We start from the raw sequence: 57,671 nt of genomic DNA, 5'->3' as shown, positions 1-57,671 counted from the left end.
TCTCCACCCAGACCGCCTGTTCCCCGCCGATCCGGGCACCCACGCCATCGCGCGCGCGCTCTACGAAGGCGTGAAGGACCTGCCGATCGTCAGCCCGCATGGCCATACCGACCCGTCCTGGTTCGCCTATGACGCGCCGTTCACCGACCCTGCCTCGCTGCTGATCGTGCCGGACCACTACGTGTTCCGCATGCTCTATTCGCAGGGCGTGGCGCTGGAATCGCTGGGCGTGCCCAGCGTGGACGGCAGCTCGGTGGAGCAGGACCCGCGCAAGATCTGGGCGATCTTCGCGCAGCACTACCACTTGTTCCGCGGCACCCCTTCGCGCATGTGGCTGGACTGGGTCTTCGCGGAAGTGTTCGGCCTGGACGTGCTGCTGGATGAGACGACCGCCGACCATTACTACGAGGTAATCGACGCCGCGCTGAAGACCGAGGCGTTCCGCCCCCGTGCGCTGTTCGAGGCCTTCAACATCGAACTGATCGCCACCACCGAAGGCCCGCTCGACCCACTGGCGCATCACCGCGCGATCCGGGAAAGCGGCTGGAACGGCCGCGTCGTCACCGCCTATCGCCCCGACCCGGTGGTCGATCCCGAGACGCCGGGCTTTGCCGCCAAGGTCGCGAAGTTCGGCGAGATGGCGGGCGAGGACGTCTCGACTTACGCGGGCTATCTCGCCGCGCACCGCTTCCACCGCGCCCGCTTCCGCGAAGCCGGAGCCACCTCGACCGATCACGGCCATCCCAGCGCCCGCACCGCCGATCTCTCGCCAGAGGATTGCGAGGCGCTCTACCAGCGTGTCCTGTCGGCACCGGGCAAGGATGACGCCGAACTGTTCCGCGCCCAGCTCCTGACCGAAATGGCCGGGATGAGCGTGGAAGACGGCATGGTCATGCAGCTTCACCCTGCCGTCTATCGCAGCCACAACCAGGCCGTGCTCGACCGCTTCGGCCGCGACAAGGGCGGCGATATCCCGCTGCCCGGCGAATTCGTGCAGGCGCTGAAGCCCCTGCTCGACCGCCATGGCAACGACCCGCGCCTGACGCTGATCCTGTTCACGCTGGACGAGGACGTCTATTCGCGCGAACTGGCGCCGCTCGCCGGGCACTATCCCTCGCTGCGCCTTGGGCCGCCCTGGTGGTTCCACGATTCCCCCGAAGGCATGCGCCGCTTCCGCGAGCGCACGACCGAGACCTCGGGCTTCTACAACACCGTCGGCTTCAACGACGATACCCGTGCCTTCCTCTCGATCCCCGCCCGGCACGACGTGGCCCGCCGCATGGACTGCGCCTGGCTGGCGCAGCTCGTGGCCGAGCACCGCCTGCCCGAGGATGAGGCGCATGAAGTCGCCCGCGCGCTTGCTTACGATCTCGTCAAGGCGGCGTACAAGCTGTGAGGCTTTCCGCAGAGACCCTCGGCCAGGTTCCGGCCGCCGTCGCCCGTCCCGCCTATGACCGCGCGGCGGTCAGGGCGGGGGTCGTCCACCTTGGCATCGGTGCCTTCCACCGCGCGCACCAGGCCGCCGTGTTCGAGGCGGCGCTGGCTTCGGGCGACTTGCGCTGGGGCGTGATCGGCGTCTCTCTGCGCTCGGCCTCTGTGCGGGACCAGATGAACCCGCAGGACGGCCTCTACACCCTGCTGGTGCGCGAAGGCGCGGTGCAGACCCCGCAGATCATCGGCGCCGTGCAGCATGTGCTGGTCGCCCCGGAAGAGCCGGAGGCGGTGGTGGCCGCGCTGGCCTCGCCGGACACGCACCTCGTCACGTTGACCGTGACCGAGAAAGGCTATTGCCTCGATCGCAAGACCGGCAAGCTGATGGCCGAGGACGCCGACGTCGCCGCCGACCTGGCCGGGCTGGAGCGTCCGCGCACCGCGGCGGGCTTCCTTGTCGCGGCGCTTGCGCGTCGGCGGGCAGAGGGCCTCGCTCCGCTCTCGATCCTCTCCTGCGACAACCTGCCCCACAACGGCGCGCTGCTGAAAGGCGCGGTGCTCGCCATGGCCGAGGCGCACGATCCTGCGCTCGCCGCCTGGATCGCGCAGGGCTGCACGTTCCCGGCCACCATGGTCGACCGCATCGTGCCCGCCACCACGGACGAGGACATCGCCGGTCTCGCCGCGCTGACCGGCGTGGAAGATCGGGCCATGGTCAAGGCCGAGCCCTTCCTGCAATGGGTGATCGAGGACAGCTTCGCAGGCGAGCGCCCGGATTTCGCCGCGCTCGGCGTCCAGCTGACCGATGCGGTCGCCCCGTGGGAGGAAGCCAAGCTGCGCCTGCTCAACGGCGCCCATTCGGCCATCGCCTATCTCGGCGGGCTGGCAGGCGATGCGTTCGTCCACGAGTTCGTCGGCACCGCGCAGGGCCGTGCTTTCGTCGAGCGGCTGTGGGACGAAGTGGTGCCCACGCTGAACCCGCCCGCCGGGCTCGACGTGCCGGCCTACCGGCAGGAACTGATGGCCCGCTTCGCCAACAGCGCGCTCCAGCACCGCACCCGCCAGATCGCCATGGACGGATCGCAGAAGCTGCCGCAGCGCCTGCTTGCGCCGCTGGCCGCTGTGGCGGAGCAGGGCGGTTCCTTCGCGGCCATCACGCTGGCCGTTGCCGCCTGGGTACGCTGGCAGGCGGGCACGAGCGACGCGGGCGAGAGCTTCGCCATCGACGATCCCGCCGCTGCCGCCCTTGCCGATGCACTGCGCCTTGCGGCCACGCCGCGCGCCCGGGTCACCGAGGCCCTCGGCGTGCTGGGCCATGTGCCCGATGCCGCCGTGCTCGACGCCGTGGCCGCCCATCTCGGCCATCTCGAAACTTCCGGCGCCCGCGCCGTCATCACTGCATTCCTGGGAGAGAACGCATGACCCTCCGCACTGCCCTGCTGGCGGTCTCGGCCATTGCGGCCAGCCTGAGCCTCGCCGCTCCCGCCCTGGCCGATGCGCCGCGTCTGGAGACCAAGGGCGATACGAAGCAGCTGATCGTGAACGGCAAGCCGATGCTGATGATCGCGGGCGAGCTGAGCAATTCGGCTTCCTCCAGCGCCGCCTACATGGCGCCGCACTGGAAGCGGTTGAAGGAGATGAACCTCGATACCGTGCTGACGCCGGTGTCGTGGGAACTGATCGAACCCACCGAGGGCACGTTCGACTGGTCCTCGGTCGATTCCCAGATCAAGGCGGCGCGCGCCAACAACCTCAAGCTGGTGGTGCTGTGGTTCGGGGCGTGGAAGAACTCCATGTCCACGTACATCCCGGCCTGGGTCAAGCGCGACCAGCAGCGCTTCCCGCGCGCGCAGCTTCCCAATGGTCAGGGCGTGGAGATCCTCTCGACGTTCGGCGCCGAGACGCTGAAGGCCGACGAGCGCGCCTATGCCGCGCTCATGGCGCACCTCAAGGCGGTGGATTCCACGCAGAATACCGTCGTCATGGTGCAAGTGGAGAACGAGATCGGCATGTTGCCGGTCGCGCGCGACTACAGCGCCGCCGCCAATGCCGCCTACCGCGAGCCGGTTCCGGCCGAACTGGTCAACTACCTCGTCGCTCACAAGGACTCGCTGGTTCCGGGCATGCGCCGGATGTGGCTCGAACGCGGCGCGCGTACCAGCGGTTCGTGGGACGAGCTGTTCGGCGGCGGCGATGCCGCGGCGGAGGTCTTCGCGGCCTGGCACTATGCCCGCTTCGCCGACCAGCTCGCCGCGGCGGGCAAGGCGGCCTATCCGATCCCGATGTACGTCAACGTGGCGCTCAACCGGCCGGGCCGCATCCCCGGCGAATACCCGAGCGGCGGCCCGCTGCCGCACTTGCTCGACGTCTGGAAGGCCGGAGGGCCGCACCTCGATTTCCTGGCGCCGGACATCTACTTTTCCAGCTTCGTGGATATCGTGAACGGCTACAAGCGCCCGGACAACGTGCTGTTCATTCCCGAGGCGCACAATTCTACCAATCCGGTGGCGCCCGCCAATGCGTTCTACGCCATCGGCCAGCTCGACGCGATCGGCTTCGGCCCCTTCTCCATCGACTCGGTGGACGAGGATCCCGGCGCGCTTAAGGATGCCTACGGCGTGCTCCAGCAGCTCAAGCCCTACATTCTCGATGCGCAGGGCACCGATCGCATGGTCGGCTTCAAGCCGCGCCAGCTCTATGACGAAACGCTGGTCTACGAGCCGGAAACCCGCGATGTCGGCCCCTATCGCTTCACCATCGCCTATGCCGATATCCAGCGGCCGGTGGCCAATCCCGGCGCCGACGCTTCGGTACCGGGCACCACTGCGGCGATCGCGGCGGCAGGCGGCATGATCATCCAGATCGGACCGGAAGAGTATCTGATCGCCGGGCAGGGCATTACCGTGACGTTCAAGCCCAGGACCGGCAAGGCTGCGCTGGCCGGGATCGATTCGGCGTTCGAGGGCGAATTCGATTCGACCGGCAAATGGGTGCCCGGCCGCCTGCTCAACGGCGACCAGACGCACCAGGGCCGCCACATCCGCCTGGAGTCCGGAAAGTGGCAGATTCAGCGGGTAAAACTCTATGATTACGATTGAAAGATACCGCTAACATAACTGTTGACGCGCGCCGGCACTGGGCATATTAAGGCTTCAATGATAGCGCTACCAGTGTTGGCGCAACCCACGATCCGCTCGGAAGCGGACGTGATTTAAATGGGAGGGGATATCCAATGCGATCCAACCGTATTTCCGTTCGTGCCGTTCTTCTGAGCGCCGCCGCGCTTTCGGGCCTTTCCGCGCCTGCCGCCTTCGCGCAGGACGCTGCGGGCACCACGGCCGCCGACACCGCCGATACGACCGCCGCCCCTCAGGACGATACGCCTTCCGCGGGCGACATCATCGTCACCGGCATCCGCGCCTCGCTGCAGAGCGCGACCAATGCCAAGCGCGACGCCGTGACCTTCGGCGATTCGATCTTCGCCGAAGACATCGGCAAGCTGCCCGCCACCAACCTGGCCGAAACGCTGAACCGCATGCCCGGCGTGCGCCTCAACCGCGACATCAACGGCGAAGGCACCCAGGTCGCCATCCGCGGCCTTGGCCCCAGCTTCACCCGCGTGCTGCTGAACGGCTCGCAGCTCCAGGTCGCGTCCGACGGCGGCACCAACGGCGGCAGCGCCAACCGCGAAGTCGATCTCGACTTCTTCCCGTCCGAACTCTTCACCCGTCTCGACCTTGCCAAGAGCCCTTCGCCCTCGACGCTCGAAGGCGGTATCGCCGGCACCGTCAACCTGCACAACGCGCGCCCCTTCGACAAGGAAGGCACGCACTTCACCGTCGTCGGCCAGGGCCAGTATACCGATAGCAACGGCAAGATCAGCCCGCGCGGCGCGGTCGTCGCCAGCCACACCACGGATACCTTCGGCATTCTCGTCGGCGTGGCCGGCGTGAAGACCAAGACCCGCGTCGATGGCTTCGAATCCGTGGGCTGGACCGACGGCAACCTTGGCGCCGGCGATCCGGGCGGCAACAACTTCTCCTGGGCCTCGGTGGTTCCGACCAATACCGGCCACGGCCTCGTCGCCGGCCAGCCGGTGGACGTGGTCGCCACTTCGGGTCTCACCCGCGACCAGCTCAGCACCGCGCTGATCCCGCGCCTTGGCCGCAACAGCCTGACCAACGGCGACCGTTCGCGCATCTCTGCGCTGGCATCGCTCGAATGGCGTCCCAGCGACGAGCTGCACTTCGCGATCGACGGTATCTGGGCCAAGTCCAAGCGCGACTACTACAAGGTCAACATGAACTGGCAGGTCCGTAACTCGGGCCCGGGCACCAGCGCGCAGTCGACCGGCGGCATGATCCCGATCGACCTTGCGGTCGACGACAACGGCGTGGTCACCAGCGGCACCTTCGCCAACTCCTCGTTCTTCCTCGAAGCGAGCCAGTTCAAGCAGACCACCAAGTTCTGGAACATCGCGCCGAGCGTCACCTGGCAGCCTTCCGACCGCGTGAAGGTGGAAGCCAATGCCAACTGGTCGAAGAGCAAGTTCTTCCGCGAACAGCCGACTTGGGCCTTCCAGACCACCCCGGGTTCGGGCGTGGACGTCTATTACGACAACAGCGGCGGCAACCAGCCGATCATCACCACCAATGTCGATCTCAACGATCCGAACATGGGCTGGGAATGGTACCGCCAGAACGTGTCGCTGGTTCGCCGCGATACCGAGACGCGCGGTGCCCACCTCGACACCACCATCGGCGACAGCGACTTCAGCGTGAAGTTCGGCGGCGCCTATGATCGCGCCCAGCGTTCGATCCGCGCCTACGACAACAGCCCGGCCTACCAGCTTTCCGTCTGCGGCACCGGCTGCACCGGCGATACCGGCTCGATCACCACCGGCCAGATCCCGCAGTACCTGACCCAGTTCCCGGTCAGCAACTTCGGCCATCTCGCCAGCGGCAGCGTGGGCTACAATGCCTTCGTCATCCCCGACTTCGATGCCATCAAGCAGGCCACCAACTACGCCAGCTACCGTGACAGCGCGCCGGAAACGCGCGGCGCGGTGACCGGCGGCGCCACGGGCGACATCGACGAGACGGTGCTGGGCGCCTACTTCGAACTGAACGGCACCACCGAACTGTTCGGCCGCGAACTGCACATGAACGGCGGCATGCGCTATGCCCATACCAAGCAGATCGTCGTCGGCCCGAGCCAGGTCGGCACCGCCATCATCGACATCACCTCGCGCTCGAACTACGACAACTTCCTGCCCTCGGTGAACTTCACCTACGATCTGCTGGACAACCTGAAGCTGCGCTTCTCGGCCTCGCGCACGATGACGCGTCCGAATGCCGACCAGATCCTGCCGGGCATCACGTTCTCGGATCCCTCGGCCCTCACGGCCAGCGCGGGCAATCCTGATCTGAAGCCCTACACTTCGGACAACTTCGATATCGGCGGTGAATTCTACACCGGCGGCATCGGTTATGTCGGTGTGTCGGCCTTCCAGAAGAACATCGCCGGCTTCACCGTCACCACGTCCTCGGAAGTGCCTTTCGGTTCGCTCAACATTCCGTACGACAGCCTGATCTCGACCCAGCAGAACGCCCTCAGCGACCGCTCGCTCCAGACCGGCGTGCCGATCGCGAACCTGCCGATCACGGTGACCCGCCCGATCAACCTCAGCGATCTGAAGATCAAGGGCATCGAGGCCACCTGGGTGCAGCCGCTCGACTTCCTGGTGCAGGGCCTGGGCTTCTCGGCCAACGGCACCTACCTGAAGCAGTCCTCGTCCTCGGGCCTCGTTGCCACCGGTGTTTCGCCCTACTCGTACAACCTCCAGGGCTTCTACGAGAACAACGGCCTGTCGGTCAGCGTGAACTACGTCTGGAACGACGCGTCGATCGCCGTGAACGGTCCGCAGAACGGCATCCAGAACGCCGCCCTGCGCTCGGACGCCCGTGGCCAGCTCGACATGTCGGCCGGCTACCAGCTGCCCTTCCTGAACAACGCGGTGCGCCTGACGCTCGATGTGCTGAACATCACCAACGAGCCGATCCGCACCACCTTCGAATACGACAACGCCGCTTACTCGGTCTACTATCCGGGCCGTCAGGTCCTGCTGGGTCTGCGCGCCAACTTCTGATTGTTCTTGCAGGGAACTCCTCCTCCCTGAAAACTCCGAGCCGGCGTCCATTCCCTGGATGCCGGCTCATTTCTTTTATGGGGTCCGCGATGCTGCCGAAGTTCCGTCACCTTGCCCTCACCGCCCGGATGGTCACGGGCCGCCCGTTCAGGCGTGCGCTGATCCCGGCTGCTCTTTTGACGGCCGGGCTGGGCGTCTCGGCGCCTGCGCTGGCGGCGGTCTGCCCCTGGGTTTCGGCCTGGGGATCCTCGCAAATGCTTCCCGATGCCGACAATGCCCTTCCGGCCGAGGCCACGCGCGATGTGACGCTGCGGCAGATCGTGCGGCCCTCGATCGGCGGCACCGGACTGCGCGTGCGCCTGTCCAATGCTTTCGGCGACACGCCGCTGGTGATCGAGGCCGCCACGCTGGCCCGCGCCCGGGCGGCGGACAAGGCCGGGATCGACGCGCGTTCGCTCACGCCGCTGCGCTTCTCCGGCAACGCCCGCGTGGTGATCCCGCCGGGCGCGGACTGGCTTTCCGACCCCCTGGACCTGCCCGTCCGCGCGTTCGAGGACCTGGCCGTCTCGCTCCACGTCCAGGCCATGCCCCAGCGCCAGACCGCGCATCCCGGCTCGCGCGCGACTTCGTACTGGATCGCGGGCGACCATGTTGCCGATGCCGAACTGGCTGCGGCCAAGCCGATCGACCACTGGTATCTCCTTTCGGGAATCGAGGCGCGGGCCTGCTGGGCGGGCGCTGTGGTGGCACTGGGCGATTCGATAACCGACGGGCGCGGCTCCACCACCAATGGCAACGACCGCTGGACCGACGTGCTCGCCCGGCGGCTGGCGGGCAGTTCGGCGGGCAGTTCGGCGGGGGTTGCGGCAGGCAGGCGCGCGGTGATCAACCAGGGCATCGGCGGCAACCGCGTTCTGCTTGACGGGCTCGGGCCCAATGCCATGGCCCGGCTAGACCGCGACGTGCTGGCGCTGCCCGGCGTCACTCACCTCATCGTGCTGGAAGGCATCAACGACCTGGGCGTCCTCACGCGCGACCACCCGGTGAGCGCTGCGGAACACGCCGCCATGGTGGAGCAGATCACCGGCGCCTACGGCCAGATCGTTGCCCGCGCCCATGCGAAGGGGATCAAGGTCTACGGCGCGACATTGCTGCCGTTCATGGGCATGGACTACTACCACCCCGGGGCCGTCAACGAGGCCGACCGCCAGGCGATCAACGCCTGGATCCGGGCACCGGGCAACTTCGATGCGGTGATCGATTTCGACAAGGTCATGCGCGATCCCGCGCGGCCGGACCGGCTCAATCCCGCCTATGACGTGGGCGACGCGATCCATCCCAACCCGGCCGGCTACAAGGCCATGGGCGAGGCGATCCCGCTGGACTTGCTGCGCTAGGAAAGAGCGAGGAGAGGTGCGTCTCCCGGATCAGGTCCGGGATGACGATCTCAGGCCGGGCAGACGTCGTCTCCGGGGCGCGGCAGCGGTGTCGTGCGCAGCAGGGCAGGCGTCGGGCCGGGTCTGGCCGGATCGGTGGCGGCATAGAACGGGTCGCGCTGGGCCTGTTCCAGAGTGACGAACCGAAAGCCCATGTCCCGGTAGAGCGCCAGGAGCCGCGGCATCATCCGCGCATCGAAGGCGCCGACGTGGAGCAGCAGCACATAAGGCACATCGCGGCGGAACCGGGCCTGCGAAGCGGCCCGCGCGGCCTCGGCATCGGCGCGGGCGGCGGAAAGGAAGCGCGCTTCGAGATCGGCGATCGCGGCGGTGTTCCCCTGGGCAGCGCAGCGGGCATAAGGCGCATTCCAGGCCCAGTCGTCGAAGGAGAGGCTGACCCCCGCGATACGATAGTGCCGCTGCGCCAGCGCCGCCCGCACGGCGTCGCGCACGGCCGGGTCCCTGCCCTCGGCGAGGAAGGGGTAGCGTAGCCAGCGCTTCATGCCGCGCGGTGCGAGTGCGGCCTGGTTGCGGTCCAGCTCGGCCACGAATTCCGCCGCACCCACTTTGTCCAAATTGAGATGCCGGAAGCCGTGATTGCCGAAAGGCAGCCCGGCGGCGCGCCAATGGTCCAGCACGGTGTCGAGATCGCCAGCCTCGCCCTTGCCGGCATTGACGAAGCCGAAAGCCGGGGCGCGGGCCTGTTTCAGGGCGGCCAGGATGGCGTCCGTCACCGAGAGCGGGGTATCGCCGCCGGGGTAAGGCGTGTGCAGGGGCAGGTCGTCGAACGTGAGCGCGATCTGCGGCGCGGGGGCGGCAAGCGCGGGATGCGGGGCGAGCGCCAGGATCAGGGGCAGCGCGGCGCTCAGCAGGCGCGTGGATCTTGCGGCTGGCGCCCTGGTTGCCGTTGCGACTTGCGTCGTTACTTCCGCCTGCACGCCCTCTTCCCCCACCTTTTCCTGAACCGTCCCTCCGCACTGCCCATCCCTTATTTCGTCATTGCGAGCGTAGCGAAGCAATCCAGAGTCGCGCAGAGCCGCCCTGGATTGCTTCGCTACGCTCGCAATGACGAGGTGTGTCGGGTGTCGGATGTCTGTGTTTCCGTCTGTCGGCTGTGCGTGTGGTTCAAGAGACTGCGCGCCCCTTGGGCGATCTCGCATACCCGCACCCCCGCAGGAGCGCCCAAAGGGATGGCGAACCGTGTCTGGTTCGCCATCCCTTCGCCGGATCAGTGAACGAAGGGATCGATCGTCTTGATCGTGCCGTCTTCGTTGTAGTGCAGTTCGGTGACCTTGACGTTGCGCAGGCGCGTCTGGCCGGAGAGCTGGCTGTCGGCATAGAACAGCCACCACTTGCCGTCCTTCTCGACGATCGAGTGGTGCGAGGTCCAGCCTTCGACCGGGTTCAGGATGCGGCCCTTGTACGTGAAGGGACCGTAGGGGTTATCGCCGATACCGTAAGCGATGTAGTGCGTGTCGCCGGTCGAGTAGCTGAAGTAGTACTTGCCCTTGTACTTGTGCATCCACGAGGCTTCGAAGAACCGGCGGTCATGGTCGCCGCCGAGCAGGAGCTTGCCCTTCTCGTCCACGATCTTCACTTCACGCGGTGCCTCGGCGAATTCCAGCATGTCGCCGGTCATGCGCGCCACGCGCGGGAGCAGGGCGGGCTTGTCGTCGGCCTGGAGGTCGGTCTTCGAACCGTTCGGATCGTACTTGCCGTTCACGTTGCGCTGGAGCTGGCCGCCCCAGATGCCGCCGAAGTACATGTAGCTCTGGCCGTCGTCGTCAGTGAAGACGGCGGGGTCCATCGAGTAGCTGCCCTTGATCGGCTGCGGTTCCGCCTTGAACGGGCCCATCGGGTCCTTCGAGGTGGCGACGCCGATGCGGAAGGCGCCCTGCTTGTCCTTGGCCGGGAAGTAGAGGTAGTACGTGCCGTTCTTGAAGGCGGCGTCGGGCGCCCACATCTGCTTCGAGGCCCAGGGCACCTGCTTCACGTCCAGCGCGAGGGGACCGATGGTGACCTTGTCGCCCACCTTGTCCATCGACAGGACGTGGTAGTCGCGCATTTCGAAGTGGCCGCCGAGATCGTCTTCCGGCGTGGGACCGTCCACGTCGTGGCTGTTGTAGATGTAGAACTTGCCGTTCCAGACATGGGCGGAAGGATCGGCGGTGTACATCTCGCTGACCAGCGGCTGCGAAAGGTACTTTTTGCCCGAAGCGGCGCCGGCTTCGGTGGCATCGGCCGATGCGGCGGCGTCAGGCGCGCCCCCGGTACCATTGCAGGCGGCCATCAGGCCGCAGAAAGCGGTTGCCGCAAGGGCTGCGTAAATTCGCCTCGACACATCTATCTCCCGGTCGGTTTAAACCTTCTATCCGAAAGATAGCGCTAACATCCGTCAGGGGCAACCGGGATATTCTCGCCCCCCGGTCAGGCGAATTCCGGCCGCCGAACAGCGCGAACCTTGCCGATGCCCGCCACGAAAACGAGCGCGGCAACCACGGCGAACGCGCCGGCCAGGGCGAAGGCGGGCGTGTAGGAGCCGGTCAGCTCGCGGATCACGCCGGCGCCGAAAGCGGCCAGCGCGGCGCCCATCTGGTGCGCCACCATCACCCAGCCGAACACGATCGGCGCGTCGCGCTCTCCAAAGGACAGGTTGGCGAGCTTGAGCGTCGGCGGCACCGTGGCGATCCAGTCCAGCCCGTAGAACACCGCGAAGATGGTCAGGCTGACCGTGCCGAAATCGATGAAGGGCAGGGCCAGCAGCGACAGTCCGCGCAGGCCGTAATAGACGGCCAGGAGGCGGCGCGGGTCGTGGCGATCGGACAGCCAGCCCGACGCGGTCGTGCCGATCAGGTCGAAGAAGCCCATCAGCGAAAGCAGCCCGGCGGCCGCGACCGGGGCGATGCCGTGGTCTCCGCAGAAGGCGATCATATGCGTGCCGACCAGGCCGTTGGTGGTGAGGCCGCAGACGAAGAAGCTTCCCGCCAGCAGCCAGAACACCGGCTGGCGGGCGGCGCGGACGAGCGCCTCGATGGCGAGCCAGGGCGTCGCCGCCTGCTTCATCGGCGGCGCGGGGGCAGTGCCTTCCTCTTCGCCGAAACGCCGCACGCCGCGCGTCTCGGGACGTTCGGGGACGAACAGGGCCACCACGGGGATAAGCGCGGCGCAGCCCAGGCTGACGGCCAGCGCCACCGGCCGCCAGGCGCCGCCTTCCGACAGCCAGGCCAGGAAGGGCAGGAACACGAGCGCGCCGGTGGCCGTGCTGGCGCTCAGCATGCCCATGACCAGCCCCTGCCGCGAGGCGAACCAGCGGTTGACCACGGCCGCGCCCAGCACCGAGGCGACGGCACCCGAACCGATGCCCGACAGCACGCCCCAGCTCAGCACGAAATGCCAGGGCGCGGTCATCCAGCGGCTGGCGAAAGTGGACAGCGCCATGAGCACGAGGCCCGCCAGCATGGTGCGCTTGATGCCCACGCTCATCATCAGCGCCGCGGCGAAGGGGCCGACGAGACCGTAGAGCAGGATGCCGATGGCCGCGGAGAACGAGATCGTCGCCCGGTCCCAGCCGAAGTGCAGTTCCAGGGGCAGCATCATCACGCCCGGTGCCGATCGCAGACCGGCCGAGAACAGCAGGGCGAAGAAGGTCACGGCCACGACGATCCAGGCGGGGTGCGGGCGGCGGAGGGCAAGGGGCATGGGCAGGTTTCCCGAAAAGGTCGAAGCGGAGAGATAGCGGGAGTCCCGCCGCGATCCGAACGAGAAAGATTGGCGCGGGTTGTGAATTCCAGTAACAACCCGGGCATGTACCGCCCGCCCTCGCTCAACACGCTGCGTGCGCTGGTCGCCGCTGCCCGGCACCGCAGTTTCACGCGGGCGGCCGAGGAACTGGGCGTTACGCACGGCGCGATCAGCCACCGGGTCCGCGAAGTGGAGGAGCGGCTGGGAGAACCGATGTTCGAGCGGCAGGGCAATTCCATGCAGCCGACCCTGGCCGCGCTGCGCATCCTGCCCACCGTGCGCCAGTCGCTGGAACTGATCGCCAGCGTATTTCCGGAACCGCCCGCGGCGGGGCATGTCGTGCTGAAAGTGGCGGTGCTCCCGTCATTCGCCTCGCACTGGCTGGTGCCGCGGCTGGCGGAGTTCCACGAATCCCATCCCGGCATCGCCATCGCGCTCGATCCGCGCATGGACCTCAGCCCGGTCGGCCCGCAGGGGCTGGACGCCGCCATCCGCTATGGCAGCGGCGAGTGGCCGGGGCTGGTGGTCGAACGGCTGATGCAGGATACCGTGTTCCCCGCCTGCTCGCCCGCCTATCGCGAGCGGATGGGGATCGAGAGCGAGCAGGACCTCGGCCGCTGCCGGTTCCTGCGCAATTCCTGGCAGCCTTGGACGCCGTGGTTCCAGCGCGCCGGGCTGGCGCTGCCGGAGCCTGCCGATTCGCAGCCTTACGACGATGCCGGGCTGCTGCTGGAAGCGACCGCGGCCGGGCATGGCGTCGCGCTCGTGCGCAAGGTGATCGCGCAGGACGCCATCGCCGCCGGGCGGCTGGTCCGTCTCTCCGCGGTGGAGCATCCCTTTGAAGGCGCCTATCATTTCGTTCGCCATCCCGGCAGTCCTCCGGCCAGGACCGCGGCGGTGCTGGCCTTCGCGGGGTGGCTGAAGCATCGCCTTGATGGTGAGTTTACCGGAGCGAAACTCCAACACCCGTAATTGCCATTGCCGGGACCGCGCCAAGCTGGCACGGGCAGGTCGAGGGCAATGCGAATGACCATCCTGCAAGATATCGAGAAACTCGTCGTCCGGCTCGCACCAGAGCCGGTCTGCGACGATTGCATCACGCAAAGGCTGGGCCTGAGCGTGCTTCACCATGCGGATGTCCAGACCCGCGAACTCGTTGGAACCAACGGTTTCGTGCGGAGCAAGGACGAATGCAGCCTTTGCGGCGAGACCAAGCTGGTGATTCGCCGGCACTGACGGCGCGGCTTGCGCCGCGTCAGGCCCTCAGCAGCACCGTCCGCCGTTCTTGCCGCCGTACCGCGCCTCCTGACGGTCCCGGAAGAACGCCTTGCGGTCCATCACCGGGCGGTCCGGGTGATGCGCGGCCATGTGCCGGACGTAATCGTCGTAGTCCGGCAGGCCCACCATGAGCCGGGCCGTGCGGCGCAGGGTCTGGATCAGGCCGCTCATGCCGGCACCGGCCGCGGGGAGGCCTCATGGGCGGGGATCTCGTTCACGGTCGGCACCGGGCTGCGGCGCGAGGCCATGCAGGTGCGCCAGGTGAAGACCATCAGGGAGAGTACCACGGCCAGGAACACCGCCACCAGCGCGGCGTCGACCCGGTCGTTGAAGACGATGCGCTCCATCTGTTCCAGGGACTTGGCGGGGTTCAGCAGTTCGCCCCGCTCCAGCGCGGCGGAGAACCTGGCGCCGTGCGCCAGGAAGCCGACGGCGGGATCGGCGGAGAACAGCTTCAGCCAGCCCGCCGAAAGCGTGCAGATCAGCAGCCACGCGGTCGGCAGCACGGTGACCCAGGCGTAGCGGTCGCGCTTCATGCGGAACAGCACGGCGGTCGCCAGCATGAGGGCGATGGCGGCGAGCATCTGGTTCGAAATGCCGAACACCGGCCAGAGCGTGTTCACCCCGCCCAGCGGATCGGTGACGCCCTGATAGAGGAAGAACCCCCAGGCCGCCACGCAGAGCGCCGTGGCGACGAGGCCGGGGACCTGGCTCCTGCTCTCGCCGAGGCGGGGCACGGCCAGCGCCATCAGGTCCTGCAGCATGAAGCGTCCGGCGCGGGTGCCCGCGTCCACCGCGGTGAGGATGAACAGGGCCTCGAACAGGATCGCGAAATGGTACCAGAAGGCCTTCATCGCCGGCCCGCCGACGACGTGGGAGAAGATCTCCGCCATGGCCACGGCCAGGGTCGGCGCGCCGCCCGCGCGGGAAATGATGGTGTGCTCGCCCACGTCCCGGGCGGTCTGGGCGATGGTCTCGGGGGAGATCGCGAAGCCCATGGCGGTCACCGCATGGGCGGCGCTGGCGGCGTCGGTGCCGATCAGCGCGGCGGGGCTGTTCATGGTGAAGTAGATGCCCGGATCGAGGATCGAGGCGCCCACCAGCGCCATGATCGCCACGAAGGCCTCCATCAGCATGGCGCCGTAGCCGATCAGCGGGGCATCGCTCTCGCTGGCGATCAGCTTGGGCGTGGTGCCGCTGGCGATCAGGGCGTGGAAGCCGGAGACCGCGCCGCAAGCGATGGTGATGAACAGGAAGGGGAACAGGCCGCCTGAGAAGACCGGCCCGCCGCCAGAGGCAAAGGCAGTGAGCGCGGGCATCCGCAGCGGCGGCGCCATGATGACGATGCCGATGGCGAGCGCGGCGATGGCGCCGATCTTGAGGAAAGTGGAAAGGTAGTCGCGCGGGGCCAGCAGCAGCCAGACCGGCAGGACCGAGGCGACCGCGCCGTAACCGATCAGGATCCAGCAGAGCTGCACCGGCGTGAACGTGAACAGCGGTCCCCACACCGGCGACTGGGCGATGGCCTGGCCATAGACGATGGCGGCCAGCAGCCCGACGAGGCCGAGGATGGAGACTTCCCCGATCCGGCCGGGCCGGATCCAGCGGGTATAAGCGCCCATCAGCATGGCCAGCGGCACGGTGGCGGCCACGGTGAACATGCCCCAGGGGCTCTCCGCCAGGGCCTTCACGACGATCAGCGCCAGCACGGCCAGGATGATGACCATGATCATGAAGGCGCCGAACAGCGCGATGGTCCCGGCCACCTGCCCCATTTCCATGCGGATCAGCTCGCCCAGCGAGCGCCCGTCGCGCCGCATCGAGATGAACAGGACCATGAAGTCCTGCACCGCCCCTGCCAGCACGACGCCGCCGATGATCCAGAGCGTGCCCGGCAGGTAGCCCATCTGCGCCGCCAGCACCGGCCCGACCAGAGGTCCGGCCCCGGCGATCGCGGCGAAATGGTGTCCGAACAGCACGGTGCGGTCGGTCGCGACATAGTCCAGCCCGTCGGCGCGGCGCAGGGCGGGCGTCGGCCGCGACGGGTCCAGCTTCATGACGTGTCGGGCGATGAACAGCGCATAGTAGCGATAGGCGACGAGGAAGCAGCAGACGGCGGCCACCACGATCCACAGCGCGTTCACCGCCTCTCCGCGCGAAACCGCGACGACGGCGAGCGAAATGGCGCCGACAAGGCCGGTGAGGAGCCAGGGCAAGTGGCGGATCATGGTGCTCTCCTTCTGGCGCCGTCTCCCCGCGCCGATCTCCCCGTGCATAAAGCCTTGGGCCGACGAGGGAACCGGGAAATCGCAATTCGTCGGCCGGGATGTCATCGGAGACCCGTTCGCCGACAGCGACCGGAGCTTGGGCGTCGGCTGGCGTTCCGTGGCAATGTGTGACAGGCAACCAAAGAAGATTGGCGGGCGTTGAATTGCGTGGCACCACGGCGCCGCCGACGCGTTTCGGCCTAATCTGCTTTGTTTCTAATGCATTGGCACGCCGTACTGGGCACGGCGGATCGGTCCGCCGCCGTCTATCCTTGGGGGAAATGAAGCCTTGCGTGGCTGGATACTGTTTCATCGCGAGCTTGATCCCGCGAACTCGGAAGTGCCCGAGGTGCTGCGCTTCCAGGAAGCGGCCAGCGCCATGGGCATCGAGCTGCAAGTGCTCCATCCCCACAAGTTCGACCTGGTGGTCGGCTCCGAGGAAGGCTGGAGCACGACTTACCAGGGGCGGCTGGTGGAGCGCCCGGATTTCGTGATCTGCCGCACCGGCGCGGAGACGGACTATTTCACCCTGGCCCTGCTGCGCCATCTGGAGCGGCGCGGCGTGCGGCTGGTCAACGGCCCGGCGACGATCGAGCAGGTGGCGGACAAGCTGCACACCCTGCAGACGCTCAACCGCGCCGGCCTGCCGATCCCGCGCACGATCCTGGGCACTTTCCCCATCGACGTCGACCTCGTGGAGCGCGAACTGGGCTTTCCCGTGATCGTCAAGACGCTGAAGGGCACGCGCGGGGCCGGTGTGCTCAAGTGCGAGGATCGCAACCAGTTCGAGGATCTGGCCGGGCTGCTGGAAAGCGCCGATGCCCAGGCCGACTTCATCCTCCAGCATTACGTCCGCGCCAGCCATGGCCGCGATGTGCGCGTGCTGGTGGTGGGCGGCCGCGTGGTGGCGGCGATGGAGCGGCGCTCGCTGACCGGGGGCTTCAAGTCCAACGTCTCGCTCGGCGGCGTGGGGATCGCTTATAATCCGCCGCCGGAAATGGCCGAACTGGCGGTCCAGGCGGCCGACGTGCTGGGGCTGGACGTGACCGGGATCGACATCCTCTTCGACGAGGAAGGCTACCGGATCTGCGAGGCGAACTCGGCGCCGGGCTTCCAGGGGCTGGAGCGCGCCACCAGCTACGACGTGCCCTCGGCGATCCTCGAATGGGTGATCTCCACCCAGGACGCGGCGGAGCCTGTCACGGCCCCGGCGGCGGAAAGCAATGCCCTGGCCGAACTCGCTTTCGGGGGGCGCGCGGGCCTGCGCGTCCTCAGCGACCGCAACCCCGAATATCGCCGCTTCGCCAGCGCCGTCGGCCTGCGCATGGTCGGCGCCGGGCTGGGCTGCCTGGCCCATGCCAGCCTCCCGCCGATGCTGGTCGACCGCAAGAGCCGGGTTGGCACCGGCCTGCGCACCCTGTTCGACGGCCGGGTCAACGCCGATCTCTCGGCGCTCAACGACACCGAACAGGAAAGGACGCTGATGATCGTGCTGGTGGCGGCGATCTGGGCGGCGGTCCTGCCCTGGCTGGCGGGCGCGGACGTGGTTCCCGGCGCCGTGCTTTCGGTGATCGCCTTGTGCTTCCCCGTGCTGTTCATGACCACCGCGCCAACGGGACGGTTCGGCAGGTCCGCTTCCTCGTTGCGCCGAAGGACCGGCGGATGATCGATCCGGCGACCATTCCCTGGGCCGCGCTCGCCCCGTTCATCATTGCCGGCTTCCTTGCCCAATTGGTCGACGGCGGGCTGGGCATGGGCTTCGGCGTCCTGTCCAACTCGCTGCTGATGCTGCTCGGGGTGCCGCCGGGGGCGGCCTCGGCCGTGACGCACAGGGTGGAGAGCTTCACCAGCGGCGCATCGGGCATCGCCCATGCCTTGCAGCGCAATGTGGACTGGCCGCTGTTCGCGCGGCTGGTCGTGCCGGGCATCGCCGGGGGGCTGCTGGGCGTCTGGGTGCTCACCAGCGTCAGCATGGCGATCCTGCGCCCTGCCGTGCTGGTCTATCTGGCAGCCGTGGGGCTCTACCTGATCTGGCGGGGACCGCGGCGGCCGCAGTCGTACCGGCGGATGAAGCTGGTCGGTCCGCTCGGCCTTATCGCGGGTTTCCTCGATGCCTCGGGCGGGGGCTGGGGACCGATGGTGACGGGCAACCTCATGGCCCAGGGCATGACCCCGCGCATGGCGATCGGCACGGCCAATGCCGCCGAGTTCTTCGTCACCGTCACCGTGCTCACCGCCTTCATCGGCAGGCTGGGCGTGGAATCGCTGACGATCGCCGCCAGCGGCCTGCTGATCGGCGGCGTGGTGGCCGCACCGTTCGGCGCCCTGCTCACCCGGCGCATTTCCCCGCGCCGCTTGATGGAACTGACCGGCGCGACGCTCGTGGCGCTGAGCCTGGGCGGATTGATCTCCATGATGTTCTCTCCGATCCCGCTGTTTTCGCGGCTTTAATCGGCGAGCGGTGGGCGTGGCGGGATCGCCAAGGCCCCCGAAACTGGCCAATCGGCGCATCGTCGGCTATGGAGGCCGGATCGCCGACTGGAATTTGCGCGCCGGCGACTGAGAGACCAACGAGCTCCCGCATAAAGGAGCCGCTCATGGAACTCTGTAAAATCCTGAGGATTCATGTCTCGCGCGCCGCGCACGCGGGAAGCGGCTGGCTGTGCCCTGTCCTGATCGACATGGCTTCGACCTCCAGCAACTTCGCCCCCCGATAATCGAGAAGATCCGCATGAACGCCAAGACCACCGCCCATCCCGCCCCGCCGACCCGCATCCAGGAAAACCTGCTGGCACGGCGCGAGCGGCAGCTCCTGCAATGGCTCTGCGCCCGCATGCCCCGCTGGGTGACGCCGGACCTGCTGACCGCCGGGGGCCTGCTGGGCGCGTTCATGACTTTCGCGGGCTATACGGCCAGCAATCTTTCCCCGGGCTGGCTCTGGCTGGCCATGGCCGGATACGTGGTGCAGTGGTTCGGCGATTCCATGGACGGCAGCCTCGCCCGCTTCCGCAAGATCGAGCGTCCCTCTTACGGCTATTTCATCGACCATAGCTGCGACGGCCTGACTACCGCGCTGATCGTCTGGGGCATCGGCACCAGCCCTTACGTCACGATGGACGTGGCGATGGTGGCGCTCGTGGGTTACCTGCTGCTGTCGATCCACGCCTATCTCGCCGCGCGGGTCCTTGGCGAATTCAAGCTCTCGTATCTCCAGGCCGGTCCCACCGAACTGCGCTTCATGCTGATCGGCCTGACCGCGATGATGATGCTGCTGGGCACGGGACGCGGCCTGTTCGGCATGGTTTCGGGCTTCGACCTGTTCGTGGGCTCGGTCGGCGCGATCCTGATGGTGCTCTTCGTGGTGCAGACGCTGGTCACCGGCAAGCGCCTCGCCGCGGCGAGCTGATCCGCGCAATATTGTTGCGCGCATTTCGGCTGTAAACCGGCGAGGCTTGCTCTAAGGCGGGCCGCTTGAAACGAAGCGGCTCCGAGGGCGGAGCCTTGCAGGGGCGCCAAAGTGTCGGTTGAAGAGTCGGGTGTGATCGGATGGTGCGGCACGAGCGCGGAGCTGCGGCGATGAACGTCTATCGCAGCAATTCCCGCGTCCTGGCCGCCAGCCTGGTCGGTACCGCCGTCGAATTCTACGACTTCTACATCTACGCCACCGCTGCGGCGCTGGTGTTCGGCCCGCTGTTCTTCCCGGGGGAATCGCCCTCGGTGCAGCGGCTGGCCGCCTATGCCAGCTTCGCGATCGCTTTCATCGCCCGGCCGGTGGGCGCCACGCTGTTCGGCCACTTCGGCGACAGGGTAGGGCGCAAGTCCACGCTGGTCGCCTCGCTGCTGCTGATGGGCGGCGCCACGGTGATCATCGGCCTGCTGCCCACTTACGAGAGCATCGGCTGGTTCGCGCCGCTGCTGCTGTGCCTCATGCGCTTCTCGCAGGGACTGGGCCTCGGCGGCGAGTGGGGCGGTGCCGCCCTGCTGGCGGTGGAGAACGCCCCGCCCGGCTACCGCGCGCGCTTCGGCATGTTTCCCCAGCTCGGCGCGCCGGTGGGCTTCATCGCCGCCAACGGGCTGTTCCTGGTCTTCAGCATGACCCTGAGCGACGCGGACTTCCTCGCCTGGGGCTGGCGCATTCCCTTCCTGCTGAGTTCGGTGCTGGTCGGCCTGGGCCTGTGGATCCGCCTGAAGCTGACGGAAACCCCGGCCTTTGAAGCCGTGCTGGAGGAAACCCCGCCCAAGTCGATCCCGATCGTCGAGCTGTTCCGCACGCACTTGCGCCAGACCCTGGCCGGCACTTTCGCGGTGATCGCCTGCTTCGCGCTCTACTACCTCACCACGACCTTCGCGCTGGGCTACGGCACCGAGACGCTGGGCTACGATCGCCGCAGCTTCCTGGGTGTGCAATTGTTCGCGATCCTGTTCATGGCGCTGGGCATCGTCCTGGCCGGCTATGCGGCGGACCGCTGGAGTTCGCGCGGCGTGCTGATCGCCGGTTGCCTGGGCGCCATCGGGGTGGGCCTGCTGATGGGGCCGATGTTCGCGGCCGGATCGCTCTCGGCCATCGCCGCCTTCCTGTGCCTGGGCCTGTTCACGATGGGCTTCGTCTACGGTCCGGTCGCCTCGCTCCTGCCGCAGCTCTTCGACGCGCGGGTCCGCTACACGGGATCGTCCATCGCCTTCAACGTCGGCGGCATCTTCGGCGGCGGCTTCGCGCCCGCTATCGCCCAGACGCTGGCCGACAAGGGCGGCGTGCTATATGTGGGCACGTATATCTCGGCGGCGGCGATCCTCAGCCTGATCGGCCTGCTGTCGATCCGGCGCAACACCGAGCGGAGCTTCACCGCCTAGAACGTCTTCCCATCGGGTGGAATCGCCTGATGACGCGGAAAACGCGGCAAGCCAGAAACCCGAAAGCGGTCGAGCCCCCGCAGCAGGATCGGATGCGCTCCAGACCCGCCCGTCCTGCGGGCGCCTCCGTCTCCGTCTCCGTCTTCTCCCATTGACCGCCGCGCCCGAGGGTATAGAGCAGGTGGAACAAATGGATTCGCGTCCCGCAAAGTGGACCGATCCGGAGAAAGACACGAACGATGACGGCACTTCGCGACGACAAGCCCGAAGTCGAGGTCAAGGGCACGCAAACGTTGATGCGTGCGCTCGACATCATGGACGAAGTGATTGGCGGCCCGATCCGCGCAGCCGATCTCGCCCGCAAGCTGGGCATGAGCAAGACCACCGCGCACCGCCTGGTGCAGGCGCTGAAGTCTCGCGGCTATCTCTCGGTGACGAGCGACGGCTTCGGTCTCGGCCCCAAGCTGCTGGAACTGGGCGTCATGGCCACCGAGCAGATCGACTATGTGCGGGTGGCCCGGCCGTTCATGGAAAAGCTCTCGGAAAAGACGGGTTTCTGCGTTTTCGTGGGCAAGCGCGAGGGGGACTGGTCCCGCCACCTCGACCGCGTGACCGGGCGCCAGCGTCTTCGCGTGGCGACCGCGCCGGGAGACCGCCGCCCCATCGCCGAAACCGGCCTGGGCAAGGCGCTGCTGCTGGACGAGGACGAGAAGGTCTGGGAAGACCTCTACCGTGAAGCCAATGGCGGCAAGGTCTCGGCCAAGGCGGTGAAGGAATACGTGGCGCTGATGCGGGAGCACAAGGCGCATGGCTACGTGCTGCACGACAGCGAGCTGGGCGACGGCGTGCGCTCGATCGCAGTGCCGATCCGCGATGCGCGCCGCGAGATCTGCATCGCCATCTCGATCGCCAGTGCGGCCCATTACCTGACGGACGACATCGTCGACGATCTGGTGGCGGCCATCGTCGCCACCGCGGGGCAGGTCGGCGAGGCCGTGGGCTACCGCGCGCCGCGGGGCTAGTCCGCGAACCGCCGGGTCATGGCCGGGGCGGCCGCACCCTTAGGCGGTGCTCCGGCACCACGCGCAGCGAATCCAGTGTCGCGACCTGCCCGGCAGCGGGCAGCGCGGCCCGCGCCTTGTCGTCCAGGTAGATCGGCGCATCGACGCGCAGCGGCATGATCGAGAGGCGCCAGGGCCGTCCGAGCCGCCCGGCAAAGCGCTTGAGGCCGATGCGCCATAGCTGGCCGTCCCAGAAAGTGTCGTCCAGCAAGTCCATGCCATCGTGCAGGCGCAGGATGTCGCCCTTGCAGGCGATCTCCAGGAAGGCGTCTCCGCCTTCGGGCAGCAGCGCGGGTGAGAGCGTGAATTCCCATGTCGCGGCGGCTTTCCAGGTTTCCGGCAGCGGTTGGAGCACCGTCTTCGCCGGGCCGCCGATCACGGGCGCCGGCGCTTCGCCCGCCGGGCGGATCTGCCGGGCCTCGACGGATGCCGCGAGGGGGCCGGAAACGCGCGCGCCGTTGTGGCCGCCGTGCCGGGTCAGGGCGGCGTCCGCTGTCATCCCGGGCTCCGGGGGGATCATGGCGAAAGCGAAGTCCCGGTTGCCGCGCTGACGCAGTTCCAGCTCGCCGCCCGTGAACATCACGTCGGCGTCCGTAAGGATCAGCCGTCGTTTTCCGCCGAATGTGCCAACCCATGTCTGCCCGGCCGAAGCGCGATCGAGCACCAGCAGCCGCACTGCCGCGCCTTGCGCGGTGACGAAGCGCAGCAGGCGTTCCGGTCCGGCCCGGACCTGCCCGATCCAGCGCCCCGCACCGTCGCGGCGGAAGCCCGCCGGCCCGCCCTGGAGGCTCGCGCCGTCGATGGCGAGTTCCACATCGTCGGCAATCGTCGCGGCCAGGACATGGATCGGGCCTTCACCGTCCTCCAGCCGCGTCACCGGCTGCGCGGTGGCCCAGGCGAGGCGCAGGCCGTCGAGGTCGAGGCCGATGGGCCAGGCGAAGCTGGCGCCGCTCGGGATCGTGACCGGCGCGGAGGGCAGCGTCACCGGGCCGCCGGGGAGGCGCACGGTGAACTGGGTGCCGGGATGGCCCGGCGTCGGATATTGGCGGACGTGGTTGTTGACGAAGAGGAAGCCGCTGCCGCCCGCGCTGCGCACTGACCAGCGCAAGGTGGCGAGGTCTGCCTTGTCGCGCGGCTGCACGGCCGGGGCATGGACCTGCATGGGCGAAAGTGCGGCGCCGTGGCTGTCGATCAGGTAGTGGAGCGGGCGCAGGGCGGCATGGGCGGGGCCGGGCAGGCCGTATTGCCCGATCGGCGCCTGGAAGTCGTAACCGATCACCGGCACGTCGTTGTAGCCGCCAGAACGCTGCGTTTCCTCCAGCGCGCGGCCATGGGCGAGCGGGTTGGAGCCGCCGTGGAACATGTAGTAGCCGAGCAGGTTCACGCCCGAGCCCAATTGCGTCAGCACTGCCGCCGCGATGTCGGCCGGGGCGATCAGCGGGCGGCGGCGGTACATGACCGGCACCCCGCCGCCGTATTCGGCGCCGAGGAAAGGCGTGTCTTCCATGTCGTCGTCGGCATCGCCGCGGCCCTTGGCCCGGGTCTGCGCGCCCAGGTCTCCGCTCACGCGGCTGTCGAAGCGGAAGAGGTAGTTTTCCTTGGGCGGCAGGCGATCCGTGCTGGCGGACCAGGGCTCATCCGGATAGCCGCCATGAACGGGCACCACCTCGCCCCTGGGATAGACCGTGCGGTCCCAACCGGTGACGGTGTAGAGCGGCACGTCGATCCCGATTTCGCGCGCCAGTCCTTTCAGCGCCGCGATATGGGCACGGCCCTGGCCGGGGCCGGAGAGGTTGTATTCGTTCTCCACCTGCATGCCGATCACCGGCCCGCCCTGCTTCCACAGCAGGCCGTCGATCTGCCCGGCCATCGCGCGCCAGAAGCGGGAGACTTCGGCCATGTAGGCGGGATCGTTGGAGCGCGGGTGCGTGGCGGAGACGACCCAGTCGGGTATACCGCCGAAGCGCACTTCGGCATGGCACCAGGGACCGGGCCGCAGGAAGAACAGCAGCCCGTGGCGCGCACAGAGCGTGACGAAGCGCCGCAAGTCGCGGGTGCCGGTCCAGTCGAGGCGGCTCGGCTCCAGTTCGATATGGTTCCAGATCACGTAGCTGGCGATCACGCCGACCCCGGCGGCCTTCATCTTCGCCAGTTCCTCGTCCCAGTATTCGGCCGGGAAGCGGGTGAAGTGGAACTCGCCCATGATCGGCAGCCACGGCTTGCCGTCGCGGGTGAGGGAGAGGTTGTCGATGCCCAGTGTGCCGCCCGGCCCCTCGCCCGTGCCCATGCGCAAATGGCCGGATTTCAGCGGGCGGCCGGGGCGGGAAGCGTCGAGTTCCAAAGGCGCGGCCTGCGCGGCGGCGGCAAGGCTTCGGACGGGCAGGGCCGCGGCAAAGGCGGCTGCGCTGCCCGCCCGAAGCAGGCCGCGGCGGTCAATGCCCGGCATTGACGGGCTTACCCAGATCGCCGTTCGCACTGTCCTGCTCGACCAGCGGGTTGCGGCCCCAGAGCTGATCGTAGCGCCAGCCGGAGAGGTCCTCCACCACCGCCTGCGCCTCGGGGCTGGTCGGGGTGCGGGCACCGCTGCGCAGATGCTCGATCTCGCGCATCAGCACGGCATGAGTCGCGGGGGAAAGGCGGAAGCGCAGCGAGACGATCACGCCGAACACCAGCATGGCCACGGTGCCCAGCCCCAGCAGCAGCGCGATCGTGAGGATGGCGCCGTGCGATTGCTGCGCCGCGCCGGAAACGAAGCCGCCCGCCTGCATCACGAAGCCCACGCCGGCTACGGCCGCGGCCTGCGTGGCCTTGCGCACGAAAGTCATGACGCCCGCGAAGGCGCCCTCGCGGCGGCGGCCGGTGACGATCTCGTCCACGTCGGCCATGTAGTTGTAGGTCGCCCAGGGAATGTAGTTGAGCGCGCCGCGGCCCAGGCCTGCCAGCGCGATGGGCAGCCAGATCATGGCGCTGGTGGCCGTGATGCCCATGGACCAGAGCCCGATCAGCGTCAGCGCGCCCGCCGCGAAGCTGGCGGCGGCGATCTGGTAGGCACGGCTGGGCGAGGCGCGCAGGGCCATGTTGATGGCGATGATAACGGCCACGAACTGCACGATGTACATCGTGCCCAGCAGCCCGGAGGCGACCGCCGTGGTCCCCGCGAGCGCGAAGATCACGAAGAACGTGAAGGCCGCGTTGAACACGTCCTGGCTGATATAGCCGCCCAAATACATGCCCAAGTGCAGGCGGAAGGCGCGGATCCGCATGGTCGAGAACAAGTTGCGGTAAAGCGCCTTCAGCGCCTCCAGCGGGCCGGCGGAATGGCGCTGTTCGGGCGGCAGCGGCACGCCTCCGGGCCCGTGACGCTCCCAGCTGAACAAGTAGAGCATGGCCGCCGTCACCATGAACAGCGCGGCGAAGATCAGGCCCATGTAGAAGAAGGTGTCCGCGCTGTCGCGGCCCAGCGCCTCGATCAGCCAGAGCGGCAGGAAGCCCGCCAGGATCGCTGCGGCCTGGCCGAACAGGATGCGGAAGCCCGCGAACTTGGCCTTGGTGCGATAGTCGCTCGACATCTCGGCCGCCAGCGTTTCGAACGGGATGATCTCCATCGCGTAGACCAGCTCGAACAGCACGTAGCTGACGAGGTAGTACCAGAAGCTCTGCCCCGGCAGCCACATCAGCGCGAAACTGGGCAGCAGGGGAATGGCGGCCAGGATGAAGAAGCGCCGCCGCCCGAACCGGCGGCCCAGCGCGGTGGTGCCGAAGTGGTCGGAAATATAGCCGATCATCGGCGAGGCGAAGGCGTCCAGCACCCGCGCCACCGCGAAGATCGTCGCCGCCTGACCGGCCGAAAGCCCGCAGAACTGGGTGTAGAAGATCAGCACCCAGCCCGAGATCACCGCCATCGACCCGGCCCCGAGCACGTCGTTGGAGCCATAGGCAAGGTAGTTTCTCAGGCGCACCGGACGCGCGGCCACGGACTGGCTTTGGGGCACTACAGGATCCTTCACCGTATTGTTCTTGTCTGGCCCGCCTTCGTGGGCGGACCGATTGGGTCTGTTATTATGTCGGAGTAATGGACTTGTCAGCAGGCATGAAGCGAACGGCTTCGATCATCACGGCGGGATCGCCGGATTCAATCGTTACCTTGTGCTGGCCGGCTTCCAGAAGAGCGGAGAACGGCACGGAAATGCGGTTGTCGAGCACGGCATCGGCCCAGTCGCGGTCACCGGCGCGGCGCGGGATTTCGAGGACCTGCGGCTTGCCGTCGATGCGGATGGTCAGGCGCAGCGCCTCGCCATTGTCGGAGGGATAGGCAGGCAGCAGATCGACCACGGCCTGCCAGCGACCCGCCGGCAGGGTGATCGCGGCCTGCGCGGAGGCGGACGCCCCACCGGCGCCCAGCAGCGCACCGTACCGGCCGAGGCCTTCCACCAGCCGCCAGGCTGAGCCTTGCGGGGAGTTGCCGTGCGGGGAGGGGCCGTTCGGGGAGGGGCGGCGCGTGAACTGTTCGGGGCGGAGCAGGGGAAGCGCGGATCGCGGCTCCGGCTCCGGCGCCGGGGCTGCGATGTCCGGCAAGGCAGCGAGCGCGGGCACCACCGGCGGGGTCTGCCGAAAACTGCGCCACTGCCCATCCGCGGGCTCGACATTCATGATCCCGCGCCATTTGCCGCCCGCGGTGTCGCGGTTGTAGCGGCGCGTCAGGGCTGTCAGCGCCGCGTCGGCCTCGGCGGCGATGCGGGCGCGGCGCCAGCTTTCGGCGGGGGCGGTATCACGCAGCGCGTCGTGGGCCTCGGCGGCGAAGAAGCGGCGGTTGGCGGCGGCGGATGCCGATACCGGGTAGTCCAAGAGTTCGAAGAAGGCATCGGCGCGCCCGGCCGGGACCTGCTGGCGCAGGGCGGCAAGGCGCTGCTCCATCGCCGCGAAACCGGCGAGCCGCGCGTCGGCCTCGGCCGTGGTCAGCGGGCTGGCATGGGGTTTCTGCCCCGGCAGATACCATTGCAGATGCTCGGGCCGGCGCGCGAAGTTGAGGCGGTAGTAGTCGCTCATGACGGCGGCGGCCTGCGGGTCCGTGCCCGCTGCCGCGCCGCGTCCCTGTCCGGTCCCGAGGATGTCTGCGAGCCAATGTCCCATCCATGTCTCGACAGGCTGGGTTCTTGTCCTCTCGATGTCCCATGCAAGGCTGAGGAAGTAGTCGATGCCCAGTTCGGCTGGCTTGATGTCCCCGACATTGACGATCCACATCTTGCGCGCGCCCTTGTCCCACGCGCGTCCCATTTCCTCGCGGATCAGCGCAGGCGGCGTCGTCGAGAGCCAGAGATAGGAGAGCGGCGCGCCGAGGTAGGAGAGGTGGTAGTAGACGCCGTTGCCACCGCTGCGCGCCCGCTCGGCGGCATCGGGGAGATGGCGGATGTAGCCGAAGTTGTCGTCCGTCCACATCAGGGTGACATCGTCCGGCACTTTCAGCCCGGCCCGGTAGATGTCGAGCACTTCCTTGTAGGGCGTGAAGACTTGCGGGGCGCCGGAAATCCCCGCCTCGCGCAGGAGTTCGCGCTGGTCGGCGAAAACCTGTTCCAGCACCGCGCGGCGCTCCGGGTCGGTCGTGGGGCCGATCATGCCGCTGTCATGGATGCCGCGCAGGCCAAGGGTCCAGATCGTCTCGTCGGCGGCGTTGCTCTTCACCCGCGTGCGCCAGTAGTCGCGCATGGCATCGCGGTTCGTCAGGTAGTTGAAGTCTTCCGCCTTGCCGGTCCATTCGCCCACGTTGTTGCGCAGCATCGGTTCGGCGTGACTGGTGCCCATGACCACGCCGTAGCGCTCGGCCAGGGCGGCATTGGCGGGATCGGCGTTGAAGGCGCGGCTGGCCTTGTGCATGGCGGGCCAGAGCGTGTTGGCCCGTAGCCGCAGCAGCAGGTCGAAGACTTTGGCATAGGTCTTCGGGCCGGGAGCGGGTTCATCGGGTTCGGCGCCCTGGGCCCAGGGAACGAGGCCCCAGTCTTCGTCATTGATGAAGATGCCGCGATACTGCACCGAAGGCGGGCCGAAGCGCCGGGCCTTGGCGGAGACGTAGAGGCTGCCGTGATGCTGGGGTGGCACATCCGCCCACCAGTGCCAGGGCGAGACGCCGATCGCGCGGGAGATCTCGTAGGCGCCGTAGGCGGTGCCGCGCCGGTCGCTGCCCACGATCACCAATGCCTGCTTCACGCCGGGTGCGGGGTTGGAAACCGGCACGATCAGGAAGCTTTCCCAGGCCCCGCGCAGCTTCGCGGCATCGACCCGGCCCGCCGCCACAAGCCGGTCGATCGCGGGATTGCGCCCCAGCGTGCCGATCCAGACCTGCACGTCCGAAGCGGCGTTCGCGCCGGTCACGGTGGCCAGGTCGGTCCGCAAATCCTCGGCAGCGATGCGGACCAGTTCGTGGTCCCCGGCCGAGGTCACGACTTGGGCGACATGTCCGTCCTGCGCCAGCGCGAAGTCGCCGCGCGCGGGCGTGAAATGCACGAACTCCGGAGCGGCCGCCTGCGCCGGATGGGCGAGGACAAGCCCCGCCGCCACCGCAAGAAAGGCCGCCCCGCGCATCGTCAGATATAGGTCCGCAGGAACTCGGCCAGTGCGCAGATGGCAAGGCTCTGGCCATAGGGCATCGAGGTGAGCGCGATGTCCTTGTAGAACTGCAGCGTGTCGCCCATCGCGGTGCCGAAGCTGACTTGCTGAAGCTCTCCGGCATCGTCGATATTGGCGAGCACGCCGCGCACCGCCTTGATGCCCACGGCCTCGTATTCGCGCGGGAGGTAGCCCTTGCGCACCGCCTTCAGGATGCCATAGGCGAAGCCTGCCGTGGCCGAGGCTTCAAGGTAGCTGGAGGGATCGTCGATCAGCGTGTGCCACAGGCCGGTTTCCGCGTCCTGCGTGGCGGCAAGCGTGCGGACCTGTGCGGCCAGCGTGTCGATCAGGAACATGCGGAAGGCATCGCCCGGCTGGAGATCGAGCAGTTCGATGATCTCCGGGATCGCGATCGTCACCCAGCAGTTGCCCCGCGCCCAGAGCGCTTCGGCGAAGTTGTGGCGGCCGGTGAAGTCCCAGCCGTGGAACCACAGGCCGGTCTTCTTGTCGGCCAGATACTTGATATGGACCAGGAACTGGCGCTTGGCTTCCTCGATATACTGCGGACGGTCCAGCAGCAGGCCGATCTTGGCCAGCGGCAGCACGCTCATCATCAGCGTGTCGTCCCAGAGTTCGCCGGGGTTCTCGTCGTTGTAGACGATGTGCTGGAAGCCGCCTTCCTCGGTCTTGGGCAGGCCGTCGGGCGCCATCAGCCATTCGGCCCAGGTGTCGAGATAGGGGATGTAGCTGGGATCGCCGTCCAGTTCGTAAAGGTAGGCCAGCGTGATGAAGGGGGCGACCGTGTTGATGTTCTTGGTGGGCGTGCCTTCCGCGAAACGGTCCTCGAACCACGCGCGGATGATCTCCAGCGCCTTCTCGTCGCCGGTCTGCTCGAAATAGCGCCACATGCCGAACAGGCCGACGCCGTGGGTCCATTCCCAGCCGGCCCAGCCCTTGGTGTCGATCACCCGGCCGTCTTCGAGGCGGAGCAGGAATTCGCCGGTCTCATCCTTGATGTTGACGAGGTTGTGCATGAGCAGGTCGATCGCCGCGGTGACCTGCTGGCGGGGGATGTCATGGGTAAGGGCGGCCACTCAAGTTCTCCTGTGGGCGATGCTGCGGCGGGGGGCGTGATGGGTCATTTCAGGACTCCGTAATCGCGCGCCATCCGGCGATAGAGTTGCAGGAAGGCGGGATCGGCGTCGTACCGGCCGCCATGGCTTTCGGGTTGTTTCGGCATGTCGGATGCCAATGCGGGCGTGGCGCCGGGGGCTTCCGCCGCGTTGAGGCCTTGCGAGAGCAAGTCGGGGCGCGGGCCTTCGCCGGCGTTCTTGCCGTCCTTCTGGAAGATCGCTTCCTGATGGCGGGTCGGCTCCCAGATGAAGCTGCCCCAGCCGTTCGGATGGGCATGGACCAGGTCGTTCAGGTAGCGCTTGCGCGACGAATACTCGATCGCGAAGAAGCCCTTGTCCGGGTAGCGGCGGCCGAATTCGGTGAAAGTCCGCTCCCAGTCGCCTTGCGCCGCCTGCTGGTAGCAGGAGAAGCCCAGCGCATCGAAATCGACGCCGCGCGCGATCAGGCTGTCGGTCCAGTGCTGGACGATCGGCCAATGGCGGCCGAGATGGTTGTGCAGCGCGATCGGCGTTCCGGGAAGCTGCGCGCGGGTGGCGGCGATCCCGGCCTTGAGCAGCAGCGCGAACTTGTCGTAGCCGCCCGCGCCGGGCACGTTCATGTGCACTTGGTCGGTCACCGGGTTGCCGGTGGGAATGGTCAGCGGCACGCGGCCGTCGGGCCAGAGCATGCCGAACGTGGTCTCGTTGCCCAGGATCGCCAGATCGGGCGCGACGCCTGCGGCTTTCATCGCCGCGAAAGTCTCGTCGGTGTGGCGGTGGACGACATCGACCAGCTTGGGGAAGGGCAAGTCGGCCCAGGCTGCGGGCTTGTCCTGATGCTGCGGATCGGCCCAGGTGTCGGAATAGTGGAGGGTCAGCGAGAGGTGAAGACCCGCCGCCTTGATCCGCTGCGCGAACGCGATGGTGCGCGGCAGGTCGCACCACGGGCCGCCGGGCTTGTCCTTCGAATAGCCCTTCGCGGGATCGACGAAGAGGCGCAGCTTGATCGCGTTGAACCCGGCATCGCGGAAGATTGCGAGCACGTCCTTTTGCTGGCCGTCCTCGTAATAGGTGGCGCCTGCGGCTTCGTCCTCGGGAATCCAGGAGACATCCGCGCCGATCAGGTAGGGCCACGGGCGGGCGCCTTTTCTGGGGGCAGCACGCACCGCGCCCGGCAGGGCGGCGAGGCAAAGCGCGCCTGCGCCTGCAACGCCCAACTGGCGGCGGGTGAGCGGGGCGCCGGTCACTTCAACTGATCCGGGCGCGTCGGCGCGGCGACCATCTGCACCGGCACGCCGCCGCGAACGTTGCGGAGGGTGACGAGCTTGACCGCCTCCAGCGCATCGCCCGGCGCACCGTCGCTGGTCACGGCAAGGGCGACGTGGTTGGTGCCGTGGTGGTTGAGAATGCCCTCGGGGATCGGGAACACGCGCTGCGGGCCGACATGGGCGATGAACTGGCCCATGTTCCAGCCGTTGACGAAGATCAGCACGCGGTATTTCGCGGCCGAGCGCGGGCTTTCGGTGTCCCCGAAGGCAAGTCCGATCGTGGCGTCCTGTCCCTTGGGCACGGCAAGGTCGAAGGCGGTGCGCAGCCAGGTGGTGCCGGGCGCGGCGCTACTCGCGGGGACCTGGGCGGTGGTCCACTGGCGGTCGTCGAAGGCGGGCAGGTGCCAGCCCATGCGCTCGCCATAGAGGCCGCCGTTATTGGCAGGGCCGCGCACGGGGTCGGCCAGATCCTCGCCGCCGCGCTTGCCCTGGATCTTCCACGCGATCGGCACGGCGAAACTGCGCCCGCCGGGCTGCGAGATCGAGGCGGAAATCAGCCCGCGCGCTTCCTTGTGGAAGTCGTCGGCGTCGAGGTCCCAGTTATGGCCGTTGTTGCGCACCATGACCGAGAGGACGTGGCCGCCGCCCGCCTGCGCTTCGGGCGGCAGGTCCAGCGTGACGGTGCCGGTGGTGATCGGGCGGGGCAGGCCGCTCGGGGTCTCGGCCTGGCCGATGAACTTGCCGTCGAGCCATGCCTGCACGAGGCCCGATCCGCCCACGCCGTAGAATAGCGAGACGGTTTTCGCGCCGGGATTGCCCTCGAAGCGGCCGCGATACCAGACGTCGCCTTCGTGGAAGCCATAGGCGTCCATGTTCAGGTTGGGCTGGCCATCGGGGCGCTGGGTGATGCTGGCGTTGGGGCGGTTGCCGCCTGCGGCCTGCCATGCGCTGTCGTCGAACTGCGGATCGGCCTCGGGCGAGCCCTTGGCCATGCGCCAGTCGGTGAGTGCGGGAAGCACGACCGGCGCGGGGCCGGGCAGGGGGGCGGTGGAGGCGAGGCTGCCGATGGCAGTGGGCTTGGCGGCGATACGCGCGCCGTTCCACGAGAGCGAGCGCGCCGCGCCGGGCGCCCAGATTTCGATGGCGCCCGCCGCGGCGGTGTCGCCGTTCAGCGTGAGTGCGCCGGACTTCAGCGAAGCGTGACGGACCAACTGCGGACCGCGCACCAGAACGGGGCCGTTTGCGGTGTCGGCGCGGGTATAGCGACTGCCTTCGGCCTCGTCGGCAAGGATCAGCACAAGGTCGCCGCGTCCGCCGCCGGTCACCCGCAGGACAGTGCGGCCCGTATGCGTGTAAGTGACTTTAAGGTCGCCCTTGGCGGCGTCGAAGGCGCTGGTGGCCGCGCCTTCCACAACCTCGACTTTCGGGGCCGAGGCATAGCGCAGCACGGTCTCGCCCGCCTCGCCCGCGCGGCCGTAGAGCAGCAGGAGGTCGGCGTTTCCGGCCTTGGACGCGGATTGCAGTTCGGAGGTCGAATAGACCAGCCGCTGCCCGCCGAGATCGACCCCCGCGACCAGCCACTTGGCGTCGAAGCCGTTGAGCCGCATCGGGAAAGTATAGCGACCATCCGGCAGCGCGGCGGTCACGGTGAAGCTGTCGTCGGTCTGGCCGTTCGACGGCTTGTGCGTCACCATCAGGAAGCGCGCGTCGGTTTCGGGGCTCTTGTTGTGATAGACCTGGATATTGGGTGAGGAGATCTCGGGCGTGCCCGCCGGGATCATGCCCGCAAGGTCAGGCACGGAGGCGATCAGACCGCCCAGCTGCTTCATCTCCAGCGCCTTTTCGCGAAGCTCTCGCGCTTCGGAAATGGCCGCGCCGTAGTCGTAGCTGGTGAACACCACCGGGGCGGGCAGCCAGCCCCAGCTGGTGCCGCCATAGACCATGTAGAAGCTCTGGATGCCGATGCCGTTGGCCAGGTTGGTGCCGTAGAACACCCGCTGGAACCGCTTGCCGCGCTGGACCGCGTTGCACTCGTAGCTGCCGTTGGAGCCCCAGTAATCGAACCAGCCGCCGCCGAATTCCGCCAGGAAGCCGGGCGTCTTCGGCGAAGCGGAAGCGCCGCCTTTGGCGCCGCCGGTTCCGTAGAAGCCCCAGTCCGGCGCGGCCACGCTGCGGGTGGGTTTGCCCTCCACGGTGCAAGTGCCGCCGGGATAGCCGTCGAAGGCGTACATGTCGTTGGGGCCGTGGACGACTTTGTCGACGGAAGAACCTTCCGGCACCCAGTAGCCGTTGCGGCCCTGGTCGTTGTGGAAGATCGGCACGGTGATGCCGTCGGCGCGGGCCTTGGCGTAGATATGATCCATGTAGCGGCGCTGGGCCGGGGTGGTCAGCGCCAGTTCGTTCTCGATCTGGTGGAGGATGACGGAGCCCTTGTGGCCCTTGCCGTCGCCGTTGATCTGGTGGCGCGCGATGATGGCGTTGATCTGCGTCAGCCACTCATCGGCGGCGGCCATGTATTCGGGATCGTCGGTGCGGGCGCGGCCCTTCTGGTTGACCAGCCAGCCCGGGAAGCCGCCGCGCGACACTTCCGCATTCACGTAAGGCCCGGCGCGGGTCATGACCAGCAGGCCTTCCTCCTCCGCCATGGTCAGCAGGCGGTCGAGATCGCGGATGCCGCTGAAGTCGTAGACGCCTTGTTTCGGCGAGTGGTAGCCCCAGTCGAAATAGAGCGCGACGGTGTTGAAGCCGCTCGCCTTCATCTTCTGCAGCACGTCGCGCCAGAGGTCCGGGCTGGGCAGGCGGAAGGGGTGGAATTCGCCCGACCAGATCACCTGCCGCTTGCCGTCGATCATCAGCGAGCGCGCATCGAAGGAGACGCGGCCGAACGTCTGGACCGGCGCGGAAAGATCGGCCGTGGGCTTCGCGTCCTGCGCGAATGCCGTAAGCGGCAGGGCCGTAAGCAGCAGAGCGGTGAGGAACGCGCGCTTCATGCCGCTCAATCCATGTGGAACAGCAGGGGGAGCGGCCATTCGACCGGACGGTTGCCCGGTTCCACTTCCATCAGCGGCGCCATGTAGTCCCACCAGCGGCGCATCACCGGATGGTCGGGCAGGGTTTCGCGGCTGTTGTCCGGCGTCACGCGCAGGACGGCAAACAGCGACAGGCTATCCTCGTCGAGGAAGATCGAATAGTCGCGGATGCCGGCCTCGGTCAGCAGGGCGGAGAGTTCTGGCCAGATCGCGTCGTGACGGCGGCGATATTCCTCGACCGTGCCGGGCTTCAACTGCATCCTGAAAGCGTGGATCGACCCCGTCCCAGTATCCGGCACATCACTCTCCTGTAAGTTCCATTATGTGGATACCAATACCGATATTTGGTAACTCGTCCACAAGCGTCCGTCAATTGCCATTCTGGCGGCGAATGCCGTGTCAGCTTCCCTCCGGCTTGTTTTCCTCCAGCGCGATGCTGGGTGCGATCGGCAGATCCTCGGGCAGCGGCGGATGGGCGGGATCGAAGTCCTTCAGCAGGACGTGGGACGCCAGTTCGGGGATTTTCTCGCGCACCTGACGGGCGATGGCCGCGGCGAACAGCCAGGCGCCATAGTTGTCGTTGTGAGTCCTGTCCTTGCCGTTCTCGGCAAAGGCGCGGGGCGACACTTCCGGCCCCAGTGCCTGCATGATGGCGATGCTGTCGCGGTTGAGGTCGACCAGCGGCACGTTCTCCTCGGCTGCCACCTTGCGCACGGCGGCGGCATAGGCGCCCAGGGTGTCCTTGATCTTTCCCGCCTCGTCGAAATTACGGCGCTCGGGCGAAGTGACGAGCACCGGATGGACGCCGCGCCGGCGGGCCTCGGCGATATAGCTGCGCAAGTAGGCGGGATAAGTCAGCTCGGGATCGAGGTAGGTCATCGGCCATTCGGCCTTCTGGTCGTTGTGGCCGAACTGGATGAACAGCCAGTCGCCCTTGCGGACCTGCGTGAGCACCTTGGAAAAGCGGAGCTGGGCGATGAAGGATTTAAGCGTCGCGCCGGACTTGGCGTGGTTGGCCACGGCAATGCGATCGTCCAGCATCGCGGGCAGCATCTGGCCCCAGCTGGTGAAAGGCTCGGTATACTGGTCGGCCACGGTCGAATCGCCAGCCAGGAACAGGCGCGGGGCGTCGGCGGGCTCGATATGGATGGCGGAGACGCGCGGCTGGCCGAGGAATTCGAAGGTCAGCTTGTCGTCCCAGCTGAAGCTGGCAAGGTCGCGCTCGTCCAGCAGTACGGACTGGCCGAAGCGCGGCGCGCCTGCGGGCTGGGCGGGGAGGCGGGCGTCGCGCACATCGACCAGGAAGCTGCGCGTCACCGTCTGTCCGCGCCGGGTGGCGATGTCGCGCAGGAACAGGCGGCGGCTTTCGGCCTTCACCGTGGTGAGCCCCGCGCTGCGCCGGTCTCCCAGGGTCAGCGTCACGCGGTAAGTGCCCTGGGGCAGCGCCACCGAATAGAGGAACCCGCCCGAAGCATCGCGGCGTTCGATGCCGCTCCGGCCGACTTCGGCCTGGCCCGGCCGGTAGTCGGGCATCTGCGCGGGGGTCTTGCCGGCCAGGTCGATGTCGATCGCGGGCGGCGGGGCGGAAGTGCCCGCGGCCAGGGCCAGGGCGAGAGCCGAACTCAGGGACATTTCGGATGATCCTCTCTTTGGTCTCTGGCCAGATTCGTTCCGGCGCGTTATCCCACATGACGGTTCGCAAGGGCATATATCGGGAACGATCAGAGTCAATCACTCCCGGTCACCTCACTCACGACGAAGCGGTGCTTCCATGCGTGGAATTACGGATGAGGAACCGGTGGGAAGCGATTTTGACTGGAACTGAGCGAAAATGTCATATATTGTGTAACTCAATCCCACATAGTGGGCAATGTTCGAAGCAAGAACAAGATTTGGGAGTGAGGAAATGAGAAGGGCTTTCTCGAAATCCGTCATGCGCAGCCGCGCCTCGGCTCCGGCCCTGGTGGCCGCCTTCCTCTTCGCCGCGCCGCACATGGCCGCCGCGCAGGATGGCGCAGCCGATGCCGCCGTGCAGGACGGCGCGCAGAGCGCCGCAGCGACCGGCGCTCAGTCGGCCGCCGCCGGCAACACGCCCAGCCCTTCCGAGATCATCGTCACCGGCTTCCGGGCCTCGCTGAACGCGGCCCTGGCCGACAAGCGCATGGAAACGGCGGCGATCGACACCATCAAGGCCGAGGATCTGGGCAAGTTCCCCGATTCCAACCTGGCCGAATCGATGCAGCGCATCCCCGGCGTGGCGCTCCAGCGCGGTGACGGCGGCGAAGGCAAGAACATCTCGGTCCGCGGCCTCGGCGCCGACTTCACCCGCGTGCGCATCAACGGCATGGAAGCCGCCGCGCAGACCGGCGGCTCGGACATCTACGGGGCCGGCAACAATGGCCGCAGCTTCGACTTCAACGTATTCCCGACCGAAATCTTCTCGGCGCTGACCGTGCGCAAGACGCCCTCGGCGGATGTCGAGGAAGGCTCGCTGGGCGCCACGGTGGACCTCAGCGCGCCCAAGCCGATGGACCAGGCGAAGGACTTCGTGCTCTCCGCCACGGGACGCGGCGTCTGGAACGAACTGTCGAAGAAGGTTGATCCGCGCGCGTCGGTGCTCGTGTCCAAGCAGTTCGGAGACAGCGGCTTCGGCGTGCTCGGCTCGCTCGCCTATCAGAAGCGCCACACGCGCGAAGTGGGCTATTCGGCGGTGGACATCCTTTCGGCCAACCAGAACGGCATGTTCTGCTCGCCGCTCGGCTTCACCCCGCAGAACCCCGGCAACAGCGCCGCGTCCGGCGCCAGCGCCACCAATTGCTCCACCGGCAACCCGCGCACCAGCGACGCTGCGGCCTACCAGACCGTCTACGACGCCCGCCGAGACGACATGCCGAACACGCCCGGCAGCGGCGCCTTCTTCCCGCGCATCCCGCGCTACCTGAATTCCGAGCAGACGCAGGAACGCATCGGCGGCACGCTGACCCTGCAGTACAAGCCCGACGACGATACCGACATCTCGCTGGACCTGCTCTACTCACGCTTCAACGTGACCCGTGACGACAACTACATCGAGGCGATTTCGTTCGGCCGCTCGGCATCGAACCAGGGCTATCCGATGATGTCGCTGAAGGACGTGCAGCTTTCCGACCTCGGCTCGGTGGAATATGCCCTGCTGGACGGCGTGGACGTGCGCTCGGAAGGGCTGCACTCGAAGTATTCGACCACGTTCAAGCAGGCGAACCTCAATTTCATGCACCGGTTCAACGACCGGTTGACCGTTGACGCCAAGTTCGGCCTCAACGAGTCCGTGTGGAAAGACAAGGTCCGCATGCAGTACTTCATGGATGCGCTGGATACCGACAACTTCGCGATCGACTATACCGGCGGCGGGCAGACGCCCGTGCTGGGCTTCGGTTTCGACGTGTCCGATCCGTCCAACTTCCTCTACGGCCCGACGCCGGGCGCGGGCGTCGTCACCGGCGGCTTCAGCCTCCAGGGCAAGCCGGCCAGCAACACCACCAAGGGTACGCTGGGCGAAGTCAACGCGCATTACGAGTTCTCCGATGCGTTCAAGCTGCACTTCGGCGGCCAGTTCCGCTCCAGCGAGTTCCAGCAGCGCTTCACCACTTATTACACCGCCGATACGCTGGTTCAGGCCTTGCCGGCCGGGACCTCGCTGGCCGACCTGACGACGCAGATCACCGGCGTGGACAGCCTCTGGGGCCACGGCGCGCCGTCGAGCTGGGCCAGCCTGGACTGGCAGAAGCTGGCCGATGCCTACAACCTCTTCGACGCCCGCACCTGCACCGGTTGCGGCGAGACCAATCCGGGCGTGAAGGAAGAACAGACCAGCGCCTTCATGATGGGCACGTTCGACTTCAGCGATGCGGTGGGCTTCGGCCTTCGCGGCGATGTGGGCCTGCGCTACATCCATACCTGGCAGCGTTCCTCGGGCTTCATCAACTTGTCCGACCCCACTTCGCCCACCGGCCTCAGCGGCCAGTACCGCGCGGTTGCGCGCAGCTATGACGACTGGCTGCCTTCCGCCAACCTCGTGATCGAGCCGGTGCAGAACCTGCTCGTGCGCCTTTCCGCCGCCAAGGTCCTCTCGCGCCCGGCGCTTACGCAGCTGGTGCCGACCGTGGCCATCAATGCGACCACGCGCTCGGGATCGCTGGGCAATCCCCTGCTCGAACCGATCCGCGCCAACACGTTCGATGCGGCGGTGGAATGGTACTTCCGTCCCGGCTCGCTGCTGTCGGCAGCGTTCTTCTACAAGGACATCAAGACTTACGTGCAGAGCGTGAACGCGCTGGTTCCGTTCAGCTCGCTGGGCCTGCCGAACGAACTGCTGACCGGCAGCAACACCACCCCGGACGAGCTGTTCAACATCGCCACGCCCACCAATACGCCGGGCGGCCCGCTCAAGGGGATCGAGCTGAACGCGCAGATCCCGTTCAACTTCGCGTCGGGCTTCATCAGCCACTTCGGCGTGCTGGCGAACTACACGCACGTCATGTCGAAGATCAATTACTGCCTCTCCAGCTCGGGCGGCGTGTGCACCGTTACCGTGAAGGACGATCTGGTCGGCCTGTCCAAGGACACGGCTTCGGGCACGCTGTTCTGGGAGAACGACAAGTTCTCCATCCGCGGCACGATCAATTATCGCGGACCGTTCATCCGCGGCATCCCCGCCTCGCCCGGCAGCGACCTGGTGGGCAACCGCGCGACCACTTATGTCGATGCCTCGGCCTCGTACAACATCTCGGATGCGATCAAGCTGATCGTCGAGGGCACCAACCTCACCGACGAGCAGAACAGCCTCTACACCGACAGCCAGCGCCAGGACACGCTGTTCCAGACCCGCGTGGGCCGCACGATCTCGGCAGGCGTCAACGTGAAGTTCTGATCTTGAAGAATACGGCGGGGCCCTCCCACGCCGGAACTATCGGCTCCCGGATCCTCCATCCGGGAGCCGCTTTTTCAGGCCTCAAGCGCCCCCAGCATTTTCCGGTCGATCCGCACCAGCGAGCCGTGCCGCGCGCCTTGCGGCATCGCCAGACGGTCGCTCACGTCCTGCCAGGTCGCCATGTCGCGCGTGGACTTCGCGCCCCAGCGCCCGTCGCGGTAGACGTCGTAATAGCAGACCAGGTCCTCGCCGATCCGCGCGGTCATCGGGCCTTCCACCCAGGAGGCGGTGAACGGTTCGCCCAGCGATGCGAACGGGCCGATCGGGCTGCGTGCGGAGGCCGCGCGCAGCCACTTGCGCGGAGGTTCGACCGTCTCGTCCTTCACGACCAGCCAGAGCCCGCCGTCCGGGGCCGGGGCGAATGTGCCGTCGATCACGCTGAAGCCGGGATCGTAGAGTACTTGCGGCGGGGCGAAGCTCTCGAAATCGGCGGTGGTCGTGTACCAGAGGCGGTGGTTGTAGCCACCTTCCGAGGTTCCGGCCGTCTCGGCGAAGCGGCCGGTCACGGTGCTGGACCAGAAGATGACCGTGCGCCGCGTGGCGGGATCGAAGATCGCTTCCGGCGCCCAGCAATTGCGGGTCCCCGGCACCGAGGCCATGACCGGGATCGCGCGCTGGGGCGTCCAGGTCACGAAGTCGCGCGTGGTGGCATGGCCGATGGTCACGCCTTCCCAGGCGGTGGTCCAGACGCAGTGCCACGGGGCGTCCACCCCCTCGCCGCGCCACAGGAAGGGGTCGCGCAGCAGCTTCTTCTCGCCCACTTGCGGCACGAGGTAGGGTTTGCCGCCGCCAAGCGTGCGGAAGGCGAAGCCATCCTCGCTGACGGCCAGTTTCAGCCCGTCCGCCTCGCCTTTTCCGGTGCTGAAATAGGCGAAGAGCAGCGGGCCTTCCGGTTCCGCGGGGGCGATGCGGGTGGTGGCGCAGCCCGCGAGAGCCGCCCCGCCAAGGCAGAGGCTACGGCGGTCGATCATCGCCGTGCCTCCTTTGGCGCGGTAAGCCGAACATGGGCGGGGCTGTCGCGGTCCACGGAGATCACGCCGTCCTTCTCCTTCAGTTCCGCGATCTGGAGCACGCTGCGGCGGTGCCAGTCGGGGTTGGCCTTGGCCTCGTCCTCGCCGCTCTGATGCACGAAGTAGACGATATAGGCCCGGTCGCCGGAGACGATCACGTCGGGGTGCTGCCCCTTGGCGCGATCGGTCGGCGCTTGTCCGGGCGTGGCCAGGATGTGGCCGGGCTGGGTGGTCCAATGGTCACCGTCATCGCTGCGCATGACCAGCAGCCCCTTCCACGCATCCGAAACCAGCCACCAGCGGCCCTTCCAGCGGAACGCCTTGGGGCCTTCGCCGGGCGTTGTGGTCAGGCGGTCCTTCACCGTCCAGTGGGTGAGGTCGGTGCTGTCCGCCGTGCGGATCGCCTTGCCCATGCGCTCGTCGTTGAAGAACAGGCGGTAGCCGCCCTTCGGCAGCGCGACGACGCTGGCGTCGATCACCCGGTCGGAGCCGAGATCGAGCTTGTCACCGCAGGTCCACGACTTCAGGTCCTTGCTGGTGAGGTGGACGATGAAGCGCGGCGCGTTCCAGTCGCGGTAGATGCCGGGCACCACCGTCAGCCACATGTGCCACTGGCCGTTGAAGCGCTCGATATCGGGCGCCCAGAGCGTCGCGCCGGTGCAGCTTTCCGGGATCGCGGCCGTGCCGCCGTAGCGCCAGTGCACGCCGTCCTTCGAGCGCGCGGTGCCGATCGCCGTGCCGTGGACCCAGCGCACGTCCTTTTCGTCCTCCATCGGCAGGTCGGCGCGCCGGTTCGTATAGAACATCACCCATTCGCGCGTGGCGGGATCGTAGACCGTGCTGGGATCGGCGGCGCCGTCATGCACCGGGTCGCGGAACAGCGGCTTGGGCGCCACGTCGGGGGCGGAAGCCGTCGCGGCGGCGAGCAGGAGAAGCGAGGCGCCGATCATGCCGATGGCTCCCGGTGCGGCAAAGTCCGAATGATTTTCAACATGTTCCGATGCATAGAATGACCTTTCGGGGAGAGTGCAATATGTCGAGTGACCGCCGTCAATTCCTGGGTTCGCTGAGCGCGCTGGCTGCCGCGCCCTTGTTGTCCGGCCGCGCCTTGGCGCAAAGCGGGGAGAATACGCCTGCGTTCGAGCGTTTTCCGATCTGGCCGGGCTCGCCGCCGGGGCTGCCTTCGGGCGGCGTGAAGGAGGAGCGCGTGCTGCGCACCAACAAGGGCAACCCCGACGATTTCGCCTGGCCGCATGTCGCCACGCCGATGCTGACGGTCTGCCCCGCCGCCAAGCCCACCGGCGCGGCGGTGCTGACATTTCCGGGCGGCGGCTATGCGCGCGTGGCCATGGGCACCAGGCCCTCCGCCACCTCGCGCTGGTTCGCCAGCCAGGGCGTGACCGCCTTCGAACTGCTCTACCGCCTGCCGCATGACGGCTGGACCGGCGGCCCGGACACGCCCTTGCAGGACGCCCAGCGCGCCATGCGCGTGATCCGCGCCCGTGCCGCGAAGTGGGGCGTGGACCCGGCGAATGTGGCGGCTATCGGCTTCTCGGCGGGTGGACACTTGTGCGGCAGCATCGCCACGCGGTTTGCGGCCAAGGTCTATGATCCGGTCGACGCGGCCGATGCGCAGGATGCCCGGCCGCTGGTGGCGGGGATGTTCTTCCCGGTAGTCAGCATGGCGCCGCCCCTCGCCCATGCGCAATCGCGCAGCGAGCTGTTGGGCGCGAACCCCAGCGAGGCGCTGTCCCGGCGCTACTCGGTGAACATCGAGGTTCCTGCGACCACGCCGCCGATCCTGCTCGGCCATGCGGCGGACGATACGGTGGTCGATTGCGGCAACAGCCTGGCGATGTTCGAGGGCTGCCGGGCGGCGAAGATTCCCAGCGAGCTTTACGTGATCGAGAAGGGCGGTCACGGCGCGCCGCTGTTCGAACCGGACGGCCGCGCGGGATTGTGGCTCACCCGCTTCGCCCGCTTTGCGGCGCGGCATGGCCTGCGGATTCCCTCCGAAGGGGCGTGAGGCTTTTCGGCTGCTTCTGAAGCGCTCCGTCGTCCCTGCGCATGCGCGGGGACGACGGGATGATGTTGCGGAACGGCGCGGATTCGCTTTGCACAAAGGCGCAAACGCGCAGCGCGTTCGCGTGCAGCTCAACCTTCGAAAGCGCGGGTGGGATGCACTCTCGGTGGGGGCGGCCATCACGGGGCGGCGCCGCTGCGTTTCTGCGCGCCCAGGGGCACGATCCGGAAATTGCGGATGCGCAGGTGGCTCTTGGTCGTGCGCAGGGCAAACCAGCCTCGGGCGTAAGGCGCGGGGTCGTCCATCGTGAAGAGCCGCTTGCCGCCGAAATCCACCGTGATCCGTCCGCCCTCGGCGGCGACGCGCATGGGCGTCCAGCGGTTCGGTGTCAGCATGGCCGCGGGATCCGACCGATCGTGCTCGGGCAGCAGGGGACGGTTGCCCGGTTCGCCCACATAGCGCCGCATCCGGGTGGTGGTGTTGCGGTTGCCGCCGATGCCCACGTAGTAGGTCTTCAGCCTATCGTATTCCGCGAAAGCCCCGCTGCGGGGCTGGGCGAGCGGCGATCCATCCGGCGCGGCGGGGTCACTGGCCATCCAGAAGGCGTTGACGTCGCTTACCGCGTCGTTCGGCCCGCCTTCCGAAACCGCCATGACCTCGTATTCGATGGCGACGGGGCCGGTCAGTTCGGCGGTCCACCAGAGCGAAATGCCCTTAGGCGCGTCGATGTCCAGGACGCCGTCCTGGGCGCTAACGCGCGAAGGCGCCTCGGCCTCGACGCGCCAGCGCGAAAGGCCGCGATGAAAGTCGTCCGTTGGCGGGTTCGCCGCCGCCGAAAGCAGCATGAGCAGCAAGGCGGCGGCGAAGCGCTTCATTCCAGCACGTCCCCGATCAGCGTCAGGTTCACGGTGGCGGCGATGCCCCACTGCGCGGCATCGTTGGTGGAGACTTCCGCGATCTCGTCCACTGGCTTGAGCACGGCGGCGCCGGTCACCTTGTGCGCGCCGCGCGTCTGGTCGCGGCCTTCGCGGTCGCCCGCGCCGAAGAATTCGCCCCAGGCGCGCTTGATGAGGTCCGGCTTGCCCAGCTGCACCCCGGCATAGGCGGTGTAGCGCGAATGGGCCTGGGTCAGCGCGCGGCCCTTGCCCGATGCGCCGGTGCGGGCGCGGAATTCGGCCTCGGGCGCGTTGTAGAGCTCGCAGTAGTCCAGCCAGACCTTGCGGAAACCCGGCTCATCGACGAGTTCGAGCAGTTCCGCAGTGATCTCGAACACGCCGAACACGCCGTTGAGGTGGCTCATGTTCACTTCGTTCCCCGGCCCCACGAAGCGCCCGGAGGCAAGGTCGAAGGCCGCGCCGCCCGCCAGCCAGCCCTTGGGCAGGGCGGCGATGGAGCGCATGCCCGCAACGATCCGGTCGCGCCAGCGGGTGTCGCGCGTGCGTTCCCACTCGGTCAGCCAGGCGCCCAGCATCGATCCCCAGACGGTGCCGAACTGCATGAAGATCTGGCCGTCGGGCAGCGGCTGTTCGGCCACTACCGCGCCGGTTCCGGCGGGCGGCTTGCTGGCGTCGGCGCGGTGCATGACCTTGCGGCCGATATCGACCGTTTTCAGCGCATAGTCGCTACCCACCAGCGCGTGCATCAGATCGCCGCAGCGCTCGTCGGTGGTGAGGTAGTAGTAGAAGCGGCGATAGGCGGCGTTGGAAATGCGCTGCTGCTTCGAACTGTCTGCCCAGTGTTGGACGCCATGGCGGGTGCCGAGGCCCTTGAACCGGCCGGAGTGGTAGACGTCCACTTCGCCGGTATGGCGCGTCATCGCTTCGGCCAGGCGGAACACGTCGGCGCGGCCGCTGCGCAAGAAGCCGTACCAGAGCCACAAGTCAGTGGAGAGTTCGCTGTTGTCCCACGCGAAACCGCCGATGTCGTAGCGCCAGACGTGCCGGTCGTTGTCATAACTGTGCATGACATCGCCGTAGTTCCAGAACCCGTACCAGCGGCGCTGGTCGACCTGGCCGATGTAGAAATCGAGTTCCTGCTTGGCGCGCGTCTCGATCTTGCCGCGCAAGGGGCCGCCCGAGGCGATCGGACTCCACGGACCGAACAGCCCGGCCGCATGGACCCGCGCGACGTTGGCGACCATGCGCGGCGGCGTGGCCAGCCCCGCACCCATCGCGGCCAGCCGCTCGCGCGGGGGCGTGGCGGGCAGGGCCCAGATGCGAAACTCGGTGGTGCGGGCGATCCCGGAGGCATCGCCCCAGCCGGGCTCGTAGTCCTCGTAAGTGACGTCGAGGCCCAGGTTCTGCGCCTCGTAGCTCTCCATGCCCATGACGTCGTGATAGAAGCGCAGGTCCATCGCCGGGGCATCGGGGGCGTGATACCAGACCGTGAAGCGCGCGGTGTCGCTGGCGGCATCGGCCACGTCCAGGCCGACCGGGCAGCGCTGCCAGAAGTCGTGCATGCCGAACGCGACGCCGCCCGAAGGCCCGCCGATATAGCCCAGCCCCGGCGCGCGGCCTGCGGTATCGACGTCGATCCAGCCGAAGCCCGGCTTGGTGCGCTTGACGATCGAGAAGCCGTCCGCATTGGGCTGGCGCAAGCGGAAGTCGCCCCAGGCGGGGATATATTCCAGGTTCTGGCGCACTGCCGCGCCCATCTGGTCGAGCGACGGCGTGGCCGCGCCCGCGACTTGCGCGTCGCGGAAGGCCTTGCCGGGATCGCGGCGCAGGCCCGTCAGCGGGCGCACCGCCTCGCCCCAGAGGCCGCCCTTCTCGCCTGCGAAGCGGACGTGGCGGTCGTGCAGCTTGTCGCGCATCGGCACCGCGCCTTCGAGGCCGAGGCCGCGAAGGAAGCGCTTGGCGGGATCGCCGTCGAAGATCATCGAATGGACCAGCCGCACGCTGTCCGACCCGGCATGGAAATAGAGGCGGACGGAGAAGGGCATCCAGTCGCCTTCGGTTCCGCGATGGCGGCCGTCGAGCTTGACGACGGCGCGGATCGGGCCGCTCTGTTCGACCGTGGCGCTCTCGATCGTGCCGGTCCAGCGGGCGAGATTGGGCGTGCCGTCCTCGTCGTCGGCCCGGTCCTGCGCGCTGGCGAGCAGGCGCACCGATTGCAGCACTTCGGCATTGCCGACGCGCGCGGAGCGGATCAGCGCCTCGCCTGAGCGGCCCAGGGTCCAGACGGTCTGGCCGACGGTGACGGTCACGGCATCGGCAGCCTCGCGCACGGAGAGGGTCTGCGCGGGCCTGGCGCTGCCGGCGACCACGCGCAGGCCATTGGCGCGCCCGCCGTTCGCCCCGGTCGCATGGCCGGTCCACTTGATCGAACCGTCCGGCCACCACGCCATCGGCCAGGTCTGCACCGCTTCACGCGTGCCGCCCGCGCCTTCGAGCACGTAGCCGCGCTTGTCGAACCGCGTGCCGCGCGGCCAGGGCTGGCCCCACGACTGACCTTCGTGGGCGAGGGGAGCGCCGCCGTCGAGCCAGACCACGTCGTCACCCGGCGCTATGCCGGAGCCGAGCGGCTCCACCGGCCCGGCCGTGGCCGCATCCGCCCGGCCCGCCATCAGTGCCATCGAACCGGCGACGGCGGTCGTGGCCAGGCTTTGGGCCAGCATCTCGCGGCGGCTCCAGACCAGCTTGCTCATTGTCTCTCCCTTGGATGTGGCGTTTCGTGAGCGCCTTATGTGGGATGATATTTCATTATGTGGATCGAATCGTCAACAGGGGTGCGGCGGTATTTGTGCTTGCTCGGCCCTCCCGCCTGTCTTCCCCTACCCCTTCGTCACCCGCGAGGAGGCGAAGCCGACGCGGCAATCCAGAGCGGCGCAGAACTGCCCTGGATTGCTTCGCTACGCTCGCAATGACGAAGGGGGAAGTCAGTAGCGGGCGGCCGAAGAATGCCGCTATCCGCCTCTCCCTATTGCTCGCCCTTCGGCCCCGCGCCCAGATAGAACCCGGTATGCGGCGGCTGGTTGTAAGCGGTGTTCTGCCAGGCGACGCCCAGGCGGTAGACCGGGTCCTGCATCAGCGTGACGAAGCGGTGCGGCGTGGCGAAAGGCGTGGTGTAGATGCGCAGTTCGCGGTTGTCGGCGCGGCGCCAGATCACTTCCTCGCGCCAGTCACCGATGAGATCGGCCTGGAGCGCGGGATTGGCCTTGGTGCCGTTGTTGGAGGCAAGCCCCTCGGGGGCAAGCAGCGTGTCGGACGTGCCCTGCTCCCAGTTCCATTTGGAGATCGTGGTGCCGTCCAGCAGCTCTCGCAGGAGGTCTCCGTCCCACCAGATCGCGAAGTTCATCTGGCGCGGGCGGGCCCCGATCGGCTGGCCCTTGGTATCGTAGAGGCGGTCGGAATTGGAGCCCCAGAACTCGGCGCCGTAGTGGCGCGGGTCGATATCGGCGGCAACACCGCGGCCGGTGTCCTGCTCGGCAGGCGTGGTCCAGAGCACTTCGCCCGTGCGCGCATCGAGCAGCGCCGAGCCCAGCCCGCCGTTGCGGCGAATGTCCTCGAACACGCCGAACTTTTCGAGGCCCGGCCGCGCCGGATCGAGGTCGCTGACGTGCATGGTGTCGCCGTGGAACAGCGGCTTGGTCCAGAGGCCCTTGCCGTCGTCGTCCACCGCCATCGAGCCGTAGATCACCTCGTCGCGCCCGTCACCATCGACATCCGCGACGGAAAGCTGGTGGTTGCCGCGCCCGGCATAGTCCTCGTTTCCGGTGGCGGAGCTGTCGAACAGCCAGCGCTGCGTCAGTTTGCCGCCGCGCCAGTCCCAGGCGGCCAGCGCGGTGCGCGCGTAGTAGCCGCGGCCGAAGACCATGCTGGGCATATGCCCGTCGAGATAGGCGACCCCGGCCAGGAAGCGATCGGAGCGATTGGCATAGCCGTCACCCCAGGCCGCGGCGAGCTGCTCGGGCGTGGGATTGCCGCCGGGATAGCGCGGCGGATCGTAAGGCGCGGTGGCCAGCGCCTTGCCGGTCAGCCCTTCGAACACGGTGAGGTATTCCGGCCCCTTGACGATGCGGCCCTGCATCGGCGCCACCTTGGTGCCGTCCGCCAGCACTTTCGCGCCGGTGCGATCCTGCTGCGGCACTTCCCCGCCGCTGCTGCGCCAGTCGGCATTCGCATCGCCGATGACCTTGCCGGTGCCGTCGACCGTGCCGTCGCCCGTCTTCAGCGCCACTTCGGCGCGGCCGTCGCCATCGAAGTCGAAGACCAGGAACTGCGTGTAGTGCGCCCCGGCGCGCACGTTGCGGCCAAGGTCGATGCGCCAGAGCCGAGTGCCGTCGAGACGGTAGGCATCGAGGAAGACGTTGCCGGTATAGCCGGTATGGGCATTGTCGTGGCTGTTGCTCGGATCCCACTTCAGCACGATCTCGTACTGCCCGTCTCCGTCGAGATCGCCCAGGCTGGCATCGTTGGCCGTGTAGGAATAGGCCTCCCCGGCGGGCGTCACGCCGTCCGCGGGTGGGGAGAGCGGGATCGGGAGATAGCCCTTGTCCCACATCATGGCACGCTGCGGACCGGCGCGGTCGCCGATGCGTTCCACCGCATAGCTGCTTTCGGTGGTTCCCGATGTGTCGACGAAGGCCGTCGCCTCGCCCGTCCGGGTAACGTGCACCGGCTTGCCGCCGCGCAGCACGCGGAAGCGCGCATTCTTCGGATCGTCCGCCAGAAACCGCCAGGTCACGAGGATTCCGCCGTCCCTGGCCGGCAGTGCCACGGCTCCGCGGCCGAGCCGCTCCGCGGCCGGTCGTGAGGGCGGAGTCGCGGCGAAAGCGGGAGTGGATGAAACGAGGCCCAGGATCAGGGCCAGCGCGCGGATTTGGGCCGCCATTTGCAACATCCTCCGGTTATGGAACCACTCTGGTCCAAATTATAGCATTGCATCCCACATATCGGTTCAATAAGTGTCCGTCTAGAAACTGATTCGATCGAACGATGCAAAAGCGTCGAAACAAGATCGACAGGGCTAAAAGAGGGGATAGGATATGCGCAAGCATACCGTTGGAAATACGAGGAATTCGCAAGCAACGAAGCTCGGTCGCCATGCCTTTAGAGGGGTATCGGGCCTGGCTCTCGCCGGATCTCTGGCGGTTTCCTTCCCCGCATATGCTCAGACTAATTCCGAAACGCCGGCTCCGGAAGCGGCGCAGGATGCGCCGCGACGGATCGACGACAAGACTGCCGAAAAAGTCATCACGACTGCCAACGACATCGTCGTCGTCGGTACCCGTGCCTCGCTGCAATCGGCCATCAACCGCAAGAAGCAGGCGAATACCGTCGTCGACTCGATCGTTGCCGACGACATCGCCAGTTTCCCGGACAAGAACATCGGCGACTCGCTGGCCCGCATTACCGGCGTCCAGCTCAGCCGCGACTTCGGCGAGGGCGTGAAAGTCTCCATCCGCGGCGTCGAGCCTGACCTCAACCGCGTGGAAATCAACGGCGTCAGCCAGGTCAGCGCCCTCGGTGAGCGCTCCGGCGACTTCCGCGAACTGGCGACGGAACTGGTCAAGTCGATCGACGTCTACAAGGGCTATGCCGTGGACCTGACCGAAGGCGGCATCGGCGGCACGGTGCGCGTGGAAACGCGCAAGCCGCTCGACCTGCTGAAGCCGATCCTTTCCGCAACCGTATCGGGCCAGCACCTCGACACCACCGAGACCTGGCGTCCGCGCGTGTCGTTCTTTGCCGGAACGCCGAAGTTCCTGATCGACGGCCTGGGGATCCTGTTCAACGGTACCTACAGCGACGTGAACACGCGGCAGGACTACATCAGCAACACGAACTGGGGCCGTATCGCCGACTTCGATCACTCGACCGAAAAGACCGTCGCCGATCCGCTCTACGATGCCTACAACACTTACGAAAGCTGCGCCGGCGTGGGTGGCTCCACGACCGCCAAGGCCACCGCGAACCGCCTGGCCTGCGAGACGCAGTTCTTCGACTGGGCGCCCAAAGTGCCGCGCTACCGCCACCTCGTGCGCAACGACAAGCGCATCTCGGGTGACCTGACGCTGCAATACCAGGTGGCGCCCAACTTCCGCGCTTATGCCAACGTGCAGGTCAACAAGCGCAACCAGAACCTGCAGGACGTCAACTATTCGGTCGATCTGGGCGCCATCCAGCGCTTCAATCTCGATCCGCAGCTGGCCGCAGGCGCGGGTGGCGGCACTTCGCGCCAGCAGGTGGCGCTGGGCAGCTCGACGGTGAACGAGAACCATGTCGTCACCGGCGTGACCACGGCGCTCAACGCCGTGAATCTGGGCACGGCAGCGGCCCCGAACTGGAACGGCGCCGCGAACATCATCGGTGTGCAGCGCCGCGATTTCTCCTACGATCAGGACTCGAAGTACTTCTCGGGCGGTTTCCGCTGGGACTTCGACCGGGTTCACATCGACTTCATGGGGTCGCACGCCAAGGCGCATACCGATTCTCAGACGAACCTGATCTCGCTGGGCACGAGCGTGTCGGGCATCGTGATCGACCGCAACAACGCGCAGGGTATCCCGGTCTTCCAGTTCCCGTCGAACTTCGACCCTTCCGATCCGGGCGCCTATTCCGACTTCACGCGCACGGGCGCCAATGGCCAGGTGCTTCCGGTCTACGGCCCGACCGTGCAATACCGTCCTGCCGAATATAACAACACCGAAGACCAGTTGAAGCTGGACCTGGACTGGGAGATCGATCACCCGATCATCAGCAAGTTCGAATTCGGTGCCCAGGCGCGTCGGCAGAAGTTCCTGAACTACCTGGGCGGCGGCTCGATCCTGATCGATCCGGCCACCATGACCTACCAGTCAAGCGCCAACGTGTCCTACACCACGACGATCCAGAACAATCCGGCCGTAGCGCGCAACGGCAACACTTATTTCATCACGCCGGCGCAGTACGGCTCGCTGATCTCGTCGATTGGCGGGGTGACGGGCGGCGCGCCGCTCTACACCGGCCTCAAGAACGCGCCTTCGGGCATTCCCAGCCGCCTGGCCTTCCCCAATTTCAATTCCGACGTGCTGTCGCAGATCTACGATCTCTCCGGTTTCGATCACGACCTCGTGCGCTTCGCAGACGGTTATCCGCAGATCCCGAGCGCCCAGATCACCGAGAAGGTGTTCTCGGGCTATGCGATGATGGATGTCGATACCGAGATCCTGGGCATGCGGCTCACCGGCAATGCCGGCCTGCGCTTCACCCATACCGAGGACAAGGGGCTTGGCACCAATATCAGCCGGGTGACGCGCTTCAACGCGACCGGCGGCACCGAAACCGTGGTCATCGCCGCGCAGCAGTTGTCGCTTTCCAACAGCTACACCGATTTCCTGCCGGCGTTCAACGCCAACCTCGAACTCCAGCCCAACCTCTACCTGCGCGCCAACTATGCCAAGAACCTGGCCCGGCCGAGGCCGCTCGATCTGGTGCCGAACATCAACTGCGTGGACGACCAGACCATCTCCGGCACCGACGACATCTGCACGGCCGGCAACCCGGAACTGAAGCCCTACCGCGCGGACCAGTGGGAACTGAACCTGGCCTGGTATCCCAATGCGGATACGATGCTGAGCCTGGGCTACTACAAGAAGTACGAATCGAGCTTCGTGATCGGCAACACCGTGCGCAACGGGGTGGACCTGTTCCAGGACGGCATCACGTACACGGTTCGCCAGCCGGTCAACGGCCAGGGCGCCCTGCTCGACGGTATTGAGGCGAGCGCGCAGACGGTGTTCACTTTCCTGCCCAAGCCGCTGGACGGCTTCGGCGCCTCGGGCAACTTTACTTATGCCCGCGCCATTCGCACCAACCTGACCAATGCCGCGACCAACGAGCCGCTCAAGGAATATCCGGGCCTTTCGTCCTACACTTACAATGCGAGCTTCTTCTACGACAAGGACTGGCTCAACTTCCGCATGAGCTACAACTATCGCTCGAAGTGGCTGGATAACGCGCTCGATGCCGCCAATGGCAACAACCCGATCTACCGCAAGGGCGAAGGCTACCTCGACGGCAAGATCACGTTGCGCTTCCCGAAGTATCACTTCGACGTCTTCTTCGAGATGCAGAACATCACCAAGGAATATTCGAAGACCTATATCAACAAGGACATGCCGGTGGAGCTGTACTACCCCGGCCAGCGTATCTTCGTGGGTATGCAGGCCAAGCTCTGAACCGGTTGCAGGCCCGGTTGCAGGCCCGGTTGCAGGGGAGAGCGGGAACTCTCCCCTTCATCCTGCCGTGCCGCTCGCCACGGGACCCGGCGAACGGCGCGGCAGGAAACGGACCCGGGCAGATGCAGCGCCCTCCAGCCGCATCTGCCCGGGTCTTCACGTTTGCGACCAGCCAAAGGCCCCTGGAGCAGTGATCCTCTAGAACCCGGTGCGCAGGCCGAACACCACGTTGCGTCCGCGCAAGGGCGAGGCGTCCTTCACGAAGGAAGCATGGTTGAGCGCGAAGGAATTCGTGAGGTTGCTGCCCCGCGCGAAGACTTCCGCCCAGCGCCCGGCACCGAGGCCCAGCTTGTAGGCAAGGGTGAGGTTCAGCATGTCGTAGCCGGGGCTTTCGGTCTCGAAGTCGGCGATGCGGTCCTGCTTGAACGTGCGGTAGTATTCGGCATTGGCGGTGAAGGGGCCGGTCGCGGCGTCCACCCGCGTGCCGAGGCGGCCGGGCGGGATGCGCGGCAGGTTGCCGCGATCGTCCGTCAGCTTGGCGCGGACATAGTCGCCGAACACGGCCACGCCCACCTCGGGCATGACCTGGTGCCGCACTTCGCCGTCGACGCCGGTGAAGGTGGCATCGGCCGCGACATAGTGGATCAGGCGGAAGTCCTCATACTGGTCGAGGGTCTGGCCGTAGATGTAGTTGTCCACCTTCTGATGGTAGGCGCCCAGGGTGAAGGTGGTGGCGCCGCTGGTCTTGCGGAAAGTCAGGTTGATCGACTTGCCCGTTTCCAAGCGGTTTTCGGTGGAGGCCATGCCGTTGAAGGTGCGGCCGGTGACCATGCCGATCTCATAAGTGTTCGACGCGAAGTGCGGACCGAAGGCATAAAGCTCCTGCACGTTCGGCGCGCGCTGCGAGCGGGCGAGCGACAGCGCCAGCGAGTAGCCCTCCGTCACCTTCCAAAGCGCCGATGCCGAAACCGAGAAGGGATCGTGCGCAGTGGCCGGCATGAAGGCGGATAGCGCGGTTTGCGGGCGGATGCGCTGCCATTCCTGGCGCAGGGCCGCCTCGATGCGGACCGGGCCGAAGTCGCGGCTTTCGTGCAGGAACAGCGCGGTGTTGTCGATGTCGAACGGGGTATAGGTCTTGACGTCGTTCTCGGTCACGGCGTGGATGCCGCTGAAAGTGCTGTCCGCGTGCTGGACGCCGAAGACGCCGCGGAAGCCCGCCAGCGGCTTGTGAGTCAGTTCGAAGCGGAGGTCGAAGGCCTTGTTGCGATAAGTCGTGGCGATCTCGTCGTGCTCGATCTCGTCATGGCGGTAGGTCGTGTGGGCCATGCGGACGCGGACGCGTTCGAAACCGGGCAGCGGATCGCGATAGTCGCTGCGAATGTCGAAGCGCTCGCTGCGCAGCTTGACGAAGATGCTTTCGTCCTCGTGGTCATGATCGTGGCCGTCGTCGTGGTCATGGCCCTCTTCGTCATGCCCCTCTTCCGCATGATCGTGCGACCCGCAGTGGAGGCTGATGCCGTGGGTGTGGCAGCCTTCGTATTCGTGGCTGTGGCCCGGCAAGCCGTATTCGCTGCGCACGCGCGTATAACTGGCGCCGAGATAGCCGTCGGGACCGATCCAGGCGCCGCCCGCCGTGAACGTGGAGCTTTCGCTCCAGGATCCGGGCACGCGGCTTTCGCCGAAGGTGCGCGGCACCCGGTAGTCGTCGGTCTCGCGGTGAGCGCCTTCGACGCGCAGGGCCAGCGAGCCGGTTCCCACGGTCACGCCGCCGACGGCCGAGCGCTCGTCGTCGCCCGTGCCCAGCCGCGCTTCGGCAGAGCCGGTGAAGCCGCCCACCGGCACTTCGGTCGGGATCTTGGTATCCAGCAGGTTCACGGCCCCGCCGATCGCACCGCCGCCGTAGAGCAGGGCCGATGGGCCGCGCAGCACTTCGATGCCGCGCAGGAGCAGCGGCTCGCCGGTAATGGCGTGGTCGGCCGAGATGCCCGAAGCGTCCTGCACATTGGTGCTGTCCGAAAGGACCTGCACGCGCGGCGAGGTCTGCCCGCGGATGACCGGACGGCTGGCGCCGCCGCCGAAGTTGTCGAAGTGGATGCCGGGCTGGCCTGCCAGCGTCTCGCCCAGCGTGCCCTGGCGGCGGTGGGCGAGTTCGTCGCCGGTCAGCGTGATCACCGGTGTCGCTGTTTCGTCGGCGCTTTCCTGCAGCGGGGCGGAAGTGACCAGGATCTCACGCGGGGCGGAAGGCGCCGCTTCCTCGGCAAAGGCGGCGGCGGGAACCAGCGCAAGAAGCGAGACGGCGGATCGGTGCAGAATGCGAACGGACAAGAAAAAACCCCCTGGGATCGGCTAGGAGGCTTCGTCTAATGTGATGTAATAACATTACTCAATACGCGATCGAGCGTGTTATCAATATGTTACAAATGAGACATCTTGCAGTGACGCCGGTTCGCGGAACTCAGCCGGCGCTGCTGGCCTCGTCGTCATCCCTGGCCGTGGCGAGTTCGGTGGCCGAACCGGTGCCGCTGCTGCCATAGATGAAGCCGAAGGTGGGGTTCTCACGCGAACCGAGGGCGTGGCTGGGGCCGTACCAGACGCGCACGTTGCTCCAGTCGCCCGCCTCGGAAACGTCCTCGGCCAGCGCGCTGTGTTCGATCACGCCGGGGCCGGACCAGTTGGCATGATCGAGCAGGACATGGCGGGCGTCCACGACTTCGCGGATCATCGCGACATGCCCATAAGGCATGGCCGAAGTGGACTTGAACACGAGGACGGAGCCGGTCTGCGGCAAGTGGCCGCGCTTGTAGCTGCCCTGGGCCTGTTCCCACCAGGTGGCCGCATTGCCATGGATGCCGATCCCCGACTGCGCGCGGGCATAAGGCACGCATTGCAGGTGCTGCGCCAGAGCCGGGCTGGCAAAGGCTTGAGCGGCAAGGGAAAGGAGGGCGGCAGCGACCAGGGAGACCTTCTTCATGAGGGGACGTTATAACGTCTCTGATTTTGGAAGGTAGCCCGGCCCCGGCGAGATGATCGCACGGGGCGCACCGTTCGTCGCTCTGCGGGGAACCGAATCGGTGGAGCAGCGCTTAGCGGCTCGGGTTCGAATCGATAACCAGCACCAGGGGGGTTTCACCGGAGTCTGCGATGGGCGGTGACCGGTGCAGGATGGACGGTTGCTCGCGCAGCAGCCTGCCTTTGAACACGCCCACTTCTCCCGCTTTCAGCGCATGGATGCGTTCATGGTCCACGCGTTTCCACTGCGTGCCGACCCCGCGATAAGTGGTGATCGTGCGGAGCGTGACATAGTCGGCGTGGAACTTGCGGCAGGCGTCGGTCTCGACCACTTCGAGGCGGATCGTCACCCCCTGCTTTCCGGCCACCCGGGCGTGGAGGCGGGCCAGCAGCGCCACATCGGCCAGCAGGGCCGGGCAGGGCGCATGGCCGCTTTCGATCAGGCGCGGGGCGAGCGCCGCCGCGGCCTGGTCCGCAAGGCACGTCAGCAGCAGGTCGTCGGCACGGTCGAGATCGAGCGTCTCAACTTCTTGCGCCAAGGAGGTGCCCAGCGCACGGGTCCAGATTGCCAGGTCCACGTCGCCGCACGCGATGTCGTGAAGCGCCTCGGCGTCCGGTCCCACGGACAGGGCCGTGGATGCGTCCGGGCGCTCCCGTTCTTCCTTCATGGCAGTTTTTTTCACGGCAGGCCCTTTTCAACGGAGATCGCATCGCCAAATAGCAGTCAGAATGTAATGTTGTATCATCACTTGATCAAGCAGGAGCCGAATTCGATGAGCGAGCGTTGCGAAAGCCGGGACCATGTCCGGGGGCGGTTCCTGGCGGACATTGTGGAATCGACGGCGATCTCGGCCTCGACGCTCTGCATGATCCACTGCCTGGCGCTGCCGCTCTTGCTGTTCCTGCTGCCGGGGCTGCTGGGCGCGTTCTTCCAGTCCGAACTGTTCCATATTGCCGCGCTGGGGCTGGTGGCCCCGGCGGCGCTGGCAGCTTTCCTGCTGGGCTATCGCCGGCACGGCGCTGCTGGGCCGGCGATCCTGGGCGTGGGCGGGATCGCCTGTCTCGTGCTGGCGATCCTGAACAGCGACCATGCCCTTCTGGGTGAGACGGCGCTGACGGTGATCGGCAGCCTGCTGCTGGTCGCGGGCCATGGCTGGAACTGGCGCAAGCGGGTCGTCTGAGTGCAGCGCTATCTTCAGACGCAAAAAGTAGGCCCCGCGGGTCCTACACCCGACGGGGCCAGTTTATGGGTCGCTTTCTGCAAGCGCCGGCCGGTCAGATCCCCCGATCCCCGCAACTTCGTTGGAAGTTGCCGCCCCCGGCGCCCATGCACACGTCATACAACGAAACGCGTGATTCTATGATGATGCAAATTGCTGCAAATTGCGGAAGAGCGCTGAATTGCATCAGAAAGTCAGAACGATAGGGGCATGGCATCCCTGCCGAGCGTGCGCATGAACACAGATCGAAAACCCGGCCTTTCAAGGCATTCCGCCTGACCCGATTTTCCTCTCAGGGAAGGGCCTGCCTGGGCACTGGCGGCACCAGTTGCTTCAGCAGGTCCATGACCTCGCGGTCGTCCTTCCACCCCGCTTCGATCCGGCGGGTGACCGGGCGCGAGTACCAGTGCTCGCCCAGCATGACGGCCTCGTGCATCAATTCCACCAGTTGCTCACGGTCTTTCATCGACGCGGCGTAGAAGGCCGGTGTCTGGCGAATGCGCCGTCCGCCCTGCGCGATTTCGGAAAGGGCATCGGCAATCATCAGGCGGTGGGCATGGGCGGGATCGTCGGCGACCGCGCGGGTCATCCGGGCGGAGAGTCGTTCGGTGGCGGGATCGTGGCGCAGGCGGGCGAAGTCCGCGAATTCCCGCGCGAAGCCGTGGATGTCGCCCTGGCCAAGATAGATCCACGATAGGCAGCTGCTGACCGTGGCGTCCTGCGGATAGGTGCGCTTGAGATCGAGCAGAGCGGCCAGCGCCTGCGCATCATGGCCGGCCTGCCATCTGGCCCAGGCGTGCTCCACCGCGATCGGCTGGGATCCGGGCAGGAGCGCCACGGCGCGCTGGTAATAGCGCTCCGCCCGGTTGCTCTCGCCAAGGTCGGAAAGGATGTTGGCCAGCCAGAAGTACGTCAGCCCGTCGTTGTCGTCGTCATGCAGGGCGTCGGCGAAGGCCTTGAGCGCGGCGGCGGGGTCGTTGTCCCACCAGTAGTCGATGAACCCCTCGGCGCGGTGTGCGCTGGCAAGGCCCGAATCGAGTTCGAGCGCCTTGGCCGCGGCGATCCTGGCCTTGCCGAAGGCTTCCGCGTCGCTGACATCGCCATATTCACGGTAGATCAGCCAGGTTTCGGCCAGTCCGGCGCGCGCGGGGGCATAGCCCGGCTCGCGGGCGATCACCGCGCCGTAGAGCTGGATCGCCGCCTCCAGGTCCTTGGGGCGGCGATGGGCCCAGGCGTCCCGCGCAGCGATGAAGTCGCGCGCGGCCGCCGGATCGCGGGGAAGCTGTTCATGCCGGTTCTTCGGCCAGGCCAGCAGTCCCGCCGCCAGCAGAAGCGGCAGCGCAATCGCCAGCGCCACGGGCCAGGACCAGCGCTTGCGGGCCGGAACGGACGCGGCGAGAGGCAGGGGCGGCAGGGGTAGGGATGTCGATGCGGGCGGGGATGGCGCGGCTTCGGCGGCAGGTCCGGCAGCGCCTTCTTCCACGCCGGGATTGCGGCTTTCCCATTCCGCCAGTTCGTGCCGATAGGCGAAGACGGTTTTCTGCTTGCCACCGGGAAGCTGGTGGATCGGCAGTCCCCGTTCGCGCGCCCACCGCGCGACCGTGGTGCGGTCCCTGCCGAAATAGGCCGCTATCGCTTTCCAGCCATCCAACCGGCGTTCGTCTGAAGTCATGCAGTTTCGCGACCCTGTGCCTGGCGCCAGCCTAGCTACTCAGGGCGAGGCGCTCAAGCCGGCACGCAAGCGAGGCGAATCGGGCAGGCAGGGCGAAATGGCGGCTTTCCGGGCACGCGGGTCCCGCCGCGTCCCATTTCCGGACGGTTCCGTCAGCGTATCGCCTCGGCGCGGGCAATCAGCGCGTCGAGCGCCGTGCGGCCGTGGCGCAGTTCCTCGATGATCTTGCGCAGCTCCGCCACGGTGATCCGCGAGCCGCCTTCGCTGTCCACGGACTGGACCTCGACGATTCGGTGCAGGGCTTCGACGATGGCGAGGACGGGGTCCATCGGCAGGGTGGCATCGGCCAGCGGCACGGCGCGCACTTTGCCCAGGGCCAGGAAGGG

The 57,671-nt window shown here is 67.2% G+C and carries 39 protein-coding genes (2 of these 39 cut by a window edge); 16 read left to right on the top strand and 23 right to left on the bottom strand.

The features are described 5' to 3' along the window. From uxaC to EDF58_RS16840, 5 genes are all read left to right on the top strand, one after another. Positions 1-1,396, top strand: partial view of a glucuronate isomerase gene (uxaC, locus tag EDF58_RS16860; RefSeq protein ID WP_132267645.1) — the 3' portion only. 17 nt of this gene lie to the left of the window's left edge; only the last 1,396 of its 1,413 coding nucleotides appear in the window; the start codon falls outside the window, past its left edge; it ends in the stop codon at positions 1,394-1,396. Continuing rightward, a complete protein-coding gene (locus EDF58_RS16855; protein ID WP_132267643.1) occupies positions 1,393-2,853 on the top strand; it encodes a mannitol dehydrogenase family protein in 1,461 nt (486 codons plus the stop codon). The genes uxaC and EDF58_RS16855 overlap by 4 nt, the downstream gene beginning before the upstream one ends. Next, positions 2,850-4,529, top strand: a complete 1,680-nt coding sequence (locus tag EDF58_RS16850) for a DUF5597 domain-containing protein (protein WP_132267641.1) — start codon at positions 2,850-2,852, stop codon at positions 4,527-4,529. The genes EDF58_RS16855 and EDF58_RS16850 overlap by 4 nt, the downstream gene beginning before the upstream one ends. 134 nt (positions 4,530-4,663) lie before the next feature. Next, on the top strand, positions 4,664-7,579 hold the full coding sequence (locus EDF58_RS16845; RefSeq protein WP_132267640.1) for a TonB-dependent receptor: 2,916 nt from the start codon (positions 4,664-4,666) through the stop codon (positions 7,577-7,579). 89 nt (positions 7,580-7,668) lie between these two features. Beyond that, a complete protein-coding gene (locus tag EDF58_RS16840; protein ID WP_243654320.1) occupies positions 7,669-8,976 on the top strand; it encodes an SGNH/GDSL hydrolase family protein in 1,308 nt (435 codons plus the stop codon). A gap of 50 nt (positions 8,977-9,026) precedes the next feature. Here the strand turns inward: EDF58_RS16840 and EDF58_RS16835 are convergent, their stop codons facing one another. The 3 genes from EDF58_RS16835 to EDF58_RS16825 form a co-directional block, all read right to left on the bottom strand. Then, positions 9,027-9,953, bottom strand: a complete 927-nt coding sequence (locus EDF58_RS16835; RefSeq protein ID WP_165921459.1) for a polysaccharide deacetylase family protein — start codon at positions 9,951-9,953, stop codon at positions 9,027-9,029. Positions 9,954-10,243: 290 nt separating this feature from the next. Then, entirely contained in the window at positions 10,244-11,362 is a 1,119-nt protein-coding gene (locus EDF58_RS16830; RefSeq protein ID WP_243654341.1) for a glycoside hydrolase family 43 protein, read from the bottom strand. Between the two features lie 80 nt (positions 11,363-11,442). Further along, positions 11,443-12,714, bottom strand: coding sequence for an MFS transporter (locus EDF58_RS16825; RefSeq protein ID WP_132267636.1), 1,272 nt, complete (start codon positions 12,712-12,714; stop codon positions 11,443-11,445). 81 nt (positions 12,715-12,795) lie between these two features. Between EDF58_RS16825 and EDF58_RS16820 the strand changes: the two genes are divergently transcribed. Together EDF58_RS16820 and EDF58_RS16815 are read left to right on the top strand one after the other, a co-directional pair. Continuing rightward, on the top strand, positions 12,796-13,728 hold the full coding sequence (locus tag EDF58_RS16820) for a LysR substrate-binding domain-containing protein (protein ID WP_165921458.1): 933 nt from the start codon (positions 12,796-12,798) through the stop codon (positions 13,726-13,728). A gap of 54 nt (positions 13,729-13,782) precedes the next feature. Continuing rightward, positions 13,783-13,992 carry a hypothetical protein gene (locus EDF58_RS16815; RefSeq protein ID WP_132267633.1) on the top strand — a complete coding sequence of 70 codons (210 nt, stop codon included), beginning with the start codon at positions 13,783-13,785 and terminating at the stop codon, positions 13,990-13,992. 27 nt (positions 13,993-14,019) lie between these two features. Here EDF58_RS16815 and EDF58_RS16810 read toward each other — a convergent pair whose 3' ends face one another. Further along, the gene (locus EDF58_RS16810; protein ID WP_132267631.1) at positions 14,020-14,205 is read right to left on the bottom strand and encodes a YbdD/YjiX family protein; all 186 of its coding nucleotides are present in this window, start codon (positions 14,203-14,205) and stop codon (positions 14,020-14,022) included. Further along, complete coding sequence (locus EDF58_RS16805; protein ID WP_132267630.1) at positions 14,202-16,262, bottom strand: carbon starvation CstA family protein; 2,061 nt, start codon at positions 16,260-16,262, stop codon at positions 14,202-14,204. The genes EDF58_RS16810 and EDF58_RS16805 overlap by 4 nt, the downstream gene beginning before the upstream one ends. Positions 16,263-16,590: 328 nt before the next feature. Here EDF58_RS16805 and EDF58_RS16800 point away from each other — a divergent pair, with 328 nt between their 5' ends. The 5 genes from EDF58_RS16800 to EDF58_RS16780 all read left to right on the top strand — a co-directional run bounded on the left by EDF58_RS16800 (position 16,591) and on the right by EDF58_RS16780 (position 22,174). Then, complete coding sequence (locus EDF58_RS16800) at positions 16,591-17,967, top strand: RimK family alpha-L-glutamate ligase (protein WP_132267628.1); 1,377 nt, start codon at positions 16,591-16,593, stop codon at positions 17,965-17,967. Beyond that, entirely contained in the window at positions 17,964-18,752 is a 789-nt protein-coding gene (locus tag EDF58_RS16795; protein ID WP_132267626.1) for a sulfite exporter TauE/SafE family protein, read from the top strand. The genes EDF58_RS16800 and EDF58_RS16795 overlap by 4 nt, the downstream gene beginning before the upstream one ends. Before the next feature lie 280 nt (positions 18,753-19,032). Then, a complete protein-coding gene (locus tag EDF58_RS16790; RefSeq protein WP_243654319.1) occupies positions 19,033-19,707 on the top strand; it encodes a CDP-alcohol phosphatidyltransferase family protein in 675 nt (224 codons plus the stop codon). A 170-nt stretch (positions 19,708-19,877) separates the two neighbouring features. After that, positions 19,878-21,152 (top strand): MFS transporter, encoded by a 1,275-nt coding sequence (locus EDF58_RS16785; protein ID WP_132267624.1) that lies wholly within the window; start codon positions 19,878-19,880, stop codon positions 21,150-21,152. A gap of 239 nt (positions 21,153-21,391) precedes the next feature. Then, the gene (locus EDF58_RS16780; protein ID WP_132267623.1) at positions 21,392-22,174 is read left to right on the top strand and encodes an IclR family transcriptional regulator; all 783 of its coding nucleotides are present in this window, start codon (positions 21,392-21,394) and stop codon (positions 22,172-22,174) included. A gap of 16 nt (positions 22,175-22,190) precedes the next feature. On the opposite strand, the gene EDF58_RS16775 is transcribed toward EDF58_RS16780, so the two are convergent. The 8 genes from EDF58_RS16775 to EDF58_RS16740 all read right to left on the bottom strand — a co-directional run bounded on the left by EDF58_RS16775 (position 22,191) and on the right by EDF58_RS16740 (position 35,854). After that, positions 22,191-24,659 carry a beta-galactosidase gene (locus EDF58_RS16775; RefSeq protein ID WP_132267621.1) on the bottom strand — a complete coding sequence of 823 codons (2,469 nt, stop codon included), beginning with the start codon at positions 24,657-24,659 and terminating at the stop codon, positions 22,191-22,193. Next, positions 24,646-26,205 (bottom strand): MFS transporter, encoded by a 1,560-nt coding sequence (locus tag EDF58_RS16770; protein WP_132267619.1) that lies wholly within the window; start codon positions 26,203-26,205, stop codon positions 24,646-24,648. Before EDF58_RS16770 ends, EDF58_RS16775 begins: the two co-directional genes overlap by 14 nt. A 67-nt stretch (positions 26,206-26,272) precedes the next feature. Further along, positions 26,273-28,789 (bottom strand): glycosyl hydrolase 115 family protein, encoded by a 2,517-nt coding sequence (locus EDF58_RS16765; RefSeq protein WP_132267618.1) that lies wholly within the window; start codon positions 28,787-28,789, stop codon positions 26,273-26,275. Between the two features lie 2 nt (positions 28,790-28,791). Beyond that, complete coding sequence (locus EDF58_RS16760; protein ID WP_132267616.1) at positions 28,792-29,907, bottom strand: glycoside hydrolase family 88 protein; 1,116 nt, start codon at positions 29,905-29,907, stop codon at positions 28,792-28,794. Between the two features lie 44 nt (positions 29,908-29,951). After that, positions 29,952-31,172 (bottom strand): glycosyl hydrolase 53 family protein, encoded by a 1,221-nt coding sequence (locus tag EDF58_RS16755; RefSeq protein WP_243654318.1) that lies wholly within the window; start codon positions 31,170-31,172, stop codon positions 29,952-29,954. Continuing rightward, the gene (locus tag EDF58_RS16750) at positions 31,169-34,183 is read right to left on the bottom strand and encodes a beta-galactosidase (protein ID WP_132267614.1); all 3,015 of its coding nucleotides are present in this window, start codon (positions 34,181-34,183) and stop codon (positions 31,169-31,171) included. Before EDF58_RS16750 ends, EDF58_RS16755 begins: the two co-directional genes overlap by 4 nt. A gap of 5 nt (positions 34,184-34,188) precedes the next feature. Further along, positions 34,189-34,482 carry an L-rhamnose mutarotase gene (locus tag EDF58_RS16745; protein ID WP_132267612.1) on the bottom strand — a complete coding sequence of 98 codons (294 nt, stop codon included), beginning with the start codon at positions 34,480-34,482 and terminating at the stop codon, positions 34,189-34,191. Positions 34,483-34,621: 139 nt separating this feature from the next. Next, positions 34,622-35,854, bottom strand: a complete 1,233-nt coding sequence (locus EDF58_RS16740) for a rhamnogalacturonan acetylesterase (RefSeq protein ID WP_132267610.1) — start codon at positions 35,852-35,854, stop codon at positions 34,622-34,624. A gap of 274 nt (positions 35,855-36,128) precedes the next feature. On the opposite strand from EDF58_RS16740, the gene EDF58_RS16735 reads away from it, so the two are divergent. Beyond that, the gene (locus EDF58_RS16735) at positions 36,129-39,131 is read left to right on the top strand and encodes a TonB-dependent receptor (protein ID WP_132267608.1); all 3,003 of its coding nucleotides are present in this window, start codon (positions 36,129-36,131) and stop codon (positions 39,129-39,131) included. A gap of 74 nt (positions 39,132-39,205) precedes the next feature. Here the strand turns inward: EDF58_RS16735 and EDF58_RS16730 are convergent, their stop codons facing one another. After that, complete coding sequence (locus EDF58_RS16730) at positions 39,206-40,162, bottom strand: glycoside hydrolase family 43 protein (RefSeq protein WP_243654317.1); 957 nt, start codon at positions 40,160-40,162, stop codon at positions 39,206-39,208. Next, complete coding sequence (locus EDF58_RS16725) at positions 40,159-41,151, bottom strand: family 43 glycosylhydrolase (RefSeq protein ID WP_132267606.1); 993 nt, start codon at positions 41,149-41,151, stop codon at positions 40,159-40,161. The genes EDF58_RS16730 and EDF58_RS16725 overlap by 4 nt, the downstream gene beginning before the upstream one ends. Positions 41,152-41,234: 83 nt before the next feature. Here EDF58_RS16725 and EDF58_RS16720 point away from each other — a divergent pair, with 83 nt between their 5' ends. Then, the gene (locus EDF58_RS16720; protein ID WP_132267604.1) at positions 41,235-42,227 is read left to right on the top strand and encodes an alpha/beta hydrolase; all 993 of its coding nucleotides are present in this window, start codon (positions 41,235-41,237) and stop codon (positions 42,225-42,227) included. Between the two features lie 176 nt (positions 42,228-42,403). On the opposite strand, the gene EDF58_RS16715 is transcribed toward EDF58_RS16720, so the two are convergent. From EDF58_RS16715 to EDF58_RS16705, 3 genes are all read right to left on the bottom strand, one after another. After that, a complete protein-coding gene (locus tag EDF58_RS16715) occupies positions 42,404-43,099 on the bottom strand; it encodes a DUF6250 domain-containing protein (protein ID WP_132267603.1) in 696 nt (231 codons plus the stop codon). Next, positions 43,096-45,870, bottom strand: coding sequence for a Tat pathway signal sequence domain protein (locus EDF58_RS16710; protein ID WP_132267601.1), 2,775 nt, complete (start codon positions 45,868-45,870; stop codon positions 43,096-43,098). Before EDF58_RS16710 ends, EDF58_RS16715 begins: the two co-directional genes overlap by 4 nt. Before the next feature lie 272 nt (positions 45,871-46,142). Further along, entirely contained in the window at positions 46,143-48,056 is a 1,914-nt protein-coding gene (locus tag EDF58_RS16705; RefSeq protein ID WP_165921457.1) for a rhamnogalacturonan lyase, read from the bottom strand. A 154-nt stretch (positions 48,057-48,210) separates the two neighbouring features. Here EDF58_RS16705 and EDF58_RS16700 point away from each other — a divergent pair, with 154 nt between their 5' ends. Then, complete coding sequence (locus tag EDF58_RS16700) at positions 48,211-51,384, top strand: TonB-dependent receptor (protein WP_132267599.1); 3,174 nt, start codon at positions 48,211-48,213, stop codon at positions 51,382-51,384. Positions 51,385-51,582: 198 nt separating this feature from the next. On the opposite strand, the gene EDF58_RS16695 is transcribed toward EDF58_RS16700, so the two are convergent. From EDF58_RS16695 to EDF58_RS16685, 3 genes are all read right to left on the bottom strand, one after another. After that, positions 51,583-53,709: a TonB-dependent receptor gene (locus EDF58_RS16695; RefSeq protein WP_243654316.1), complete on the bottom strand. Its 2,127-nt coding sequence runs from the start codon at positions 53,707-53,709 to the stop codon at positions 51,583-51,585. A gap of 130 nt (positions 53,710-53,839) precedes the next feature. Next, on the bottom strand, positions 53,840-54,355 hold the full coding sequence (locus tag EDF58_RS16690; RefSeq protein ID WP_132267597.1) for a CHAP domain-containing protein: 516 nt from the start codon (positions 54,353-54,355) through the stop codon (positions 53,840-53,842). Between the two features lie 112 nt (positions 54,356-54,467). After that, complete coding sequence (locus EDF58_RS16685; protein WP_132267595.1) at positions 54,468-55,076, bottom strand: DUF1826 domain-containing protein; 609 nt, start codon at positions 55,074-55,076, stop codon at positions 54,468-54,470. A gap of 90 nt (positions 55,077-55,166) precedes the next feature. On the opposite strand from EDF58_RS16685, the gene EDF58_RS16680 reads away from it, so the two are divergent. Continuing rightward, positions 55,167-55,574, top strand: coding sequence for a MerC domain-containing protein (locus tag EDF58_RS16680; protein WP_165921456.1), 408 nt, complete (start codon positions 55,167-55,169; stop codon positions 55,572-55,574). 331 nt (positions 55,575-55,905) lie between these two features. Here the strand turns inward: EDF58_RS16680 and EDF58_RS16675 are convergent, their stop codons facing one another. Further along, on the bottom strand, positions 55,906-57,285 hold the full coding sequence (locus EDF58_RS16675) for a tetratricopeptide repeat protein (protein WP_132267592.1): 1,380 nt from the start codon (positions 57,283-57,285) through the stop codon (positions 55,906-55,908). 152 nt (positions 57,286-57,437) lie between these two features. After that, a protein-coding gene (locus EDF58_RS16670) for an XRE family transcriptional regulator (protein ID WP_132267590.1) crosses the window boundary here: on the bottom strand, positions 57,438-57,671 show its 3' portion. 225 nt of this gene lie beyond the right edge of the window; the window shows 234 of its 459 coding nt (coding positions 226-459); its start codon lies beyond the right edge, outside the window; it ends in the stop codon at positions 57,438-57,440.

Source organism: Novosphingobium sp. PhB57, from assembly GCF_004342985.1.
Classification (GTDB): Bacteria; Pseudomonadota; Alphaproteobacteria; order Sphingomonadales; family Sphingomonadaceae; genus Novosphingobium.
Note: the sequence above shows the minus strand (reverse complement) of the source record. Positions and strands in the feature narration are given on the sequence as shown.

Coding starts and splice junctions, on each gene's coding strand:
- EDF58_RS16850 (WP_132267641.1), top strand. CDS start 2,850: ATGACCCTCCGCACTGCCCTGCTGGCGGTCTCGGCCATTGCGGCCAGC.
- EDF58_RS16780 (WP_132267623.1), top strand. CDS start 21,392: ATGACGGCACTTCGCGACGACAAGCCCGAAGTCGAGGTCAAGGGCACG.
- EDF58_RS16785 (WP_132267624.1), top strand. CDS start 19,878: ATGAACGTCTATCGCAGCAATTCCCGCGTCCTGGCCGCCAGCCTGGTC.
- EDF58_RS16700 (WP_132267599.1), top strand. CDS start 48,211: ATGCGCAAGCATACCGTTGGAAATACGAGGAATTCGCAAGCAACGAAG.
- EDF58_RS16735 (WP_132267608.1), top strand. CDS start 36,129: ATGAGAAGGGCTTTCTCGAAATCCGTCATGCGCAGCCGCGCCTCGGCT.
- EDF58_RS16810 (WP_132267631.1), bottom strand. CDS start 14,205: ATGAGCGGCCTGATCCAGACCCTGCGCCGCACGGCCCGGCTCATGGTG.
- EDF58_RS16690 (WP_132267597.1), bottom strand. CDS start 54,355: ATGAAGAAGGTCTCCCTGGTCGCTGCCGCCCTCCTTTCCCTTGCCGCT.
- EDF58_RS16815 (WP_132267633.1), top strand. CDS start 13,783: ATGACCATCCTGCAAGATATCGAGAAACTCGTCGTCCGGCTCGCACCA.
- EDF58_RS16720 (WP_132267604.1), top strand. CDS start 41,235: ATGTCGAGTGACCGCCGTCAATTCCTGGGTTCGCTGAGCGCGCTGGCT.
- EDF58_RS16710 (WP_132267601.1), bottom strand. CDS start 45,870: ATGAGCAAGCTGGTCTGGAGCCGCCGCGAGATGCTGGCCCAAAGCCTG.
- EDF58_RS16740 (WP_132267610.1), bottom strand. CDS start 35,854: ATGTCCCTGAGTTCGGCTCTCGCCCTGGCCCTGGCCGCGGGCACTTCC.
- EDF58_RS16730 (WP_243654317.1), bottom strand. CDS start 40,162: ATGATCGACCGCCGTAGCCTCTGCCTTGGCGGGGCGGCTCTCGCGGGC.
- EDF58_RS16725 (WP_132267606.1), bottom strand. CDS start 41,151: ATGATCGGCGCCTCGCTTCTCCTGCTCGCCGCCGCGACGGCTTCCGCC.
- EDF58_RS16680 (WP_165921456.1), top strand. CDS start 55,167: ATGAGCGAGCGTTGCGAAAGCCGGGACCATGTCCGGGGGCGGTTCCTG.
- EDF58_RS16825 (WP_132267636.1), bottom strand. CDS start 12,714: ATGCCCCTTGCCCTCCGCCGCCCGCACCCCGCCTGGATCGTCGTGGCC.
- EDF58_RS16675 (WP_132267592.1), bottom strand. CDS start 57,285: ATGACTTCAGACGAACGCCGGTTGGATGGCTGGAAAGCGATAGCGGCC.
- EDF58_RS16745 (WP_132267612.1), bottom strand. CDS start 34,482: ATGCAGTTGAAGCCCGGCACGGTCGAGGAATATCGCCGCCGTCACGAC.
- EDF58_RS16715 (WP_132267603.1), bottom strand. CDS start 43,099: ATGAAGCGCTTCGCCGCCGCCTTGCTGCTCATGCTGCTTTCGGCGGCG.
- EDF58_RS16805 (WP_132267630.1), bottom strand. CDS start 16,262: ATGATCCGCCACTTGCCCTGGCTCCTCACCGGCCTTGTCGGCGCCATT.
- EDF58_RS16845 (WP_132267640.1), top strand. CDS start 4,664: ATGCGATCCAACCGTATTTCCGTTCGTGCCGTTCTTCTGAGCGCCGCC.
- EDF58_RS16750 (WP_132267614.1), bottom strand. CDS start 34,183: ATGAAGCGCGCGTTCCTCACCGCTCTGCTGCTTACGGCCCTGCCGCTT.
- EDF58_RS16775 (WP_132267621.1), bottom strand. CDS start 24,659: ATGCCGGGCATTGACCGCCGCGGCCTGCTTCGGGCGGGCAGCGCAGCC.
- EDF58_RS16765 (WP_132267618.1), bottom strand. CDS start 28,789: ATGCGCGGGGCGGCCTTTCTTGCGGTGGCGGCGGGGCTTGTCCTCGCC.
- EDF58_RS16705 (WP_165921457.1), bottom strand. CDS start 48,056: ATGGCGGCCCAAATCCGCGCGCTGGCCCTGATCCTGGGCCTCGTTTCA.
- EDF58_RS16795 (WP_132267626.1), top strand. CDS start 17,964: ATGATCGATCCGGCGACCATTCCCTGGGCCGCGCTCGCCCCGTTCATC.
- EDF58_RS16790 (WP_243654319.1), top strand. CDS start 19,033: ATGAACGCCAAGACCACCGCCCATCCCGCCCCGCCGACCCGCATCCAG.
- EDF58_RS16840 (WP_243654320.1), top strand. CDS start 7,669: ATGCTGCCGAAGTTCCGTCACCTTGCCCTCACCGCCCGGATGGTCACG.